45 protein-coding genes and 1 pseudogene (1 of these 46 running past the window's edge) are annotated in these 57,464 nt (G+C 72.4%); 31 read left to right on the forward strand and 15 right to left on the reverse strand.

What is annotated here, in order from left to right:
- Positions 1–143: 143 nt before the first annotated feature.
- On the reverse strand, positions 144–1,007 hold the full coding sequence (locus ACIQRL_RS18335) for an esterase/lipase family protein (protein WP_401332440.1): 864 nt from the start codon (positions 1,005–1,007) through the stop codon (positions 144–146).
- A gap of 804 nt (positions 1,008–1,811) precedes the next feature.
- Between ACIQRL_RS18335 and ACIQRL_RS18340 the strand changes: the two genes are divergently transcribed.
- Positions 1,812–2,228, forward strand: a complete 417-nt coding sequence (locus ACIQRL_RS18340; RefSeq protein WP_151469153.1) for a cobalamin B12-binding domain-containing protein — start codon at positions 1,812–1,814, stop codon at positions 2,226–2,228.
- Between the two features lie 723 nt (positions 2,229–2,951).
- On the opposite strand, the gene ACIQRL_RS18345 is transcribed toward ACIQRL_RS18340, so the two are convergent.
- Together ACIQRL_RS18345 and ACIQRL_RS18350 are read right to left on the reverse strand one after the other, a co-directional pair.
- A complete protein-coding gene (locus ACIQRL_RS18345; protein WP_401332442.1) occupies positions 2,952–4,574 on the reverse strand; it encodes a DUF5691 domain-containing protein in 1,623 nt (540 codons plus the stop codon).
- 177 nt (positions 4,575–4,751) lie between these two features.
- Complete coding sequence (locus ACIQRL_RS18350; RefSeq protein ID WP_401332444.1) at positions 4,752–6,107, reverse strand: SWIM zinc finger family protein; 1,356 nt, start codon at positions 6,105–6,107, stop codon at positions 4,752–4,754.
- Between the two features lie 133 nt (positions 6,108–6,240).
- Here ACIQRL_RS18350 and ACIQRL_RS18355 point away from each other — a divergent pair, with 133 nt between their 5' ends.
- The 5 genes from ACIQRL_RS18355 (at position 6,241) to sucD (ending at position 13,864) form a co-directional block, all read left to right on the forward strand.
- Positions 6,241–7,386, forward strand: a complete 1,146-nt coding sequence (locus tag ACIQRL_RS18355; protein ID WP_401332446.1) for an AAA family ATPase — start codon at positions 6,241–6,243, stop codon at positions 7,384–7,386.
- Positions 7,387–7,451: 65 nt separating this feature from the next.
- Positions 7,452–10,193 carry a DUF5682 family protein gene (locus ACIQRL_RS18360; protein WP_401333315.1) on the forward strand — a complete coding sequence of 914 codons (2,742 nt, stop codon included), beginning with the start codon at positions 7,452–7,454 and terminating at the stop codon, positions 10,191–10,193.
- Positions 10,190–11,362: a VWA domain-containing protein gene (locus ACIQRL_RS18365; protein ID WP_401332448.1), complete on the forward strand. Its 1,173-nt coding sequence runs from the start codon at positions 10,190–10,192 to the stop codon at positions 11,360–11,362. Before ACIQRL_RS18360 ends, ACIQRL_RS18365 begins: the two co-directional genes overlap by 4 nt.
- Positions 11,363–11,779: 417 nt before the next feature.
- Positions 11,780–12,958 carry an ADP-forming succinate--CoA ligase subunit beta gene (gene sucC, locus ACIQRL_RS18370; protein ID WP_401332450.1) on the forward strand — a complete coding sequence of 393 codons (1,179 nt, stop codon included), beginning with the start codon at positions 11,780–11,782 and terminating at the stop codon, positions 12,956–12,958.
- 21 nt (positions 12,959–12,979) lie between these two features.
- Positions 12,980–13,864 (forward strand): succinate--CoA ligase subunit alpha, encoded by an 885-nt coding sequence (sucD, locus tag ACIQRL_RS18375; protein WP_261705930.1) that lies wholly within the window; start codon positions 12,980–12,982, stop codon positions 13,862–13,864.
- 77 nt (positions 13,865–13,941) lie between these two features.
- On the opposite strand, the gene ACIQRL_RS18380 is transcribed toward sucD, so the two are convergent.
- On the reverse strand, positions 13,942–15,183 hold the full coding sequence (locus ACIQRL_RS18380) for a helix-turn-helix domain-containing protein (RefSeq protein WP_401332452.1): 1,242 nt from the start codon (positions 15,181–15,183) through the stop codon (positions 13,942–13,944).
- Between the two features lie 108 nt (positions 15,184–15,291).
- Between ACIQRL_RS18380 and ACIQRL_RS18385 the strand changes: the two genes are divergently transcribed.
- A complete protein-coding gene (locus ACIQRL_RS18385; protein ID WP_401332453.1) occupies positions 15,292–17,088 on the forward strand; it encodes a DUF6350 family protein in 1,797 nt (598 codons plus the stop codon).
- Between the two features lie 94 nt (positions 17,089–17,182).
- Here ACIQRL_RS18385 and ACIQRL_RS18390 read toward each other — a convergent pair whose 3' ends face one another.
- Positions 17,183–18,067 (reverse strand): hypothetical protein, encoded by an 885-nt coding sequence (locus tag ACIQRL_RS18390; protein WP_401332455.1) that lies wholly within the window; start codon positions 18,065–18,067, stop codon positions 17,183–17,185.
- Positions 18,068–18,538: 471 nt separating this feature from the next.
- Between ACIQRL_RS18390 and purN the strand changes: the two genes are divergently transcribed.
- Both purN and purH read left to right on the forward strand, forming a co-directional pair.
- Complete coding sequence (gene purN, locus ACIQRL_RS18395; RefSeq protein ID WP_401332457.1) at positions 18,539–19,159, forward strand: phosphoribosylglycinamide formyltransferase; 621 nt, start codon at positions 18,539–18,541, stop codon at positions 19,157–19,159.
- A complete protein-coding gene (purH, locus tag ACIQRL_RS18400) occupies positions 19,156–20,745 on the forward strand; it encodes a bifunctional phosphoribosylaminoimidazolecarboxamide formyltransferase/IMP cyclohydrolase (protein WP_401332459.1) in 1,590 nt (529 codons plus the stop codon). Before purN ends, purH begins: the two co-directional genes overlap by 4 nt.
- A gap of 105 nt (positions 20,746–20,850) precedes the next feature.
- Here the strand turns inward: purH and ACIQRL_RS18405 are convergent, their stop codons facing one another.
- On the reverse strand, positions 20,851–21,507 hold the full coding sequence (locus ACIQRL_RS18405) for an RDD family protein (RefSeq protein ID WP_401332461.1): 657 nt from the start codon (positions 21,505–21,507) through the stop codon (positions 20,851–20,853).
- 276 nt (positions 21,508–21,783) lie between these two features.
- Between ACIQRL_RS18405 and ACIQRL_RS18410 the strand changes: the two genes are divergently transcribed.
- The 5 genes from ACIQRL_RS18410 (at position 21,784) to ACIQRL_RS18430 (ending at position 28,208) form a co-directional block, all read left to right on the forward strand.
- On the forward strand, positions 21,784–22,638 hold the full coding sequence (locus ACIQRL_RS18410) for a bifunctional methylenetetrahydrofolate dehydrogenase/methenyltetrahydrofolate cyclohydrolase (protein ID WP_401332463.1): 855 nt from the start codon (positions 21,784–21,786) through the stop codon (positions 22,636–22,638).
- A 472-nt stretch (positions 22,639–23,110) separates the two neighbouring features.
- Positions 23,111–23,557 carry a DUF3017 domain-containing protein gene (locus ACIQRL_RS18415; protein WP_401333318.1) on the forward strand — a complete coding sequence of 149 codons (447 nt, stop codon included), beginning with the start codon at positions 23,111–23,113 and terminating at the stop codon, positions 23,555–23,557.
- A gap of 582 nt (positions 23,558–24,139) precedes the next feature.
- Positions 24,140–25,357 carry a DUF2690 domain-containing protein gene (locus ACIQRL_RS18420; protein WP_401332465.1) on the forward strand — a complete coding sequence of 406 codons (1,218 nt, stop codon included), beginning with the start codon at positions 24,140–24,142 and terminating at the stop codon, positions 25,355–25,357.
- A gap of 531 nt (positions 25,358–25,888) precedes the next feature.
- Positions 25,889–26,878: a malate dehydrogenase gene (locus ACIQRL_RS18425; protein ID WP_401332467.1), complete on the forward strand. Its 990-nt coding sequence runs from the start codon at positions 25,889–25,891 to the stop codon at positions 26,876–26,878.
- A gap of 298 nt (positions 26,879–27,176) precedes the next feature.
- Positions 27,177–28,208, forward strand: coding sequence for a hypothetical protein (locus ACIQRL_RS18430; protein ID WP_401332468.1), 1,032 nt, complete (start codon positions 27,177–27,179; stop codon positions 28,206–28,208).
- A 40-nt stretch (positions 28,209–28,248) separates the two neighbouring features.
- On the opposite strand, the gene ACIQRL_RS18435 is transcribed toward ACIQRL_RS18430, so the two are convergent.
- Complete coding sequence (locus ACIQRL_RS18435) at positions 28,249–29,190, reverse strand: GNAT family N-acetyltransferase (RefSeq protein ID WP_401332470.1); 942 nt, start codon at positions 29,188–29,190, stop codon at positions 28,249–28,251.
- Positions 29,191–29,438: 248 nt separating this feature from the next.
- On the opposite strand from ACIQRL_RS18435, the gene ACIQRL_RS18440 reads away from it, so the two are divergent.
- The 5 genes from ACIQRL_RS18440 (at position 29,439) to ACIQRL_RS18460 (ending at position 36,677) form a co-directional block, all read left to right on the forward strand.
- Positions 29,439–30,950 (forward strand): aldehyde dehydrogenase family protein, encoded by a 1,512-nt coding sequence (locus ACIQRL_RS18440; protein WP_401332472.1) that lies wholly within the window; start codon positions 29,439–29,441, stop codon positions 30,948–30,950.
- Between the two features lie 82 nt (positions 30,951–31,032).
- A complete protein-coding gene (locus ACIQRL_RS18445) occupies positions 31,033–32,562 on the forward strand; it encodes a GMC family oxidoreductase (RefSeq protein WP_401332474.1) in 1,530 nt (509 codons plus the stop codon).
- Positions 32,562–33,776 carry a glycine betaine/L-proline ABC transporter ATP-binding protein gene (locus tag ACIQRL_RS18450; RefSeq protein ID WP_401332476.1) on the forward strand — a complete coding sequence of 405 codons (1,215 nt, stop codon included), beginning with the start codon at positions 32,562–32,564 and terminating at the stop codon, positions 33,774–33,776. Before ACIQRL_RS18445 ends, ACIQRL_RS18450 begins: the two co-directional genes overlap by 1 nt.
- Positions 33,776–35,716: an ABC transporter permease gene (locus tag ACIQRL_RS18455; RefSeq protein ID WP_401332478.1), complete on the forward strand. Its 1,941-nt coding sequence runs from the start codon at positions 33,776–33,778 to the stop codon at positions 35,714–35,716. Before ACIQRL_RS18450 ends, ACIQRL_RS18455 begins: the two co-directional genes overlap by 1 nt.
- 1 nt (position 35,717) lies before the next feature.
- Positions 35,718–36,677: an ABC transporter substrate-binding protein gene (locus tag ACIQRL_RS18460; RefSeq protein ID WP_401332480.1), complete on the forward strand. Its 960-nt coding sequence runs from the start codon at positions 35,718–35,720 to the stop codon at positions 36,675–36,677.
- Between the two features lie 153 nt (positions 36,678–36,830).
- Here ACIQRL_RS18460 and ACIQRL_RS18465 read toward each other — a convergent pair whose 3' ends face one another.
- Entirely contained in the window at positions 36,831–37,547 is a 717-nt protein-coding gene (locus ACIQRL_RS18465; RefSeq protein WP_401332481.1) for an isocitrate lyase/phosphoenolpyruvate mutase family protein, read from the reverse strand.
- A 31-nt stretch (positions 37,548–37,578) separates the two neighbouring features.
- Positions 37,579–38,142, reverse strand: coding sequence for a carboxymuconolactone decarboxylase family protein (locus ACIQRL_RS18470; protein WP_401332483.1), 564 nt, complete (start codon positions 38,140–38,142; stop codon positions 37,579–37,581).
- Between the two features lie 47 nt (positions 38,143–38,189).
- Here ACIQRL_RS18470 and ACIQRL_RS18475 point away from each other — a divergent pair, with 47 nt between their 5' ends.
- A complete protein-coding gene (locus ACIQRL_RS18475) occupies positions 38,190–39,581 on the forward strand; it encodes a PLP-dependent aminotransferase family protein (RefSeq protein WP_401332485.1) in 1,392 nt (463 codons plus the stop codon).
- A 555-nt stretch (positions 39,582–40,136) separates the two neighbouring features.
- Here ACIQRL_RS18475 and ACIQRL_RS18480 read toward each other — a convergent pair.
- The gene (locus tag ACIQRL_RS18480; protein ID WP_401332487.1) at positions 40,137–41,021 is read right to left on the reverse strand and encodes a hypothetical protein; all 885 of its coding nucleotides are present in this window, start codon (positions 41,019–41,021) and stop codon (positions 40,137–40,139) included.
- Between the two features lie 71 nt (positions 41,022–41,092).
- Here ACIQRL_RS18480 and ACIQRL_RS18485 point away from each other — a divergent pair.
- Positions 41,093–41,413, forward strand: a pseudogene (locus ACIQRL_RS18485) (glutathionylspermidine synthase family protein); the annotation flags it as partial.
- A 58-nt stretch (positions 41,414–41,471) separates the two neighbouring features.
- On the opposite strand, the gene rocD reads toward ACIQRL_RS18485, so the two are convergent.
- Positions 41,472–42,686 carry an ornithine--oxo-acid transaminase gene (rocD, locus tag ACIQRL_RS18490; RefSeq protein WP_401333321.1) on the reverse strand — a complete coding sequence of 405 codons (1,215 nt, stop codon included), beginning with the start codon at positions 42,684–42,686 and terminating at the stop codon, positions 41,472–41,474.
- A 406-nt stretch (positions 42,687–43,092) separates the two neighbouring features.
- On the opposite strand from rocD, the gene ACIQRL_RS18495 reads away from it, so the two are divergent.
- A complete protein-coding gene (locus ACIQRL_RS18495) occupies positions 43,093–44,538 on the forward strand; it encodes a glycine hydroxymethyltransferase (protein WP_401332489.1) in 1,446 nt (481 codons plus the stop codon).
- Between the two features lie 146 nt (positions 44,539–44,684).
- Here ACIQRL_RS18495 and ACIQRL_RS18500 read toward each other — a convergent pair whose 3' ends face one another.
- Positions 44,685–45,440: a hypothetical protein gene (locus ACIQRL_RS18500; protein ID WP_401332491.1), complete on the reverse strand. Its 756-nt coding sequence runs from the start codon at positions 45,438–45,440 to the stop codon at positions 44,685–44,687.
- Positions 45,441–45,829: 389 nt separating this feature from the next.
- Between ACIQRL_RS18500 and trpS the strand changes: the two genes are divergently transcribed.
- Both trpS and ACIQRL_RS18510 read left to right on the forward strand, forming a co-directional pair.
- Positions 45,830–46,843, forward strand: coding sequence for a tryptophan--tRNA ligase (gene trpS / locus ACIQRL_RS18505; RefSeq protein WP_401332493.1), 1,014 nt, complete (start codon positions 45,830–45,832; stop codon positions 46,841–46,843).
- A gap of 228 nt (positions 46,844–47,071) precedes the next feature.
- Positions 47,072–47,653, forward strand: coding sequence for a 2'-5' RNA ligase family protein (locus tag ACIQRL_RS18510; RefSeq protein ID WP_401332495.1), 582 nt, complete (start codon positions 47,072–47,074; stop codon positions 47,651–47,653).
- A gap of 33 nt (positions 47,654–47,686) precedes the next feature.
- On the opposite strand, the gene ACIQRL_RS18515 is transcribed toward ACIQRL_RS18510, so the two are convergent.
- Positions 47,687–48,442 (reverse strand): decaprenylphospho-beta-D-erythro-pentofuranosid-2-ulose 2-reductase, encoded by a 756-nt coding sequence (locus ACIQRL_RS18515; RefSeq protein ID WP_401332497.1) that lies wholly within the window; start codon positions 48,440–48,442, stop codon positions 47,687–47,689.
- Positions 48,443–48,492: 50 nt separating this feature from the next.
- A complete protein-coding gene (locus ACIQRL_RS18520; RefSeq protein ID WP_401332499.1) occupies positions 48,493–49,842 on the reverse strand; it encodes an FAD-binding protein in 1,350 nt (449 codons plus the stop codon).
- Positions 49,843–50,050: 208 nt separating this feature from the next.
- On the opposite strand from ACIQRL_RS18520, the gene ACIQRL_RS18525 reads away from it, so the two are divergent.
- From ACIQRL_RS18525 to ACIQRL_RS18540, 4 genes are all read left to right on the forward strand, one after another.
- The gene (locus ACIQRL_RS18525; RefSeq protein WP_401332501.1) at positions 50,051–50,641 is read left to right on the forward strand and encodes a phosphatase PAP2 family protein; all 591 of its coding nucleotides are present in this window, start codon (positions 50,051–50,053) and stop codon (positions 50,639–50,641) included.
- A complete protein-coding gene (locus tag ACIQRL_RS18530; RefSeq protein ID WP_401332503.1) occupies positions 50,634–51,578 on the forward strand; it encodes a decaprenyl-phosphate phosphoribosyltransferase in 945 nt (314 codons plus the stop codon). The genes ACIQRL_RS18525 and ACIQRL_RS18530 overlap by 8 nt, the downstream gene beginning before the upstream one ends.
- A 95-nt stretch (positions 51,579–51,673) precedes the next feature.
- A complete protein-coding gene (locus tag ACIQRL_RS18535) occupies positions 51,674–52,123 on the forward strand; it encodes a GtrA family protein (RefSeq protein WP_401333324.1) in 450 nt (149 codons plus the stop codon).
- Entirely contained in the window at positions 52,111–53,187 is a 1,077-nt protein-coding gene (locus ACIQRL_RS18540; protein WP_401332505.1) for a YihY/virulence factor BrkB family protein, read from the forward strand. Before ACIQRL_RS18535 ends, ACIQRL_RS18540 begins: the two co-directional genes overlap by 13 nt.
- Here the strand turns inward: ACIQRL_RS18540 and ACIQRL_RS18545 are convergent.
- Positions 53,141–54,454: a D-alanyl-D-alanine carboxypeptidase family protein gene (locus ACIQRL_RS18545; RefSeq protein ID WP_401332507.1), complete on the reverse strand. Its 1,314-nt coding sequence runs from the start codon at positions 54,452–54,454 to the stop codon at positions 53,141–53,143. The genes ACIQRL_RS18540 and ACIQRL_RS18545 overlap by 47 nt on opposite strands.
- A 112-nt stretch (positions 54,455–54,566) precedes the next feature.
- Between ACIQRL_RS18545 and ACIQRL_RS18550 the strand changes: the two genes are divergently transcribed.
- The 3 genes from ACIQRL_RS18550 to ACIQRL_RS18560 form a co-directional block, all read left to right on the forward strand.
- On the forward strand, positions 54,567–54,809 hold the full coding sequence (locus ACIQRL_RS18550; RefSeq protein WP_361676383.1) for an SCO4848 family membrane protein: 243 nt from the start codon (positions 54,567–54,569) through the stop codon (positions 54,807–54,809).
- A gap of 16 nt (positions 54,810–54,825) precedes the next feature.
- Complete coding sequence (locus tag ACIQRL_RS18555; protein WP_401332509.1) at positions 54,826–56,466, forward strand: metallophosphoesterase; 1,641 nt, start codon at positions 54,826–54,828, stop codon at positions 56,464–56,466.
- A 145-nt stretch (positions 56,467–56,611) separates the two neighbouring features.
- Positions 56,612–57,464 carry the 5' portion of an ABC transporter substrate-binding protein gene (locus ACIQRL_RS18560; RefSeq protein WP_401332511.1) on the forward strand. 704 nt of this gene lie beyond the right edge of the window, so 853 of the gene's 1,557 nt are visible here — the first part of the coding sequence; the start codon lies at positions 56,612–56,614; its stop codon lies off the right edge, out of view.

Raw genomic sequence — 57,464 nt, forward strand, 5'->3', positions numbered from 1 at the left:
TGACAGCAGAAGTCCGTGCTTCCGGCGGCAATAGTGCTCACCTCCTGGCGGCTACGGAACCAAGCATTCCCCGGCTCCGTAGCTCCCATTAGGCGTCTATCGGCCCGCCCTCGGCCCGCCCTCATGCCGTCCTCGGACCGCCCTCAGGCCACCGTGAGGCCGCTGATCCGGGTGGCGGTGCGGGTGCCCGAGACCTCGATGTCGAGTGCCTGCCGGATCCCTGTCGCGACGGCCGGATGCACGGGCAGCGCGAGATGGCCGACCCCGCTCACGCGGACGTTCTGGGCGAGCAGGTCGGGATGCTCGACGCAGGCCGTCTCCAGCGGGTCCATCAGATGGTCCAGATCGCTCCAGAAGCTGACGAACTGCGTACGGCAGCCCGGGGCGGGCCCGGTCAGTTCCTCGATGACGGCGGAACCGGGACGCATCTGCCGGACGATCGGGTGCGCGTTCATCAACGGGGCGACGCGGGTGCCGGAGTGCGGCGTGCCGAGTGTGACGAGCGTGCGGACGTGGGTGTCGCCGCCGAGACACTGCACGTAGTAGCGCGCGATCAGTCCGCCGAGGCTGTGCCCGACGATGTCCACCCGCTCATGACCCGTGCGCTCGCAGATCTCCTCGATGTGCCGGCCCAGCAGCTCCGCCGCGGTGCGGATGTCGCACGTCAGCGGCGAGTAGTTGAGGGACTCGATGTGCTGCCTGCCGTGCTGGGCGAGGTTGCGGCGCAGCAGGAGGAAGACGGAGCGGTTGTCGATGAAGCCGTGCAGCAGGACGACCGGGGGTTTGGCCTCGGTGGGAAGCTGCGCGGTGACGCCGGGTGCGGGGAGCGGGTGTCCGCTGCGGCGTTCCTGGGTGATGCCGGAGGGGTAGAGCAGGAGGTGCCCGGCCAGGATCGCCAGCTCCAGGGCCGTCGCCTTCAACAGGGCCACCGAGAGTCCCGCCAGTTTCGTCGGAAACAGGCGCTGACAGAGGGGCAGAAAGGGCGACGCAGCCTCAGTGACCTTCATGGCCGACCTCCAGTCGGCACGCGGGAGGACCACTCCGTCCCCCGTGTGCCCTAGTGGAAAGCCGAGAGGTCGGCGACGGCGGAGGCCGACGGCGCGTCCACGGCGTGTGAGACCGGTGACGCTACGGAGTGTTGGGCCGAAGGGGGCGGGATACGATGCCGACCCCGGCTCCGCGACGGGCCGCCGCGCTGGGTGCGCGTGCGTCGCGTCGTGGCGTGGAGTCGTCTTCGTGTTCCCGTGGTCCTCTTGCCGGCGTCGCTCCCCGCTGTCGTGCCGTCGCCGATGTGCCCCACCACCATGCCGTCCCGCTGACGACGCGAGGGTGTGGCCACCTGATCGCGGCTCTTCTTGCGCCTGCTCCGGCCGTGGCCCGTACGCCGCGGTTTCCTGCGGCGCCAGTGCCGCGATACGGAACCGTGCGCGGCGAACTTGTCCCAGTGTGTGATTTCCCCCTCGGTCGCCACCACGAAACTGCCGGTTGCGGGATGCTGGCGATAACGTTCGTTCACTTCGCCGGCCGAAAGGGCTCGGGGCGCTTGTGCCGCTTGGCGCGATCGGTGTTCCGGAGCGATCCGGTGTGGCGAGCGGAAAATTGAGCGATATGTGTCGATGGTCAGTAGTCGGCGCGGTCGACAGCTGCCCGCTGGTGACGGCGGGTAGTCAGTACTGGTCAATCGGTGAATTATCGATCGGTCGGCGGCGGCCGTCGGCGGCCGTCGGCCAGTTCGGTCCGTCGGTAGTCGTAGGCATGTGTCGGCAGTCCTCGTCGGTGCAGGTTGATGTAGTCGGTTCATGGAGGCAGTGATGGGTGTGGCAGCCGGTCCGATCCGCGTGGTGGTGGCCAAGCCGGGGCTCGACGGCCACGATCGCGGGGCCAAGGTGATCGCGCGGGCGCTGCGCGACGCCGGTATGGAGGTCATCTACACCGGGCTTCATCAGACCCCCGAGCAGATCGTCGACACCGCGATCCAGGAGGACGCCGACGCGATCGGCCTGTCCATCCTCTCCGGTGCCCACAACACGCTCTTCGCGGCGGTCATCGCCCTCCTCAAGGAGCGTGAAGCCGAGGACATCAAGGTCTTCGGCGGCGGCATCATCCCCGAGGCGGACATCGCTCCCCTCAAGGAGAAGGGCGTCGCGGAGATCTTCACACCGGGCGCGACGACGGTGTCGATCGTGGAGTGGGTACGAGCGAACGTCCGGCAGCCGGCCGGCGCGTAGCCCCCGGTCACCTCTGCCGCTCCCCCCGGACACGGACGCCCTCGGCATTCTCCGGCGCCGTAGAACTCCGGCGCCGTAGAACTCCGGCGCCGTAGAACTCCGGCGCCGTAGAACTCCGGCGCCGTAGAACTCCAGCGTCGGAGAACTCCAGCGTCGGAGAGCTTTGGGCTCTCCGGGTTCCTTGGTTCCCCGCACCCTCCGACGTCCGGGAGCGGGGCGCTCTGGGACGCCCAGCGGGACGGGGACGCGGGGTGCGCCGGGATGGCGGCGAGCCGCGTCTCCGCCCGGCCTGGGATGCCGGGCGGACCGAGATGGCGTGCGGTCCGGTACGTCGTCAGGGCCGGGGCGCCGAGCAGTCACGGCCTGGCGCGATCTGCGACGCCGGGCGATCCCGGACGGCGCAGGGACCTGGACGCCGGGAAATCCCGAACGCCGACTGCGCCGAGGCACCACGCGGGGCGGAAGTCCGGTTGCGTCGGGGCGCTGCGTGGGGGCGGGACGTGGCTGGGTCGGGGGTGCCGCGTGGGTCGTGGCGCCGCTCGGGTCGGGGGTGCCGCGTGGGTCGTGGTGCCGCTCGGGTCGGGTGTGCCGCGTGGGTCGTGGCGCCGCTCGGGTCGGGGCGGCCCGTGGGGCATGGCGCTGGTCGGGTCGGACGGCCCGTGGGTCGGTGTGGCGCGGGGTGGCCGCGGATGCGGGCGGGGCCGGTGTCGCCGCCGCGCAGGCTCATGGCTCCGTGAGCTCGGCGGACATCGTAGCTCTGAGCCGCAAAGTCGTCACGAGGCGCTGAAACGCCTCGGCCCAGTAGCCGCCGGCTCCCGGTGCCGCGTGCTCGGACTCGTCGGGGACCGAGGTGAGACCCTCGAGCCGCCCTGCCTCCGCGGGGTCGAGGCAGCGTTCGGCCAGCCCCATCACGCCGCTGAAGCTCCATGGATAGCTGCCCGCGTCCCGCGCGATGTCGAGCGCGTCGACCACCGCCCGTCCAAGAACCCCCGCCCAGGGCACCGCGCACACACCGAGCAGCTGGAACGCCTCGGACAGTCCGTGCGTACCGATGAAGCCGGCCACCCACTCGGCCCGCTCCCCGGCGCCCAGGGTGGCGAGCAGTTTGGCCCGCTCGGCCAGGGAGACCGCCCCAGGCCCGCCGGCCTCCGGAGCGGAGGGTGCCCCCAGGAGCGCCCTCGACCACCCGGGGTCGCGCTGCCGCACCGCCGCCCGGCACCACGCCGCGTGCAGCTCCCCCTGCCAGCCGTCCGCCACCGGCAGGATCACGATCTCCTCGGGCGAACGCCCGCCGAGCCGCTCCCGCCAGGTCCCGAGCGGCGCCGCTTCGACCAACTGGCCCAGCCACCAGGACCGTTCACCCCGGCCGGCCGGGGGCTTCGACACCACCCCGTCCCGCTCCATTCCCGCGTCGCACTCGTGCGGAGCCTCCACGACGATCACCGGCGTGTCCCCGGTGTGGTCGACGGCCACGCACGAGACGGCTCTGGCCGCCATCCGCGCGGCGAGCGCGGAACCCGGCAACGCGGACAGCAACTCGGCCGCCGTCGCCCGGACATTGCGGCTGCGGTCGGCCAGGGCCCGCTCCAGGAAGGGTTCGTCCTCGGCACCCAGCCCGGACCGCAGCGAGTCGAGGAACATCAGCCGGTCCTCGGCTCGCTCCGTCGCCCAGGTCGTGATGAGCAACTCGCGTGCTGCGGTGGGATCCTTGGCCCGCACCGCCGCCAGCAGCGCTACCCGCTCGGCGAACAACCCTTCCTGCCACAGCCGTTGTACGTGTTCGGCCTCGTCCGGTCCCGGCAGCGCGGCGCCCCCGCCGGGCGAGGCGCGCAGCGCGAACCGCCACTCCGGGTTCAGTCGGGCCAGCCACAGCGCCCGCGGTCCGGCGAAGGCGAGCGCCGCGGGACGCAGGTCCGTGCGCCCCCGGGCCGCGTCGAGAAGGGCCGGAAGGGTCTGCGGGGGTGCGGCGAATCCGCGCGCGTTCGCCATGGCCAGCCACTGGGGCAGCAGCTCCATGAGGTCGGGCGCCGCCCCTCTGCGGCCACCGCCGCCTGCGCCGGGCCGGTCCGTCAGCAGCGTCGCGAGCCTGCGGGCCGCGGCGGGCGGCAGAGCGGTCCGCGGGTCCGGCGCCGCGGGCTCCGGACGGGCCGCCGCCGGAGTGGGCCGGATTCCGGCCCGTCTGCGCACGGTCTCCACGGCGGCCGCGTCCAGCAGCGCCACCGGTGCCTGCTGCCCGGGGTGGCGCCCCGGAGGCGTACGTCGCTCGGTCCCGAGCAGCGCCACGGTGACGAGTTCCTCCCAGGAACCGCCGACGGGCGCGCCCGCCGAAGCCGAGGTCGTGTTCATGGGCGTCCTTTCCGTAAGGGGGGCATCAGCGGCTGTCGGCCGTCGCACCGGCCCAAACACCGGTCGTCACGTCAGTTGTCACGTCGACCGTCACGGCGGTGGTCGGGGCGGTGAGTGGGGTGGCAAGTGGGCGGAGGGGCGGACTGACGAGTGGGCGGACGAGGGTGATGGCTGCGGTCAGCACAGCGGCACCGCCTCGCTCTCCCCCTGCGCCCATGCCGTCAGCGGCGTGAAGCCGCGGTGGCCGCACTCGCCGAAGACCGTGACCGGGGTGCCGCCCGACAGGGCGATCAGACGCCACAGATCGGGACCGGACCGCGCCGAAGGACTGAGAGGAAGAGCCAACTCGCCATCGAAATCGGCGAGTTGCCATGAGTCGCCGTCCGGGGCCGGGACGACCCGCTCCAGGGTGACCGGGTAGGAGTCCAGCCAGGGGTCGGTGCGCAGGGCCTCTCCGTAACGGGCGGCGGCCTCGGACGTGGTCAGCCCCTCCGGCCGGATCGCCGAGGGCGCCGGAGGAGTGAACCGCTCGCCCAGGGCCGCTCGAAGCTGCCCGGCGCCCGGGTACCCGGACAACTCCGCCTCGAAGGCCAGTCCCACCGGGAGCGCCGGTTCGGGTGACCGGCCGGCCGCACCGTAGGAGAGGAGCAGGGCCGTGCGGCCGGACTCCGCGCCGTAGAGCCAGATCCTGCGCGTGATGAGCCGGGCGTCAGCCGTGTCGTACTGCGCGAGGACCAACCAGCGGTCGCGCACCGGCGGGCCGTCCGCCGAGCCGGGGAGCCCCACGCGGGAACGGACCGTCGCGGCCAGGCCGTCCGGCAGCCGCTCCCGCCGCAGCCAGCCCTGGTCGAGCAGGTGGAGCAGCGCGCACTCCTCCAGCAGCCGCACCGGCCAGCCCGGTCCCGATGAGGGGATCGCGCCCAACTCCCGTACACGCGCCGCCAGACCGGGTGCCTGCGCGTCGACCATCCGGGCCGCCGTCTCCTCCCACATCCCGTACCCCGCCCGCTCGGCGGAGGCGAGGCCGCCGCGCAGCAGATCCGCGAGCCGCTGCTCCAACTCGGCCGTCCCCGCGGTGATCCGCTCGGCCCGCCGCTCCGCCCTGCGCCGCGCCGCCTCGGGATCACCCGGCGAGGAGGCTCCAGATCCCCCGCCCGGCGCATTCCTGTCTTCCGCGCGCTTGCGCCTTCCCTCCAGCCACTGGGCGGCCCAATCCGGCGCCTGCCCGGACGGCACCGCGTCGTCCGCGCCCGCCCAGAGCAGCAGCAGTCCCAGCGCGTGCTTGCACGGGAACTTCCGGCTCGGGCAACTGCACTTGTAAGCGGGACCCGTCGAGCCCGCGATGTCGATGACCGTCTGATACGGCTTGCTGCCGCTTCCCCTGCACAGTCCCCATACCGTCCCCTCCTCAGTACTGCCCGCCTCCGACCACGGACCGGCCGCGCCGAGCTTGCTCCCCGCCTTGCGTGACGCGACGTCAGGCGCCAGTGCCAGCACCTGATCCGCCGTCCAGCGCACCGCCTGCTGTGTCATGCCATCGAAGGTAGGTCCCGCCACTGACAATCGATCCCGGCGGGCATGTTTGCGCAGGTCAGAGCGCATTGTCAGTGGCGTGGTGCACGGTGGAACCAGATCCGAACCGGCCGAGCTGGAGGGGGACCGAGCCATGTCCGTGACCGTTGAACCGACGTCCGTTCACACATCCGCGGAAGAGAGGGGGGCGAGCGTGCCGAGCGAGGTGCTGCGGCCGCACGCCGAGCACGCCTTCGCCGCCGAACTCGCCGCGCTCGCCGAGCAGGACGACCGGCCCCGTCCGGAACGCTGGCTGCTGTCACCCTGGGCCGTGGCCACCTATCTGCTGGGCGGCACACTGCCGGACGGCACCGTGATCACCCCCAAATACGTGGGACCGCGCCGCATCGTCGAGGTCGCCGTCACCACGCTCGCCACCGACCGGGCGCTGCTCCTGCTCGGCGTGCCCGGCACCGCGAAGACCTGGGTGTCCGAGCATCTTGCCGCCGCGGTCAGCGGCGACTCGACGCTGCTCGTGCAGGGCACGGCCGGCACGCCCGAGGAGGCCATCCGGTACGGCTGGAACTACGCGCAGTTGCTCGCGCACGGGCCCAGCCGGGACGCTCTCGTGCCGAGCCCCGTCATGCGGGCCATGGCCGAGGGCATGACGGCCCGCGTCGAGGAACTGACCCGCGTGCCCGCCGACGTACAGGACAGCCTGATCACGATCCTCTCCGAAAAGACCCTGCCGATCCCGGAGTTGGGCCAGGAAGTGCAGGCCGTGCGCGGCTTCAACCTGATCGCCACGGCCAACGACCGCGACCGCGGGGTCAACGAACTCTCCAGCGCCCTGCGCCGCCGTTTCAACACGGTGGTGCTGCCGTTGCCGGAGAGTGCCGACGCCGAGGTCGACATCGTCTCGCGCCGCGTCGACCAGATCGGCCGCTCCCTGGACCTGCCCGCCGTCCCCGAGGGCGTCGAGGAGATCCGTCGTGTCGTCACCGTCTTCCGGGAGCTGCGCGACGGGATCACGGCCGACGGGCGGACGAAGCTGAAGTCGCCCAGCGGCACGCTGTCCACAGCCGAGGCGATCTCCGTCGTCACCAACGGCCTCGCTCTGGCGGCCCACTTCGGCGACGGTGTCCTGCGCGCGAGCGATGTCGCCGCCGGCATCCTCGGCGCTGTGGTGCGCGACCCCGCCGCCGACCGCGTCATCTGGCAGGAGTACCTGGAAGCGGTCGTCCGCGAGCGTGACGGCTGGAAGGACTTCTACCGCGCCTGCCGCGAGGTGAGCGCGTGAACGCGGAACGGGACGCCGGGCCGCCCGCGCCGGAGCACGGAGTGACCGCCCGGGGCGCGGGGCCGCTGCTGCTCGGCGTACGGCATCACGGGCCCGGGTCGGCGCGGGCCGTGCGGGCCGCGCTGGAGGCCGCGGCTCCCCGGGCCGTCCTCATCGAGGGGCCGCCCGAGGCGGACGCGCTCGTCCCGCTGGCCGCCGACAAGGACATGCGGCCCCCGGTGGCGCTCCTCGCCCATGTCGTGGACGAGCCCGGCAACTCCGCCTTCTGGCCGCTGGCCGAGTTCTCACCGGAATGGGTGGCGATCCAGTGGGCCCTGGAGCACGGAGCGGCGGCCCGTTTCATCGACCTTCCGGCGGCCCACACCCTGGCCTGGGAGAAGGGGGAGAAGGACGAGGCGAACCCGGAACGGGACAAGCCGGGGAGCCCGCCTTCCCCGACCCCGACCCCGCCAGGAGATTCCGGTCCGTCGGTTGATGTCGGTCCTGCGGGCGATGTTGATCCGGCGGGCGATCCTGGACGGCCGGGCACGGCCGGTGATGGCGACCGTTCCCTCGACGTGGAGGCCGTGCGGATCGACCCCCTCGCGGTGCTCGCCCAGGCGGCCGGTCACGACGACCCGGAGCGCTGGTGGGAGGACGTGGTCGAGCACCGGGCCGGGACGCCGGGCGATCCGTTCGCCCCGTTCGCCGTGCTGGAGGCGGCCATGGGGGCGCTGCGCGAGGTGTACGGGGTCGGGGGACACGACCGGGACCTGGTGCGCGAGGCGTACATGCGGCTCCAGATCCGGGCGGCACAGCGCGAGTTCGGGGACGACGTGGCCGTGGTGTGCGGGGCCTGGCACCTGCCCGCGCTCCGGCAGCGGACCACGGTCGGCGCGGACCGGGCGCTCCTCAAGAACCTCCCCAAGGCCAAGGTCGACCTGACCTGGGTGCCCTGGACACACCGTCGGCTCTCCCGGGTCAGCGGGTACGGGGCGGGCATCGACTCGCCGGGCTGGTACGGCCATCTGTTCAGCGCCCACGACCGCCCCGTCGCGCGGTGGATGACCAAGGTGGCCCGGCTGCTGCGCGACGAGGACCGGGGCGTGTCGTCGGCCCATGTCATCGAGGCCGTGCGGCTGGCCGACACCCTCGCCGCGATGCGCGGTCGCCCGCTCCCCGGACTGACCGAGACCACCGACGCCGTCCGGGCCGTGATGTGCGAGGGCTCGGACGTCCCGCTGGCGCTGGTGCGCGACCGGCTCGTGGTCGGGGATGTGCTGGGAGAGGTGCCGGAGTCCGCCCCGGCGGTGCCGCTGCAGCGGGACCTCACGCGGTGGCAGCGGCGGCTGCGGCTCAAGCCCGAGGCACGGGAGCGGGAAGTGGAGCTCGACCTGCGCAAGGAGACCGACGCGGGGCGCAGCACGCTGTTGCACCGGTTGCGGCTCCTGGGTGTCGCGTGGGGCGAGCCCGCGATGTCCCGCGGCAGCACGGGCACCTTCCGGGAGACCTGGCGGCTCCGCTGGGAGCCGGAACTGTCCGTGCGGGTCGCCGAGGCCGGCGTGTGGGGCACGACGGTTCCGGCCGCCGCGACGGCCAGGGCCGAGGCGGATGCCGTCGGCGCGCCGTCACTGGCCGATGTCACGGCGCTCGCCGAGCGCTGCCTTCTCGCCGAACTCCCGGACGCGCTGCCCGTGGTGATGCGGGTGCTCGCCGACCGGGCCGCGCTCGACGCGGACGTGGGCCACCTCGCACAGGCGCTGCCCGCGCTCGTCCGCTCCCTGCGCTACGGCGACGTACGCGGCACGGACACCCACGCCCTCGCCGATGTCGCGGCCGGCCTGGCCGAGCGCGTCTTCGTCGGACTCCCTCCGGCCTGCGCCGCCCTCGACAGCGACGCCGCCGAGGAGATGCGCCGCCACGTCGACGCCGTGCACGGGGCGGTGGGACTGCTGGGGGAGGCGACCGCGGGAGCCGCGTCGCCCGGCGACGGAGCTGCGGCCGGGGGCATCCGCGGGCGCTGGCACTCCGTGCTGCGGGTGCTTGCCGCGCGGGACACCGTGCCCGGGGTGGTCAGGGGGCGGGCGGTTCGCCTGCTCCTCGACGAAGGGGAGCTGGCGCAGGAGGAGGCCGCGCGGCTCATGGGGCTCGTGCTCTCACCGGGGACGGAGCCCGCGGACGCGGCCGCGTGGATCGAGGGCTTCGTCGGCGGGGGCTCCGGCGGCGGCATGCTGCTCGTGCACGACGAGCGGCTGCTCGGACTGGTGGACGCGTGGCTGACCGGGGTGCCGGCGGAGGCGTTCACCGATGTGCTGCCGCTGTTGCGCCGCACGTTCTCGGCGTACGAGACGGGGGTGCGCAGGACGTTGGGTGAACTCGTCCGGCGCGGTCCGGCGCTGCGGGCGGATGCCGAGGTCACCGGCTACGGCTCCGGGATCCCCGGATTCGCCGTCGGCCTCGACAGCGAGCGCGCTGACGCCGTACTGCCGTTGCTGAGCCTGCTGCTGGGACTGGGCGAGTCCGGTGACGCGGAGAAGAGAGCGGAGGACCGGAGCGACGGCGGGGACGGGCGGAGTGACGGCGGGGAGGACCGGAGCGACGGCGGGGACGGGCGGAGTGACGGCGGGGAGGACCGGAGCGACGGCGCGGACTCGGCCGACCGGACCCGCCACGGCAACGACCACGGCCACGGCAACGACCACGGCAACGACCACGGCCACGGCAACGACCACGGCAACGACCACGGCCACGGCAACGGCCACGGCCACGGCCACGACCGCGGCAACGACCGCGGCGACGACCACGATCTTGTGAGGGCGGCTCCATGACCGAGGCGACGGTGGGCGCCGGCGACGAGCGGCTGCGGCGATGGCGGCTCGTCCTCGGCGGCGAGGAGGCGGACGGCACCGGATGCGTGCTCTCCGGGCGGGACGCCGCCATGGACGGGGCGCTGGGCGCGCTCTACGGCAAGGGGGGCAACGGGAGCAAGGGGCAGTCGGGGCGGGACCGCTCGGCGGGGCTCGGGGCCTCGGCACCGTCGGTCGCGCGCTGGCTCGGCGACATCCGGACGTACTTCCCCTCCTCCGTAGTACAGGTGATGCAGCGCGACGCCATCGACCGCCTCGGGCTCTCGGCCTTGCTCCTGGAGCCCGAGATGCTGGAGGCGGTGGAGGCCGACGTTCACCTGGTGGGCACCCTCCTCTCCCTCAACAAGGCCATGCCGGAGACGACGAAGGAGACCGCGCGGGCCGTGGTGCGCAAGGTCGTGGAGGACCTGGAGAAGCGGCTCGCCACGCGCACCCGGGCCACTCTCACCGGCGCCCTCGACCGCAGCGCCCGGATCAGCAGACCCCGCCACCACGACATCGACTGGAACCGCACGATCGCGGCCAACCTGAAGCACTACCTGCCCGAGTACCGCACGATCGTGCCCGAGCGGCTGATCGGTTACGGGCGTGCCTCGCAGTCGGTGAAGAAGGAGGTCGTCCTCTGCATCGACCAGTCGGGGTCGATGGCGGCGTCGGTCGTCTACGCCTCCGTGTTCGGTGCCGTGCTGGCCTCGATGCGGTCCATCGCGACCCGGCTCGTCGTGTTCGACACGGCCGTCGTCGACCTCACCGACCAACTCGACGACCCGGTCGACGTCCTCTTCGGCACCCAGCTCGGCGGCGGCACGGACATCAACCGGGCCCTCGCGTACTGCCAGTCGCAGATCACCCGGCCCGCCGACACGGTCGTCGTCCTCATCAGTGACCTTTACGAAGGCGGGATACGCGACGAGATGCTGAAGCGGGTCGCGGCGATGAAGGCGTCGGGCGTGCAGTTCGTGACGCTGCTCGCGCTGTCCGACGAGGGGGCGCCCGCGTACGACCGTGAGCACGCGGCGGCGCTCGCGGCGCTCGACGCGCCGGCGTTCGCCTGCACACCCGATCTGTTCCCCGAGGTGATGGCGGCGGCGATCGAGAAGCGGCCGCTGCCGATACCGGACACCCGGTGAGAAGGGGCGGGCGGCGGACGACCGGCTGCCGTCGGGTGATCGACTTCGCGGGTCCATGGACCCGGACGGCCGATCGCCGGCGGATCCACCCGACCGGACCCCGCGCGGGGGCCGGGCGGTCCCCCGAGGGGGTGGGGGCCACCCGCGAGGGGCGCTCAGTGGCTGTTCAGAGGGGCCTCACCGGGTAATCCCCGGCCTGGTGAGGAGCGGTCCGGGGCCGTTCTGTGACAGGTATCACCGCTGAGGTGTGATCTGCGATTTAGGGACCCGCGTCCCACGGCGATAACCTGCGAGACGGACATGCCGCGCACCCGGACATCGTGTGCGCCACCCTTGTGACAGCGGACGTCACGTTGCCCTTCGCGGCACGCCCACGCATCCAACGAACCGCGAGATCACTGATAGGGACGGACGCGCGTGGACCTGTTCGAGTACCAGGCGAGGGACCTCTTCGCCAAGCACGGTGTACCGGTGCTGGCCGGTGAAGTCATTGACACGCCTGAGGCAGCCCGCGAGGCGACCGAGCGTCTTGGCGGCAAGTCCGTCGTCAAGGCCCAGGTGAAGGTCGGTGGCCGCGGCAAGGCCGGCGGCGTCAAGCTCGCCGCCACCCCCGACGAGGCCGTCGCCCGCGCGACGGACATTCTCGGTATGGACATCAAGGGCCACACGGTCAACAAGGTGATGATCGCCGAGACCGCGCCCGAGATCGTCGAGGAGTACTACGTCTCGTACCTCCTCGACCGCACGAACCGCACCTTCCTCGCCATGGCGTCCGTTCAGGGCGGCGTGGAGATCGAGGTCGTCGCGGAGGAGAACCCCGACGCCCTCGCGAAGGTCCCGGTCGACGCCAACGAAGGCGTGTCGATCGAGAAGGCCCGCGAGATCGTCGCCCAGGCGCAGTTCCCGGCCGAGGTGGCCGAGCAGGTCGCCGAGATCCTGGTGACGCTGTGGGACACCTTCATCAAGGAGGACGCCCTCCTCGTCGAGGTGAACCCGCTCGCCAAGGTCGTCTCCGGCAAGGTCATCGCCCTTGACGGCAAGGTGTCGCTGGACGAGAACGCCGAGTTCCGTCAGCCGGACCACGAGGCGCTCGTCGACCACGCGTCGGCCAACCCGCTCGAGGCCGCCGCCAAGGCCAAGAACCTCAACTACGTCAAGCTCGACGGTGAGGTCGGCATCATCGGCAACGGCGCGGGTCTCGTCATGAGCACCCTCGACGTCGTCGCGTACGCGGGTGAGAACCACGGCGGCGTGAAGCCGGCCAACTTCCTCGACATCGGCGGCGGCGCCTCCGCCGCGGTCATGGCGAACGGCCTGGAGATCATCCTCGGCGACCCGGACGTCAAGTCCGTCTTCGTCAACGTCTTCGGTGGCATCACCGCCTGCGACGAGGTCGCCAACGGCATCGTCCAGGCGCTCCAGCTCCTCGCCGACAAGGGCGAGGAAGTCACCAAGCCGCTGGTCGTGCGTCTCGACGGCAACAACGCCGAGCTGGGTCGCAAGATCCTGTCGGACGCCAACCACCCGCTGGTCCAGCGCGTGGACACCATGGACGGCGCGGCCGACAAGGCCGCCGAGCTCGCGGCTGCGAAGTAAGGGACGAGGGACTAAACAGCCATGGCTATCTTCCTCAACAAGGACAGCAAGGTCATCGTCCAGGGCATGACCGGTGCCACGGGTATGAAGCACACCAAGCTCATGCTCGCGGACGGGACGAACATCGTCGGTGGCGTGAACCCGCGCAAGGCGGGCACGTCCGTCGACATCGACGGCAACGAGATCCCCGTCTTCGGCACGGTCGCCGAGGCCATGGAGAAGACCGGCGCCAACGTGTCCGTCCTCTTCGTGCCGCCGGCCTTCGCCAAGGCCGCCGTCGTCGAGGCGATCGACGCGGAGATCCCCCTCGCCGTCGTCATCACCGAGGGCATCGCCGTCCACGACTCCGCCGCCTTCTGGGCGTACGCGAAGTCGAAGGGCAACAAGACCCGCATCATCGGCCCGAACTGCCCCGGTCTCATCACCCCGGGCCAGTCCAACGCCGGCATCATCCCGGGCGACATCACGAAGCCGGGCCGCATCGGCCTGGTCTCGAAGTCCGGCACGCTGACGTACCAGATGATGTACGAGCTCCGTGACATCGGCTTCTCGTCCGCCGTCGGCATCGGTGGCGACCCGGTCATCGGTACGACGCACATCGACGCGCTCGCCGCGTTCGAGGCCGACCCCGACACCGACCTGATCGTCATGATCGGCGAGATCGGCGGCGACGCCGAGGAGCGTGCGGCGGACTTCATCGCGAAGAACGTGACGAAGCCGGTCGTCGGCTACGTCGCCGGCTTCACCGCGCCCGAGGGCAAGACCATGGGCCACGCCGGCGCCATCGTCTCCGGCTCCTCCGGCACGGCCGCCGCGAAGAAGGAGGCCCTCGAGGCCGCGGGCGTCAAGGTCGGCAAGACGCCGACCGAGACGGCCAAGCTCGCGCGCGAGATCCTCGCCGGCTGAGCTGTCGCCCGACCGAACGCCGGTGGGCCCGCACCCTTCGAGGGTGCGGGCCCACCGGCGTTCTCGCGCTCCGGACGTCAGCGGATCTCCGGGACCATCCGCTCCGGGCCGCTCACCTCCTGGGACCTCAGCTTGGCGCGGAGCCTCAGCTCCGCGGCGGAGAGCGGCCCGGGGGCGGCCCGCGGCGGCAGCCCGCGGATGGTCTCCGGCGGGGAGAGGGGGGCCACGTAGTGGTCGGGGGCCGTGCCCAGCGTCAGGGCGGTCACCCCGATCAGCAGGACCGTGAACGCGATGGCCGCCCGGGTCCACTGCTGGGCCCGGCGCTCGCCGTACCAGCGGACCGTGCGGGGTTTGGCCGCGCGCAGCCGCTCCGCGCTCGCCAGTTCGGCGAGCCGCCAGTGCAGATCCTCCGGCGACGCCAGCTCCGGCAGCCGTGCGGCGACGGCCTCGCGCGCGTGCAGCACCCGGTTGGCCGCAGCGGGCGTGCTCGCCTCCGTCTCGGCCGCGGTCTCCGGCAGTCCGAGCCCGACTCCGTCGTACAGCAGCAGCGTGCGCCGGTACACGGGCGGCAGTTCGAGGAGTACGTCGAGCAGCGCGCGGTCGTCGGCGCCGGCGGGCGGTGCCTCCGGGTGCCGGTAGCGCGGGCGCAGCCGATGCCAGGGGGAGAGCGCGTACTCGTAGGCCGCCGCGCGCACCCATCCGGCCGGGTCCCGGTCCACGGCCACCTCGGGCCAGCGGTACCAGGCCTGCTGGAACGCGCGTTCCACGGACTCGCGGGCCAGTTCGCGCCGCCCGGTCAGCAGATAGGCCTGTCGTACGAGGGCGGGGGCACAGAACGCGTAGAGCGCGTCGAACGCCTGATCGGGGGTCAGTGAGGGCTCGGCGAAATAGGCGTCCCCGTCCTCGGTGAGCGACCGCCCGGCACCGGCGAAACGATTCCGCTCCCGGGTGGCCCGCTCCCCCCGATCGGTGGCCCGCTCCCCCTGCTCGGCGGGCGGGGCCTCAAGCGCCGTCCCGGCCCCCGTTCCCACGCCCGTCCCCGTCCCCGCCCCGGCCCCCGCTCCCACCAGCTCGGGAGCGATGTCCTCCTGACGGGCGTTCACCTCGGCCCGGGTGTGGGCCGGCTCGGCGGCGAGCAGTCTCGCGTACGCTTCCCGCTCGCTGCCGCGCGGCGCCGAACGGCCGGATTCCCACGAGCGCACCGTCGCCCGGCTGACGCCCAACCGGGTGGCGACGTCGGCCTGGGTCAGTGACCGGTCCTCGCGCAGACGGCGGCGCTCCTTGGGCGCGGGCAGCGGGGTGGCGGGGCTCTGTGTCATGTCGGATCCCCCAGGGTGCCCCTTCGTACGGAAAAGTACATAACTGCATATTGAGCGACACATCCAGGGTTCGCCTGTTACGACGGGAAAGCGCGTGTCGTTGGGAACATGAGGGTCGTGACCCAAATCACCGACCGCAGGCTCTCGTTGTCGCCCCTGCTCACCCGGCTGCGTGACCGATCACCCGGACTGGCCGCGAGCCTCCTGGGCGGCGCGCTCGCCGCGGGGCTCGGACTCGGCTCCTGCGCCGTCCTCGTCATGGTCCTGTGGATCAGCTCGCCGTACCCGGACAGCGGGCCGGGCAGTGCGCTGCATGTCGCCGCCGCGCTCTGGCTGCTCGCCCACGGCGTGGAGTTGATCCGCACCGACACCCTGTCCGGCCTGCCGATGCCGGTGGGCGTGACCCCGCTTCTCCTGCTCACCCTCCCGGTGTGGCTGCTGCACCGGGCCGCGCGGGAGGCGGCCGATGCCACGTCGGGAGCGTCGCCGCGCACGGCGTGCTCCGGTGTCGTGGCCGGCTATCTGTCCGTCGGCTGGGCCGCCGCGCTGTACGCCTCGGGCGGGACCCTGCGCCCTTCCTGGGCCTGGGCCGCCGTCTGTCTGCCGGTTCTCGCGATGACCGCCGCGGGAACAGGGGTCTGGACGGCGTACGGGCGCCCGTGGGGGCAGAAGCCGTTCTGGGGGAAACGGGCCGTGCGCGTGCTTCCGCTCACCGGAACGCGTCCGGTCCTGGCCCTACGCCGTCTCGTCGCCGCCGACGACCGGGTGCTCGGCGGAGCCGCGCGGGCCGCCGCGGCCGGGGTCGCGGTCCTCGTCGGAGGCGGGGCCCTGCTGGTGGCGGCGTCGCTGGTCTGGCACGGGGACACGGCTCGCGCCTCGTTCGTCCAGCTCAGCGGCGTGTGGTCGGGCCGGTTCGCGGTCCTGCTGCTGTGTCTGGTCCTGGTGCCGAACGCGGCGGTGTGGGGGGCGGCGTACGGGCTCGGGCCCGGTGTCGTCCTGAGCGCCGGTCATGTCGCGGGACCGCTGACCGCGTCCGTTGCCGGAACCCGCACGCCGACCGATCCGCTCCCCGCGTTCCCGCTGCTCGCGGCGTTGCCGGGGGAGGGCTCCGGGGGGCCGCCGGCCTGGCTGAGCGGGCTGGTGCCGGTGGCCGCCGCGGTGACGGTGGCGTGGTTCGTGGTGAAGGCGGGGGCCGTACGGGGGACCCCGGGGCGGCAGGAGCCCTGGCCGCTCGGGCGGACGGTGGTCGTCGTCGCACTCGCCGCCGGGTGGTGCGGCATCGCGCTCGGTGTGCTCGCCGGGCTGGCCGGGGGGCCGCTGGGAGTCGGCGCCCTGACCCATTTCGGGCCGGTGTGGTGGCAGGTGGGACCCGCGACGGCGGTGTGGACGGCGGTCGTCGGGATTCCCGTCGCCGTGGGCACGGCCGAGTGGAGGGGCCGGGGGCTCGGGGAGGCGAAGGGTGTGGGTGCCCGCCGGGAGACGCGCGGAAGCGGGCGGGCTTCCCGGCTGCGGATGCCCGTCTGGATGCCGGGGCGCAGGAACACCCCCTCGATGCCGGTGCCGACACCCCTCCCCATGCAGGCGTCGCCGTCCACAGCGGCCCGGGTCGAACCCGCGGTGCTGGAGTCCGTCCCTGAGGACGTCGGCCCGTTCGACCCCTATGACCCGTACGACGCCTACGACCCGTACGACTCCGACGAGCCGTACGACCTTGTGCCGGGGGAGGCCACGGCGGTCGGGTGGCACGAGGAGACGAGGGAGACCCGCTGGGAGGCCCTCAAGAAGGCGAGCGGGTCCGCCGAAGGGGAGGACCTGGAGGACCCGGAGGACGCGGACGACCGGGGAGGCCGGGGAGGCATGGAGCGCGGGGAGGACTTCGAGCGCCCGGAGGAGCGGGGGGCTTGAACCGGCGGCGGGGCCGGGCCGGGGAGCCGGGCGGTGGACCGGCCTCCTGCCGGGTGGTGGCCCTGGCAGGAGGCCGGTGGTCAGCGGCGCCTCGTCAGTTGTGGGTGCCCAGCAGTCCGCGCAGATCCTTCGGGAGAAGGTCGTTGCAGGACTGCTTCGATGCGGTCGTCAGAGCGTCGTTCGTGCAGGAGTAGTAGTCGCTGTAGACAAGGTGGGCGGTGAAGATCCCGGCGACCAGCACGAGGGCCAGCGACGCGGTGACCATGCCGCTGACCGCCGCGGTCATCTGGGGGCGCATGTTCGGGTCGGGCGCCGGGGCGTCCGGGTCCGGCGTGCGGGCCTTGGAACGGAGCGCGCTGCCGCCCCAGTACAGGGCGAGCGTGCCGAGCAGCAGGGCCACGTACGGCCAGCCGAACAGGACGAAGAAGAACGCCCACATGCCGGAGAGCAGCGCGTAACGGGCGCGGCGCTGGGCCGGGTCCGTCGGGTCCCAGCGCATGCCCCCGCCCGGTGTGCCGCCGGGACCTTCGGGTCCGCCCTGCCCCTGCCCCTGCGGCGCGCCGGGCCGGTCGCCGAAGCCGCCGCCGCCGGAGGGGCCGGGCTGCCGGTCGCTCCACTGGCTGCCCCAGGGGGAGTGCCCCGGAGCCTGCTGCCCGTCCTCGCCGTTCTCGCCCGAGTCCTGTCCGTGCCCCTGCCCGCGCCGACGCGGCTGCCAGGGCCGGTCGGGTGTCCCCTCCGGCGGCGGCGCGAACGGATTGTCGTCCTGGTTCGAGGGGGCCGACGGGCCGGACGGGGAGGTGCCGGGCGCGTCGGGTCCGCGCTCGCCCGACGGGCCGCCGCTTCCCCCCGCCGAGCCGCCGCCGTTCCCGTCCGCGGAGCCGGGTCCTGTGGAGCCGTCCCCGCCCGGCCTCGGCGGGGTGGACGAAGGGCGCCGCTCGCGCAGCAGGAGCGGAGGGAGTCGGAGACTGCGGTCCGGCATCAGGTGAGCGTCTTCCCCTTGGTGGTTCTGGCAGGCGGCGTGTCCACACAGCTTCGCGCTCGTGACGCGCGCCCCGAGCCGGTCCTCCCGGGCTGACGCCTCGGGCCGGTCCGCCCCGGACTGACGCCCCGAGCTTCGCACTCCGGACTCGCGCCCCGAGCTTCGTACCCCCGGACACGCGCTCCGGATGTCTCCGGGGCCCGTGCCGCAGGTGGTGCCGGGGCCGTGCCCCGGTCGTTCGTCCTCGTCCCAGGTCAACGTCCCGCGCGCACGTGGCGTTCCCCGTGCCGGAGCCGTTCCCGGGTGGATCCTCCCCAGACGCTACCTTCCGGCCTCGCCCCCGTCCCGTGGGGGCCGCCCGGTGTGCCGGTATCGTTGCTGACGGTCGGCCGCTTCGTAGACTTCCCCGTATCCCGGGGCGCGAAGCATTCGTACGACCGTACAAACGCTCCCCCGAGAAAGGGCCCCCTCGTGGCCAAGACCAAGCGCCTCGTCGTGCTGGTCTCCGGATCAGGTACGAATCTGCAGGCACTGCTCGACGCCGTCGCGGAGGCGGGGCCGGCGGCCTACGGTGCCGAGATCGTGGCCGTCGGTGCCGACCGGGACGGTATCGAGGGGCTCGCGCGGGCCGAGCGGGCCGGGCTCCCGACCTTCGTGTGCAAGGTCAGGGACCACGACAGCCGGGACGAGTGGGACCAGGCGCTCGCCGAGGCGACCGCCGCGTACGAGCCCGATCTCGTCGTGTCCGCCGGGTTCATGAAGATCGTGGGGAAGGAATTCCTCGCCCGGTTCGGCGGACGGTTCGTCAACACCCATCCCGCGCTGCTCCCCAGTTTTCCCGGCGCCCACGGCGTCCGCGACGCGCTCGCGTACGGAGCCCGGGTCACCGGCTGCACCGTCCATTTCGTCGACGACGGGGTCGACACCGGACCGATCATCGCCCAGGGCGTGGTCGAGATCCGCAACGAGGACGACGAGAGCGCTCTGCACGAGCGCATCAAGGAAGTCGAGCGAAGGCTGCTCGTCGATGTCGTGGGGCGGCTCGCCCGCAACGGCTATCGCATTGAGGGACGAAAGGTAGTTATCCAGTGACCGCCGACAGCACAGTCACGGCCGAGAGCACCGAGGGCACCAAGCGGGTCATCCGGCGCGCGCTCGTCAGCGTGTACGACAAGACCGGTCTCGAAGAGCTGGCCCGCGGGCTGCACGCGGCCGGCGTCGAGCTCGTCTCCACCGGGTCCACCGCCGCGAAGATCGCCGCGGCCGGTGTGCCCGTCACCAAGGTGGAGGAGCTGACCGGCTTCCCCGAGTGCCTGGACGGCCGGGTCAAGACCCTGCACCCGAAGGTCCACGCCGGGATCCTCGCCGATCTGCGCCTCGAGAGCCACCGGCAGCAGCTCGCCGAACTCGGCGTCGAGCCGTTCGACCTCGTCGTCGTCAACCTGTACCCGTTCCGGGAGACGGTCGAGTCCGGGGCGACCCCCGACGAGTGCGTCGAGCAGATCGACATCGGCGGCCCCTCGATGGTGCGCGCGGCTGCCAAGAACCACCCCTCCGTCGCCGTCGTCACCAGCCCCGACCGCTACGGCGACGTCCTCTCCGCGGTCCAGGACGGTGGCTTCGACCTGCGCACCCGCAAGCGGCTCGCCGCCGAGGCCTTCCAGCACACGGCCGCGTACGACGTCGCCGTCGCCTCCTGGTTCGCCTCCGACTACGCGCCGGTCGACGACTCGCAGTTCCCCGACTTCCTCGGTGCCACCTGGGAGCGCGCGCACACGCTCCGCTACGGCGAGAACCCGCACCAGCCCGCCGCGCTCTACACCTCCGGCACGGGCGGTCTCGCCGAGGCCGAGCAGCTGCACGGCAAGGAGATGTCGTACAACAACTACACGGACACGGATGCCGCGCGCCGTGCCGCGTACGACCACGAGGACCCCTGCGTCGCGATCATCAAGCACGCCAACCCGTGCGGGATCGCCGTCGCGTCGAACGTCGCCGAGGCGCACCGCAAGGCGCACGCCTGTGACCCGCTGTCCGCGTTCGGCGGTGTGATCGCCGTCAACCGGCCGGTCACCAAGGAGATGGCCGAGCAGGTCGCGGAGATCTTCACCGAGGTCATCGTCGCGCCCGAGTACGAGGACGGCGCCCTCGAAGCCCTCACCAAGAAGAAGAACATCCGCGTGCTGCGGGCCCACAACGCCCCCGCCGCCCCCGTCGAGATCAAGCCCGTCGACGGCGGCGCGCTGCTCCAGGTCACCGACCGGCTCCAGGCCCCCGGCGACAACCCGGCGAGCTGGACCCTGGCGACCGGTGACGCCCTGAGCGAGGGCGAGCTCGACGAGCTGGCCTTCGCGTGGCGCGCCTGCCGCGCGGTGAAGTCCAACGCCATCCTGCTCGCCAAGGACGGCGCCTCGGTCGGCGTCGGCATGGGCCAGGTCAACCGCGTCGACTCCGCGAAGCTCGCGGTCGAGCGGGCCGGCGCCGAGCGTGCCCGTGGCTCGTACGCCGCCTCGGACGCGTTCTTCCCGTTCCCCGACGGCCTGGAGATCCTCGCCGACGCGGGCGTCAAGGCCGTGGTCCAGCCCGGCGGCTCGGTCCGCGACGAGCTGGTCGTGGAGGCCGCGAAGAAGGCCGGCGTCACGATGTACTTCACGGGGACGCGGCACTTCTTCCACTGAGCACGCCGGCCGGACCGAGCACGCCGGCCGGACCGAGCACGCGACGGCAAAGAGGCCTCCGGCCCTCCCCGAGGAGGGCCGGAGGCCTCGGCCGTACGACAGCGGTCAGTTCTGGATGACCATCGTGCTGGCGGCCTTGTCGTGCCAGCCCTGCTGACGGCCCGACTTGTCCCAGAACGGCGACAGGTAGACCACGAGCTGGCCGATGCCGCAGACCAGGCCTCCGACGAGCGGAATGATCCAGCGGATGAACGCGGAACCGAGGCCCGGCTTCTGGCCGGTGTCGGCCTTCACCACGCGTATGCCGACGGCGAGCTTGCCGAGGGTGCCGCCGACCAGACCGGTCATCAGCCACTCGTAGAGCAGGCCGACGATGGCGAGGATGCCGATCACGGCGCCGAACTTGGCGACGATGTCGGAACTCGCGTTGTTGATGCAGGTGTTGTAGTCGGCGGCGTTGGGGTCACAGTTCTTGGCGGCGCCGACGGAACCGGCCACGCCCACGACTCCGAGGATCGCGTAGATGATGAAGAAGGCCACGGCGTCGATCGCGCGGGCGCCGAACCGGCGTCCCATCGACGCGACCCGCGGGCCGACCGGGAAGCCGTAGCCGGGCTGGCCCTGTTGCGGGTAGCCGTACCCCTGCTGCGGGACGCCTCCCGGGGCCTGCGGGTAGGGCGGCTGGCCCTGCTGCGGGTAGCCGTACCCCGGCTGGGGGTTCTGCTGCTGTCCGTACGGGTTTTCCGGCGCGCCGAAAGCCATGGCGAGATTCCTCCGTTGCAAAAGCGGGGACGAATGCGGATTGCGCGGAGGAACGTGACGATATAAGCGGTTTGCCCCCCAACACTGACCGCGATACTGCGTCGTTCATCGTGATCGGATGGGCGCATATTGTCCAGATGGGGAGATGAGCTGTTGTGTAGTCGCAATCTGCTTGATCACGACCCCGAGCGGTGATATCGCCTCGCCGCGTCCAGGGGTGCCCCGGATGGGAACCCGGATTGGAACAAGGACCCCGTCATCCGGGAGGATGGGGTCATGACCGCCCAGATTCTCGATGGCAAGGCCACCGCAGCCGCGATCAAGTCCGACCTGACCGTCCGCGTGGCGGCACTGAAGGAGAAGGGCGTCACGCCCGGCCTCGGGACGGTGCTGGTCGGGGACGACCCCGGAAGCCAGAAGTACGTCGCGGGCAAGCACCGCGACTGCGCCCAGGTCGGCATCGCCTCCATCCAGCGCGAACTGCCCGCGACCGCGACGCAGGAAGAGATCGAGGCGGTGGTCCGCGAGCTGAACGAGGACCCCGCCTGCACCGGCTACATCGTCCAGCTGCCACTCCCCAAGGGCATCGACGAGAACCGCATCCTGGAACTGATGGACCCGGACAAGGACGCGGACGGCCTGCACCCGATGAACCTCGGGCGTCTCGTCCTCAACGAGCCCGCCCCGCTGCCCTGCACCCCCAACGGCGTCCTCACGCTCCTGCGCCGCTACGGCGTGGAGATCAAGGGCGCCGAGGTCGTGGTCGTCGGCCGCGGTGTGACCATCGGGCGTCCGATGCCGCTGCTGCTGACGCGGCGCAGCGAGAACGCCACGGTCACCCAGTGCCACACCGGTACCCGTGACCTGTCCGCGCACCTCAAGCGAGCCGACATCATCGTCGCCGCCGCGGGCTCCGCGCACCTGATCAGGGCCGAGGACGTGAAGCCGGGCGCCGCCGTCCTCGACATCGGTGTCTCGCGCAGCGCCGAGGGCAAGATCGTCGGCGATGTCCACCCGGACGTCGCCGAGGTCGCCGCCTGGATCTCCCCGAACCCGGGCGGGGTCGGCCCGATGACCCGCGCCCAGCTGCTCGTCAACGTGGTGGAAGCGGCGGAACGCAGTGTCGGCTGACGGCAACACCCCCGAGTCCGAGGACGGCGCGTCGCGCGGTGCGCGAGGTGCCGGCACCGAGGCGGCCGTACGGGAGGCGGAGAGCGCCTTGCGTGACGCCGTCACCGGAGCACGTACCTCTACCTCTGCCTCGGGCGCCGGCACCTCTGCCTCCGCCTCGACGGGAACCGGGGCGGGGGGCCGCTCCGGGGCACGGGGCGCGGACGGCCGGGCGACCGGGCCCGGGGCTGCGCGTGCCGGGGCCGCCGGGCGGACCGAGTCCGAGAAGGAGACCGAGATCGAGGCCGAGCTGAAGGATGGGGCGGGAGCCGGAGTCGGAGCCGCAGCCGGGTCTGTGGCTGAGGCCGGGGCCGGGAGCCGGTCCGCGTCCGAGGCCGGGGCTGGGGCCGGGGCTGGGGCCGGGGCTGCGTCCGAGGCGGAGGCCGGGTCCGGTGCTGAGGCTGACGCCGGTGCCGACGTCGACGTCGATGAGCTGGACGGGGCCGGCTCGCGGGACGCGATCAGCGCGCCCGACGCCGAGGGGAAGCCGCGGCGGACCACGCGGCGCTTCCCGCTGTTCACCCGCGACACCGCGCGGCCGGAGGGCGGCGGCCGGGCGGCGTCCGGGGACGCCCCGGCGCCCGCGCGTCAGTGGCCCATCCTCACCGTGCTGTCGGGCGTCGCGCTCGGCCTGCTGCTCACCGCGCTCGACGTGTTCCGCGTCGGCACGATCCTGATCGGCGCCGCGCTGCTCGCGGGCGCCGTGATGCGCTGGATGCTGCCCAGCGTCGGCATGCTCGCGGTTCGATCCCGCTTCACGGACATGCTCACGTACGGCGTCCTGGGCACCGCCATCGTGGTGCTCGCGCTGATGGCCCAGCCCAACCCGATGCTGGAGATCCCGTTCCTCGACGACACCCTGCACTTCACGGTGCGCTGACCGCGGACGACTTCCGCGTGTGTGCGGGTTCGCCCGCGCGTGCCGACGGCCCGTCTTCCCCCTAGGGGGAAGACGGGCCGTTTCGTTCCACCTGACGCCCCTTGCCTGGGTCCGGGTGCTTCGGGGACGACAGCGGCCCGTCCTCTCCCCCGAGTCAAGGACGGGCCGCGATCGGGCGAGTGTTCCGCCCTGGGTCAACCCTTGTGCATGGGAACGGCCTGTTCAACAGCCGGCAGTCCGCTGTGGCACGGAAGTGACCATTCCGGTACGGTGTGCGCGCTGTACGACGGGAACCGCCCAACTCCGTCCCGTGGGGCGGCCGTTGTGGCACTGCCATCTCGCCGGTGCCGGTGGAACACTGGACCGTGGTCCGGCGGGCGTGCAACGGTGCATGCTCCGGCTCAAATGCTCCCGTGCGCCCCCATATCGGGAACTGAGATCCCGACCGAGCGCATCCCTGTGGGTAGCCAGAACGGGGACTCGGCGGAGACGGGGGTACCCCTCCGTTCGAGGCGGGGCCGGGAGTCCGGGAGCCACACGCGGGAAACGGTTGTGCACGTACGGGGGGAAGTGGGGGGAAGAATGCCTCGTTGGAAGGCGTTGCCGGATGAACTCGATCCGCAGGTCAAGGAGTTCGCCAGTCAGCTGCGACTGCTCGTCGACCGGAGCGGGTTGGGCATCGCGGCCGTGGCCGACCGCACGGGCTACAGCAGGACGTCCTGGGAGCGGTACCTGAACGGCCGGCTCCTCGCGCCCAAGGGTGCGATCGTCGCGCTGGCCGAGGTGACCGGGACCAGCCCCGTGCATCTGGCGACCATGTGGGAGCTGGCCGAGCGTGCCTGGAGCCGTTCGGAGATGCGCCACGACATGACGATGGAGGCGATACGAATATCCCAGGCGCGGGCCGCGCTGGGGGAGTTCGGGCCGTCTCCGGCGAAGGGGAGCGGCGGGCGGCGGCAGTCGGCCCGGCAGAGTGGCGGCGCGACCGCCGCGCCCGGGGTCGCGGAACCGTCGGGGGGTTCGCCGGCGGCACCACCGTTCCCGTCGTCCGGACGCCCGTCCGGGTCTCCGTCGGTGCCGGTGCAGCCGACCGGGCGGGACGGGGGCGAGGCCTCGTCCGCGCGTGCGTCGGCCGGTTCCGGTGGGGCAGGGCGGGCCGGTGGCGGCTGGGGGGCTGTCGCGTCACCGTCCGGCGGGGGCGGGCGGTTCGGTCCGGCGGCGCCGGTGGGGCCGGTGCGCGCCGGTGGGGGGCCGGAGCCGCAGGACGTGCGGCCCGTCGGTGCCGGGTCGGGGGCGGACGACGCCGCGCGGCGGAAGCGGCGGCTGACGATGTTTCTCGCCGGGGTGGTGGGCGCGCTGGTCGTCGTGGCGGCCGCCGTCTACCTCACACGGGGCGGGGAGAAGAAGGACGCGGGAGGTACGCCGAGGACGGCGGCGACCTCGGCCAGTGCCCAACCCGATCTGCCGCCCGGGGTGAAGTGCGCTGGGGCCTCCTGCACCGGGAAGGACCCCGAGAAAATGGGCTGCGGCGGTCAACTGGCCAGGACCACGACCAGCGTGACGCTGGGGACCACGCTGGTGGAGGTGCGGTACAGCAAGACGTGCGGGACGGCCTGGGCCCGTATCACGCAGGCGGTGGTGGGGGACCGGGTCGAGGTGTCGTCGGGGGGCGCGGCGAAGCAGACGGCCGCGGTGGACCGGGCCGCGGACGCGTACACGCCGATGGTCGCGGTGAAGGACGCCGGTGACGCGAAGGCGTGCGCGACGCTGAAGTCCGGTCGGAAGGGGTGCACTCCGTAGCGGGGGCGCCGACGTCCGGCCCGCGTCCGTAGGCCGGCTCCGGCCCAGGTTCCGGGCGAAGACTTCGGCCCCTCCGACGTATGAGGAGCGGGGTTTTCGGGTCGGAGCCCCGGGTGCGGGTCGGTAGGGGCGGAGAACGGCCGGGGGAAGGCCCCGGAGAAATCCTGGTGTTGGGGGAATGGGTTCGCGAGGAGGGGGCAGGCGAGCCGTACCCCCACGGGATCCGGTGCTGTCGGGGAGGGGGGAGATCCCTTTCCGGCGTCCCCGGTACCCCCTTTGGCGGTCGCCGAGTTCACCCTCTCCCGAGCACGGCGACCGCCTCCCCCTGGGGGTCCGCGGGAGATCTGTGGGGTGGGCCACACGGACCCTGACGCCCGGCGTCCCGGATGCGCGATAGCCTGACGGCGGATCTCTCTTGACGCCGAGAGATCGATCATCGGAACCTTTGATCGATCATTGCGGTGGTGGCAGGGGACGATCCTGCACCCGGGGCAGGGACGCCCCACCGCCTGCTGTCATACGGAGAACGCCATGACCCGCACTCCCGTGAACGTCACCGTCACCGGCGCGGCCGGCCAGATCGGTTACGCCCTGCTCTTCCGCATCGCCTCAGGCCAGTTGCTCGGCGCGGACGTGCCGGTCAAGCTGCGCCTCCTGGAGATCACGCCGGCGCTGAAGGCCGCCGAGGGCACCGCGATGGAGCTGGACGACTGCGCCTTCCCGCTTCTTCAGGGCATCGACATCACGGACGACCCGAACGTCGCCTTCGACGGCACCAACGTCGGTCTCCTCGTCGGCGCCCGCCCCCGCACCAAGGGCATGGAGCGCGGCGACCTGCTCTCCGCCAACGGCGGCATCTTCAAGCCGCAGGGCAAGGCCATCAACGACAACGCCGCGGACGACGTCAAGATCCTGGTCGTCGGCAACCCGGCGAACACCAACGCGCTGATCGCCCAGGCCGCCGCGCCGGACGTACCCGCCGAGCGCTTCACCGCCATGACCCGTCTGGACCACAACCGCGCGCTGACCCAGCTCGCGAAGAAGACGGGCACCACGGTCGCCGACATCAAGCGTCTGACCATCTGGGGCAACCACTCCGCCACCCAGTACCCCGACATCTTCCACGCCTCGGTCGCCGGCAAGAACGCCGCCGAGGTCGTCAACGACGAGAAGTGGCTCGCCGAGGAGTTCATCCCGACCGTCGCCAAGCGCGGTGCGGCGATCATCGAGGCCCGTGGCGCGTCCTCGGCCGCCTCGGCCGCCAACGCCGCCATCGACCACGTCTACACGTGGGTCAACGGCACGGCCGAGGGCGACTGGACCTCCATGGGCATCCCGTCGGACGGTTCGTACGGTGTGCCGGAGGGTCTCATCTCCTCCTTCCCCGTCACCACGAAGGACGGCCAGTACGAGATCGTCCAGGGCCTGGATATCAACGAGTTCTCCCGCACCCGCATCGACGCCTCCGTGAAGGAGCTCGAGGAGGAGCGCGAGGCGGTCCGCAGCCTCGGCCTGATCTGATCGGACCAGATCCGGATCAGAACTGATCTGAACGCGCGATGCCCGGGTGGTGATGACCACCCGGGCATCGGTGTGTTCGGGGGTGGTGAGGGGTCGGCGAGCGAGGACGGAATGGCGTACCGAAAGTACGTATCGAACGTGTGTGCTTTGTCGTCATAAAGGGGGGTGCTGTTGGCGGAATCCTCACTATCGTCGTTCCGTACGGTCCGCCGGGGGGCAGGGGCGCGGCAGGGGTTCGGCGGGAGGCGCGCCGAGATCGGGCCGTCGGGTGGGGCCGACGGGGAGCGGGGGGTGGGGGATGGCGCAGCGATGGGACGCGGACCGTCGGCAATGGGTCGACGACGGTGCGGCGCGGCCGGACGGTGACGGGGTTCAGGACGGCGTCGACGCCGGCGGGGCGCCGCCGGCCGGGGACCAGCAGTGGTGGGCGGCGGCCACCCAGGTGGGTCCCCTGCGGCCTGAGCCCCATCCGCCCGCTGGCTCGGTGCCGCCGCAGCCGCAGGCACAGCCGGTGCCGCCGCAGCCGCATCCATGGCCCCAGCATCAGCAGCAGGCCCAGGCGTGGCCGCAGCCGCATCAGCAGCCGCAGACCTGGCCCGGGGGCGGCGCGACACCCGGCGGCGGCCGGGCGCCGGGGGCCGGTGACTCGCGGCGGCTGCTTCTGGTGATCGTGGCGGTGGCCGTTCTGGCGGGCGGTGTGGGCGGCGGGCTGTGGGCGCTGACCAGAGGCGATTCGGCGGGACACCCGAACGCGGGGCCGTCCGGTCCCGCGGTGACCGTCACGGCCACGCAGCCCGGCGTGTCTCCGGACACCCCGAACACTTCGAACACCTCGGGCGGTGAGGGTGCCTACGCCGATCCGGCCACGACCACCGCCCCGGCGCCGTCCCCCGGTTACAGCAGGGCGGTCGATCCGCTCGGCTACACCGTGGACGTGCCGGACGGCTGGGCGCGCGAGGAGACGCAGGGCAAGCTGGCTCCCGTCGTCACGTACACGGCCCCCGGTGGTGACCGCAGCCTCTTGGTGTTCGAGATCAAGGAGGACTCCGTGTCGGAGTCCTCGGCGCAGGCCCAGTCCATCGCGGAGGGGGCCCGGGGCTACCAGTACCTGGACCGGCACAGCGGCACCGACTGGACGGAGTTCAGCTACCGCTACGACAGCAAGCAGAACGGGCCCACCCAGAACATCGACCACCGTTTCCAGGCCGCCGACGGAACGCCGTACGCCATCGTCGCCAGCGGCCCGCCGGGCACGGACATGACCGAGCAGCTCACGACGGCCGTGAACTCCTTCTGCCCGAACGGCTTCGACTGTACGAGCCCCACCTGACGCGGGAGTTGTACCGATGTCCTGAACGCGGGAGCCGCTTCTAACGCGCGGGCGGTTCCTGTGCCCCGGCGCCGGGCAGCCGCTTCTCGAACCAGTGCGCCGCGTACACGTTGTCGTCGTAGCGCGGGATCTCCGTGTATCCGCACGCCCGGTACATCGCCTGCGCCTCCGTGAGCGCCGCGTGCGTGTCGAGTCGTACGACGGTGAACTCGCGCTCGGCGGCCCGCTGTTCGAGGCCGTCGAGGATGCGCCGTCCGAGACCGAGCCGGCGGGCGGCCGGGTGCACCCACACATGGCGGATCTCGCCCGCCCGGGGAGCGAGCCGGCGCAGCGCCCCGCAGCCCACGGGACGACCCTCCTCGTAGGCGACGAGGAAGGCGCCCGCGTCGCCCGACACCTCGTGGGGCCGGACGAGGGTGCCGGGGTCGAAGCCCTCGGGGAACCGCTCGTCGATGTCCGCCGCGTACGCGTCGAGGCAGGCGCGGGCGTCGGGGGAGGCGCCGTCGACGGTCTTCACGGAGATGGCGGCGAGCCGGAGCAGTCGGTGCGCCGTGTCGAGGGCCGCGGTCAGCTCCGCGCGCCGGGGGGCCGTGAGACCGCCGAGCAGACCCTCGGCCAGGCCGTTGGCCAGCCGGTTCTGCTCCTTGACCTCGACCTGCCCGGCGTCCGTGAGCTCGGCGACCCGCAGTCTGCTGTCGCCGGGATGGACGCTCACCCGGACCAGGCCCTGCGCCTCCAGGGCCCGCACCATCCGGCTCAGGTACCCGGCGTCCAGGCCGAGCCGGGCCCGGAGTTCGCGCAGGGAGGCTCCCGACCCGCCGATCTCGAAGAGCAGCCGGGCCTCGCCCAGGGGGCGGTCCTGGCCGAGGTAGTGGTCGTCGAGGGCTCCGATGCGCCGGGTGAAGTAGCGGTTGAACCGCCGCAGCGTCGCCACCTGGTCCGCCGGTACGGGCTCCCTGTCCGGCTCCGTGTCAGGTCCCATGTGCCGCTCCCTGTCCGGCTTCCTGCGCAGCTCGCTATTCCTTTGACTTTAGTCAAAGGAAAGAGGGCTGTCCATCGCTGTCCGGCACCCGTTCTCATCGTGTTTCACCCCATTTTTCAGTGACCCGACGCACTTTTGGTGACGGATTGTGCATGCGGCCGGGGTCGGGGGGCAGGTGCTCACGGCTCCCGGGAGTGACACACGTGTGACACAGGGGCATCGCACAGGAACGGCAGGCGACACCGATCATGGCCGGACAGCAGGCAGAACAGACCATCCACGTGGGCGGCGAGTGGCGCGCGGCGCTCTCCGGCGCGACGCGCGAGATCCTCGACCCCGCCGATGCCGAGCCGTTCGCCGTGGTCGCGGAGGGCGACGAGAAGGACACGGACCTCGCGGTCGCCGCCGCACGCCACGCCTTCGACGAGGGCCCCTGGCCGCACACCCCCGTCGCCGAGCGCGCCGCCCTGCTGCGCCGCGTCGCCGGCCTCCTCGTCCGCGACCGCGAGGAACTCGGGCTGCTCGAAAGCCGTGACGCGGGCAAGACCCTGGAGGAGGGGCGCGTCGACATCGACTGCGTCGCCGACGCCTTCCGCTACTTCGCCGACCTCGTGGTGGGCGAGGGGGGCGGACGGGTGGTGGACGCCGGGTCGTCCGACATCCACAGCCTCGTCGTACACGAACCCGTCGGCGTGTGCGCGCTGATCACGCCGTGGAACTACCCTCTCCTGCAAGCCAGTTGGAAGATCGCGCCAGCTCTCGCCGCGGGCAACACCTTCGTGGTCAAGCCGAGCGAGATCACCCCGCTGACCACCGTCGCCCTGCTCGGTCTGCTGGCCGAGGCCGGACTGCCCGCCGGTGTCGCCGGTCTCGTCACGGGCTCCGGGCACACGGTCGGCGCCCGCCTCGCCGAGCACCCCGACGTCGACCTCGTGTCCTTCACCGGCGGCCTCGCCAGCGGTACGAAGGTGGCACGCGCCGCCGCCGACACGGTCAAGAAGGTCGCGCTCGAACTCGGCGGCAAGAACCCCAACGTCGTCTTCGCCGACGCCTGCGTCACCGAGGCGGGCTTCGACACCGCCGTCGACCAGGCACTCAACGCCGCCTTCATCCACAGCGGCCAGGTGTGCTCGGCCGGTTCACGGCTCATCGTCGAGGAGTCCCTGCGCGAGCGCTTCGTCGCCGAACTCGCCCGCAGGGCGAGCGCGATCAGGCTCGGCCGCGGCACCGAGGACGGCGTCGAATGCGGCCCGCTCGTCTCCGAGCAGCAGCGCGCGAAGACCGAGGCGTACGTCGCCTCCGCGCTGGCCGAGGGAGCGGTGCTGCGCGCCGGCGGCAAGCGGCCCGAGCCGTCCGGGGTCCGGCCCGCCGCCGGGTACTTCTACGAGCCGACCGTCCTCGACCAGTGCCACCGCGGGATGCGGGTCGTCCGCGAGGAGGTCTTCGGGCCCGTCCTGACCGTGGAGACCTTCGTGACCGAGGACGAGGCCGTCGCCCTCGCCAACGACACCGAGTACGGCCTCGCCGGCGCCGTCTGGACCGCCGACGCCGGCCGCGCCCGCCGTGTCGCGGGCCGGCTGCGCCACGGCACCGTCTGGATCAACGACTTCCACCCCTATCTCCCGCAGGCGGAGTGGGGCGGCTTCGGCCGGAGCGGCGTCGGGCGCGAACTCGGCCCGGCCGGGCTCGCCGAGTACCGCGAGACCAAGCACGTCTACCAGAACCTCGCGCCGAAACCCGTCCGCTGGTTCGCGGGCTGAGAGCGGCACCCCTCCGTCGGCCTCCGCGTTCGCGTCCCTTCCCCAACCCCCCACCGCACCAGGAACTTTGGAGCACCACTTCATGTCCCAGCACGAGAACACGTACGACTACGTCGTCATCGGCGGCGGCACGGCGGGCTCCGTGATCGCGTCCCGCCTCACCGAGAACCCGGACGTCACCGTCGCCGTCATCGAGGGCGGACCCAGCGATGTCGGCCGCGACGACGTCCTCACCCTGCGCCGCTGGATGGGCCTGCTCGGCGGGGAGCTCGACTACGACTACCCGACCACCGAGCAGCCGCGCGGCAACTCCCACATCCGGCACAGCCGTGCCCGGGTGCTCGGCGGCTGCTCGTCGCACAACACGCTGATCGCGTTCAAGCCGCTGCCGTCCGACTGGGACGAGTGGGAGGCGGCCGGTGCCAAGGGCTGGGGCGCGGTGTCGATGGAGGGGTACTACGCGCGACTCCTGAACAACATCGTCCCGGTCGACGAGAAGGACCGGAACGCCATCGCGAGGGACTTCGTGGACGCCGCGCGGTCCGCCCTCGACGTGCCGCGCGTCGAGGGCTTCAACCGGCAGCCGTTCACCGAGGGCGTCGGCTTCTTCGACCTCGCGTACCACCCGGAGAACAACAAGCGGTCCAGCGCCTCGGTGGCGTACCTGCACCCGGTGATGGACGAGCGGCCCAACCTGACGCTCCTGCTGGAGACCTGGGCGTACGGACTGGAGCTGGAGGGAACGCGCGTCACGGGTGTGCACGTCCGCACGAAGGACGACGAAGAGGTGCTCGTCCGGGCGCGGAACGAGGTCCTGCTGTGCGCGGGCGCGGTCGACTCGCCGCGTCTGCTGCTGCACTCCGGCATCGGACCCGCCGGTGACCTGGAGGAGCTGGACATCCCGGTCGTGCACGATCTGCCGGGGGTCGGCGAGAACCTGCTCGACCACCCCGAGTCGGTGATCGTCTGGGAGACGAACGGGCCGATCCCGGAGAACTCCGCGATGGACTCCGACGCGGGCCTGTTCGTCCGCCGCGACCCCGGACAGCCGGGCCCCGACCTGATGTTCCACTTCTACCAGATCCCCTTCACGGACAACCCGGAGCGCCTCGGCTACGAACGCCCCGCGCACGGCGTCTCCATGACCCCCAACATCCCCAAGCCACGCAGCCGCGGCCGTCTTTACCTGACCAGCGCCGACCCGGCCGTCAAACCCGCCCTCGACTTCCGGTACTTCACGGACGAGGACGACTACGACGGCCGTACCCTCGTCGACGGCATCAAGATCGCCCGCGAGATAGCCGCGGCCGAGCCGCTCGCCGGCTGGCTCAAGCGAGAGGTGTGCCCCGGTCCCGGCATCACCGGCGACGAGGAACTCGGCGCGTACGCGCGCCGGGTCGCGCACACCGTGTACCACCCGGCGGGCACCTGCCGGATGGGCGAACTCTCCGACGAACGCGCGGTGGTGGACCCCGAACTGCGCGTCCGCGGCCTCGACGGCATCCGGATCGCCGACGCCTCCGTCTTCCCGACCATGCCCGCCGTGAACCCGATGATCGGGGTGCTCATGGTCGGCGAGAAGGCCGCCGACCTGATCGGGGGCGGTGCGTGATGAGTACGACGACCGACGTGAACCCGTCCGCCGCGGACGACAACACCTCCGCCGGGGCCGCAACCACCCTGCCCGGCAAGGGAGTCGAGACCGCGGCCCGGGCGAGTGAACCCGTCTTCTCCGTGCGCAACCTGTGGAAGGTGTTCGGTCCGAAGGCCGACCGTGTCCCCGGCGACCCCGAACTCGCCTCCCTGGACGCCGCCGAGCTGCGCGCCGCCACCGGCTGCACCGCCGCCGTCCGTGACGTCGGCTTCGACGTCCGCAAGGGCGAGGTCTTCGTCGTCATGGGCCTGTCCGGTTCGGGCAAGAGCACGCTGGTCCGCTGCCTCACCCGGCTGATCGAGCCCACCTCGGGCAGCCTCGCGATCGACGGCGAGGACGTCCTCGCGATGGACAGGGCCCGGCTGCGCGAACTGCGCCGACACCGCGCCGCCATGGTCTTCCAGCACTTCGGCCTGCTGCCGCACCGCTCCGTGCTCGACAACGTCGCGTACGGCCTGGAGATCCAGGGCGTCCCGCGCGAGGAACGCCGGGCCAGGGCCGCCGAGGTCGTCGCCAAGGTGGGCCTGGACGGCATGGAGCGGCGCAGGCCCGGACAGCTGTCCGGCGGTCAGCAGCAGCGCGTCGGGCTCGCCCGCGCGCTCGCCGTCGACCCCGAAGTCCTGCTCTTCGACGAGCCGTTCAGCGCGCTCGACCCGATGATCCGTCGCGACATGCAGGAAGAGGTCGTCCGGCTGCATCGCGAGGAGGGCCGCACGATGGTCTTCATCACCCATGACCTGGCCGAGGCCCTTCGCCTCGGCGACCGGATCGCCCTGATGCGCGACGGCCGGATCGTCCAGCTCGGCACCCCGGAGGAGATCGTCGGCTCCCCGGCCGACGCCTACGTCCGCGAGTTCGTCCGTGACGTGCCCCGCGAGCAGGTCATGACGGTCCGCACGGCCATGCGCGCCGGGGACTGCGGCGGGCCGGACCACCCCGGCGCGCTGGCCCCCGACACCGTGGTCGCCGACGCCATCAAGACCGTCGCCCGCACCGGCCACGCCGCCTGCGTCGTACGGGACGGCCGCTGCCTGGGCGTCGTCGACCACGAGCGCCTGCTCCACGTCGTCGCCGGCTCGGACCTCTGCACCGCGTCGACGCCGCGCTCCGACTCGACCCCGCCCGACTCGACCCCGTCCACCGGCGCGGACTCGTGCAAGGAGGCGGTGTGATGGCCGCAGTCACCGCATCCGTCCCCCGTACGGTCCTTCCCCGGGGCCTCGGACGTCCGGCCGTCGGTAAGCTCCTGCTGCTCGCGGGCGTCGCGGCGGTGCTCGTGCCGATCGCCAACGCCCGCTGGGGCGGTGACAGTTGGCCGCACGCGCTGACCGTCGACCTGACCGGACCGCTCGGCAGAACCGGCGACTGGATCATCGACAACCGCGACAGCCACCCGCTGTTCCTGTACTTCTTCGGCTACGTCAGCAACGCCGTCGTCCTCTCCGTACGGGCCGTCTATCTGCTGCTCCTCGGGGCCGGCTGGGCCGGAGTGACCGCCGTGGCCGCCCTCGTGGCCCGGCGCGCCGCCGGCCTACGCCTGGCCCTCGGAACCGCCGCCGCGTTCCTCGCCTGCGGACTGCTCGGCATGTGGGTGCCCACCATGCAGACGCTGGCCGTCATGGTGGTCGCCGTGCTCGCCTCCGTCGTGCTGGGCATGCTGCTCGGCCTCGCCGCCGGGCTCTCCGACCGCACCCACCGCGCCCTGCGTCCCGTCCTCGACACCATGCAGGTGCTCCCGGCGTTCGCGTATCTGCTGCCCGTGGTGCTCGTCTTCGGCATCGGCGTCCCCGCGGCCGTGCTCGCCACCGTCGTCTACGCCGCCCCACCCATGGCCCGCCTCACCGCGCTCGGCCTGCGCGACGCGGACGAGGGCGTGATGGAGGCCGTCGCCTCGCTCGGCGCCACGGCCCGCCAGCGCCTGCTCACCGCCCGTCTCCCGCTGGCCCGCAGGGAACTCCTCCTCGGCCTCAACCAGACGATCATGATCGCGCTGTCCATGGCCGTCATCGCCTCCGTGATCGGCGCGGGCGGTCTCGGTGACCGCGTCTACCAGGCCCTCGCCTCCGTGGACGTCGGCGCCGCGCTCGCCGCCGGCATCCCGATCGTCCTCCTCGCGGTCGTCCTCGACCGGGTCACGGCCGCGGCGGGTGAACGGCTCGGAGAGGCCCGCGAGAAGACTCCTTGGCTGTACGCGGTGGCCGGCGCCGTGGCCGTCGCGGTCGCCGGACGCCTCGCGAACAGGCTGGACTGGCCCGACGCGTGGACGGTCGGCATCGCCGAGCCGGTGAACAGGGCCGTCGACTGGATGACCGGCCACCTCTACTCCGGCGTCCCGTACATCGGCGGCACCGCCGACTGGGCGGGCCGTTTCACCACCTGGGTCCTCGACCCGGTCCGGGACGGCCTGCAGTGGCTGCCCTGGTGGTCGGTGCTGCTCGTCGTGGCCGCCCTGGCCTGGCTGATCGGCACCTGGAGCACCGCGCTCACCGCCGTCCTCGCCATGGCCGCGATCGGCGTCCTGGGCGCCTGGAAGCCGTCCCTCGACACGCTCTCCCAGGTGCTCGCGGCGGTCGCCGTGACCCTCGTGCTCGGCTTCGCCACCGGGATCGCGGCGGCGCGCAGCGAGCGGTTCGAGCGCCTTCTCCGGCCTGTCCTCGACGTCTTCCAGACCATGCCGCAGTTCGTCTACCTCATCCCCGTGGTCGCGCTGTTCGGCGTCGGCCGCGCACCCGCCGTCGCCGCCGCGGTCGTCTACGCGCTGCCCGCCGTGGTCCGCATCACCACCCAGGGGCTGCGCGCCGTCGACCCGGCCGCGCTGGAGGCCGCCCGCTCCCTGGGCGCGACCCCCGCGCAGCAACTGCGCCAGGTCCAGCTGCCGTTGGCGCGGCCCGCGCTGCTGCTCGCCGTCAACCAGGGCGTCGTCCTGGTCCTCGCCGTCGTCATCATCGGCGGGCTGGTCGGCGGGGGCGCGCTCGGCTACGACGTCGTGTTCGGCCTCGCCCAGGGCGATCTGGCCACCGGCCTGGTCGCGGGCGCCGCGATCGTCTGCCTCGGCCTGATGCTCGACCGGGTGACCCAGCCGACGCGGCGCCGCGTCCAGAAGGGAGCGTGACATGCGCGTCCGTACGACATCCGCGGTGGCCGGCGCATCGGCCCTGCTGCTGCTCACCGGCTGCGGTGCCGCCGACATGACCAAGCAGGCCTCGCCCTTCGCGAACGCCCGGGGCGCCAGGACGGTCACCCTGTCCGTGCAGTCCTGGGTCGGCGCCCAGTCGAACGTGGCCGTGGCGCAGTACCTCCTCGAACACGAGATGGGCTATCGCGTCGACACGGTCCAGGTCGACGAGGTGCCCGCCTGGGACGCGCTCAGCCAGGGCCGCGTCGACGCGATCATGGAGGACTGGGGCCACCCCGACCAGGAGAAGCGGTACATCGCGGACAAGAGGACGATCGCGCCCGGCGGCGATCTGGGCGTGACCGGGCACATCGGCTGGTACGTCCCGACGTACTTCGCCAAGCAGCACCCCGACGTCACGAACTGGAAGAACCTGAACAAGTACGCCGACCGGCTGCGTACCCCCGAGAGCGGCGGCAAGGGCCAACTCCTCGACGGCTCCCCGTCGTACGTCACCAACGACAAGGCCTTGGTGAACAACCTGAAGCTCAACTACCAGGTGGTGTTCGCCGGTTCGGAAGCCGCGCAGATCACGCAGATGAAGCAGTTCGCGAAGGAGAAGAAGCCCTTCCTCACGTACTGGTACTCCCCGCAGTGGCTGTTCGAGAAGGTCCCCATGACCGAGGTGAAGCTGCCCGCCTACAAGGACGGTTGTGACGCCGACGCGGCGAAGGTCGCCTGCGCCTATCCGCACACCCCGCTGCGGAAGTACCTCAACGCCGACTTCGCGAAGACCGGCGGCCGGGCCGCCGCGTTCCTGAAGAACTTCAAGTGGACCACCGCGGACCAGAACGAGGTCTCCTTGATGATCGCCAACGACAAGCTGACGCCTCAGGAGGCGGCGAAGAAGTGGGTGGAGCGCCACGCCTCGACCTGGCGGGCGTGGCTTCCGGCGTAGTCGCCGCGGCCTGGTACGGCCGTGGGGCGGATGCCGGAGGTGGCACCCGCCCCACGGAGACCGCCAGTTCGCCGACGGTCCGCCCGGGGCTGGCACGGCGCCTGGGCGGCGGCGCCAGGCAGCGCGCCGTCGCCGGACAAGGCGTCGGCCGGCCTACCTCAGCTCCGCCGCGACGTCCCGCAGTGCCTCGGCCGCCCGGCGCTGCAAACCGGGGCCGAACGTGACCCGGGTGGCCCCGAGTTCACCCAGTTCGCGTGCCGACACCCCGCCGAGCCGGGCGAACGCGTTCACCGGACCGAGGATGCCCGACCGCAGCAGTGGAAGGACCTCGGGCGGTGCCCCGATCGGGTACACGCAGTCGGCCCCCGCGGCGACATACAGCGCGGCGCGCTCGATGGCCCGCCCGGGATCGCCGTCCCCGTGGACGAAGACATCGACGCGGGCGTTCACGAAGAGCTGGTCCGCCGCCGCGCCGCGCACCTCGGCCAGCCAGTCGGCGTGCCGGGCCGCGTCCTTGAGGACACCGTTCGTGGAGTCCTCGAGGTTGCAGCCGACGGCGCCCGCCTCCAGCAACCGCTCCACCAGTTCCTCGGGCGCGAGTCCGTAGCCGTCCTCGACATCCGCCGACACCGGCACGTCGACGGCCCGTGCGATCCGCGCGACCGCCGCGAACATCTCGTCGGCGGGCGTCTCCCCGTCCGCGTACCCGAGCGAGGCGGCGACCCCGGCGCTCGGCGTGGCGAGCGCCGCGAATCCCGCGTCCACGAACACCCGGGCACTCGCGGCGTCCCAGGGCCCGGGCAGCACCAGCGGATCCCCCGGCACCCGCCCGTGGTGCAGTGCCCGCAACGTCTCGGCCTTGTTCACCATCGCGTACTCCCCTCCGGGACGCGCCGGGCCGTCACTTGTACTGGCCCGCCCGGTAGTGGCCCGGCACCAGGCGGCAGGTCACACCGAACCGGTTCCAGGCGTTGATCACCGTGATCGCGGCGATCAGCTGGGCCAGCTCGGCCTCCCCGAAGTACCGGGCCGCGCGCTCGTACACCTCGTCCGGCACGAACTTGTCCGTGAGCACCGTGACGGCCTCGGTCAGCTCGATCGCCGCGAGCTCCTTCTCCGTGTAGAAGTGCCGCGACTCCTCCCACGCGCTGAGCTGCACGATCCGCTCCACGCTCTCGCCCGCCGCGAGCGCGTCCTTGGTGTGCATGTCGAGGCAGAACGCGCAGTGATTGAGCTGCGAGGCGCGGATCTTCACCAGCTCCAGGAGCGTGGGGTCCACCCCGCGCCGGGCCGCCGCGTCGAGCCTGACCATCGCCTTGTAGACCTCGGGGGCGAGCTCGGCCCAGTTCAGCCGGGGGGCGGCCTCGGGCGCGTACGGTGCGGTCTCGTCAGCGGTGGTCGCGGTGGTCGCGGTGGTCGCGGTGTTCGTCGTGGTGTTCTGCGTGGTCGTGTCCTGCGTCGTCATGTGATCGACCCTACGAGGGGAGTAGCCCAGGAGTATGGTCCATTCGCATGGCAAGAACATGGGCCACTCTGGGCGTCGACCTCCACGTCGAGCCGACCGGATCCGGCGTCCGCAAAGGGCTGACGGACGCACTGCGCGAGGCGGTCCGCAACGGCCGGCTGGCCCCCGGAACCCGCCTCCCGTCCTCCCGCTCGCTCGCCGTCGACCTGGGCATCGCCCGCAACACGGTCGCCGACGCCTACGCCGACCTCGTCGCCGAGGGCTGGCTCACCGCGCGCCAGGGCTCCGGCACGCGGGTGGCCGAGCGGAGCGTCGTACGACCGGCGCCGGAGGCCGCGCCGCGCCGCCGTGAGAAGGGCCGTCCCCCGTACGACCTGGTCCCCGGCACCCCCGACCTCGCGTCCTTCCCGCGCACCGCCTGGCTCAAGGCGGCCCGCCGCGCCCTGACCGTCGCACCGCACGACGCCCTCGGCTACGGCGATCCGCGCGGCCGCCCCGAACTGCGCACCGCCCTCGCGGGCTATCTCTCCCGCGCCCGGGGCGTCCGCGCCGACCCGGAGCGCATCGTGATCTGCTCCGGTTTCTCGGACGGCCTGACGCTGCTCGGCGCGGTCCTGCGCCGCCGGGGCCTGCGCTCGCTCGCCGTGGAGTCGTACGGCCTGGACGTGCACTGGAATCTCCTGCACCGCTCGGGCCTGCGCACGACCCCCCTGCCGTTCGACGAACTCGGCACCGACACACGCGACATGACGGGTGTACGAGCCGTACTGCTCACCCCCGCCCACCAGTTCCCGATGGGCGTGCCGCTGCACCCGGACCGCCGGGCCGCCGTCGTCTCCTGGGCCCGCCGCACCGGCGGGCTCGTCCTGGAGGACGACTACGACGGCGAGTTCCGCTACGACCGGCAGCCCGTCGGCGCGTTGCAGGGCCTCGACCCCGACCACGTGGTCCATCTGGGCACCGCGAGCAAATCCCTGGCGCCCGCTCTGCGCCTCGGCTGGCTGGTCCTGCCGCCGTCCCTCGCGGACGAGGTCATCTCCCTGAAGGGGGAGGGCGGTTGGTCCACCGGAGCACTGGACCAGCTGACCCTGGCCGAGTTCATCACCTCCGGCGCCTACGACCGCCACGTCCGCGCCGCACGCCTGCGCTACCGGCGGCGCCGGGACTCCCTCGTCGCCGCGCTCGCCACCCGTGCCCCCGCCGTGCACGCCACCGGCATCGCCGCCGGGCTGCACGCCGTGGTCCGGCTCCCGCCCGGTACCGAGCAGTCGGTCGTCCAGGCCGCCGCCTGGCAGGGCCTCGCCGTCCACGGCCTCTCCCGCCACCGCCACCCCGGCGCTCTCGCCCCGCCCCAGGACGCCCTGGTCGTCGGCTACGGCACGCCACCGGATCACGCCTGGTCGGGCGCACTGGACGCGCTGTGCCGAGCACTTCCCTGAAAGGGGTCTCCGGACCCGAGGGCTCCTGAGCCGCGCTCCGGGCGCCCCACGCCTGGGGTGCTCACCTCCGGGGCGTCGGCTTCCGGAAAGTCACCCGGGACGGCAGGGCTCTGGGGTGCCCGCTCCCGGGTGGTTGGCTACCGGTGAGCCATCTGCGGATGGCAGGTGACCGGGGGCCTCAGCTCCAGGTCGTCGGCTTCCAGAAAGCCACCAGCGGGTGGCAGGGCTCCGGGCCGCCCGCCTCCAGGCCGCGGGCCACCGGGGAGCCGTCTCCGGGTCGCGGGCCGCCGGGGAGCCGCCTCCGGGTCGTCGGCCGCCGGGGTGTCACCTCCGGGCAGCAGAGCACCGGGGAGTCACTTCCGGGAGCCGCCGGGTCGCCCGTCTCCAGGTCGCGGGCCATCGGGGAGCCGCTGCCGGGTCGTCGGCCGCCGGGGTGTCACCTCCGGGCAGCGGAGCACCGGGGTGTCACCTCCGGGTCGCCGGCCTCCGGGGAGTCGCCTCGGAGGAGCCCGCCTCCGGGCAAGCGGGCCACCGGGATGCAAGCGCGTGAGGCGTCTACGCCTTGCGTTCTTCCTCTTCCGCGGGCTTCGCCTCGCCGGGTGCCGAGGTCGTCGTACCCGGCGCCTCGCCGAACCGCGCCAGCGCCAGGGCCCCCGCCACCGCCACCGCGAAACCGAGAACGGCCAGCCAGGACAGTCCCTCGCGGGTACGGTCGCCCAGCCACACCACCCCCACCAGCGCGGGCCCGATGGTCTCCCCGATGACCAGGCCGGCGGTGGCCGTCGTCACCGAACCCCGTTCCAGGGCCGTGGTGAGCAGCAGGAACGCGGCCCCGCCACCGACCAGCAGCGCGTACGTCGCCGGATTGGCCAGCAGCGTCCCCGGATCGAGGTCCGCGATCAGCCGCACCGCCACCTCGACCACCCCGAACCCGAACCCCGCCCCGAGTCCCAGCGCGAGCGCCCGCCCCCGGTCGGGCAGCCGTCCGCCGACCAGCGCCAGCCCCAGCACTGCCAGGGACGTGCCCAGCATCGCGTACTTCAACGCCAGGGAACCCGTCCGGTCCCCCTCCGTCCCGGACGCCAGCCCCAGCATCGCGAGCCCCGCGCACACCACTGCGACCGCGCCCCACTCGACCCGGCTCAGCCGCACACGGAGCAGCCGTGAGGCGACCACCGCGGTGACGGCCAGGCTCGCGGCGAGGGCCGCGCCGACGGCGTAGATCGGAAGCGCCCGCAGCGCGATGATCTGCAGCAGGAACCCGACGCCGTCGAGGCCCAGCCCCGCCAGGTAGCGCCACTGCCGCAGCGCCCGCAGCAGCAGTGCCGCCGCGCCGCCGGCCCCGCCGCCCGTCCCGCCCTCACCCGCGGCTCGCGCGGCCATGGCCTGCAGAACCGTCGCCGTACCGAAACAGACCGAGGCACCAAGGGCGCACACCATTCCAAAGAGCACGAAGTGACTGTAGGGGACCGTGCCTATCCGGGGGTCACCGCGGGTGCCCGCTGCGCGGTCTCTACCCGGGCCACCCGAACCTCCTCCCCGCCTACCTCGACGGTCCCCGCGAGCTGGCCCGTACGAACGGGTACGTCTCCAAGCCGCTGCTCGGCCGCGAGGGCGCCGGGGTGACGATCCACGAACCCGGCGCCGCCCCCGTCGTACGCGAAGAGGCCTGTTGCTATCAGGAGCTGGCACCGCTCCCGTCCTTCGACGGCAACCGGGTCGTCCTCGGCGCCTGGGTCGTCGAGGACGCGTCGGCGGGCCTCGGCATCCGGGAGTCGTCCGGCCCCATCACGGACGAATACGCCCGCTTCCTGCCCCATGTGATCCTCTAGCCACCGGGGCGGGGCCGGGCGGTCCAGGGGGCCGGCGGTCCGGGGCCGGCGCGGGTCCCTACGCCCCGAGCACGGCCCGCAGTTGGGCCAGCCCCCAGTCCAGGTCGTCCTTGCTGATGACCAGGGGCGGGGCGATCCGGACGGTGACGCCGTGGGTGTCCTTGACCAGGACGCCCCGGTCCATCAGCTTCTCCGAGATCTCCCGGCCCGTGCCGTGTTCCGGGGCGATGTCGACGCCCGCCCACAGCCCGCGCCCACGCACCGCCGTGACATGGCCCGAGTCCTTCAACAGGCCCAGCTCATGGTGCAGATGCTCACCGAGCTCCGCCGCCCGCCGCTGGTACTCGCCCGACCGGAGCATCGCGATCACCTCCAGCGCCACCGCGCAGGCCAGCGGATTCCCGCCGAACGTCGATCCGTGCTCCCCGGGCCGGAACACCCCCAGCACCTCCGCGCTCGACACCACCGCCGACACCGGCACCACCCCGCCGCCGAGTGCCTTCCCGAGGACGTACACGTCCGGCACCACGCCCTCGTGCTCACACGCGAACGTACGGCCGGTCCGTCCCAGCCCCGATTGGATCTCGTCCGCGACGAAGAGCACGTCACGCTCCAGCGTCAGCTCCCGCACCGCCGGCAGATAGCCGGCCGGCGGCACCAGCACCCCCGCCTCCCCCTGGATCGGTTCGAGCAGGACGGCCACCGTGTTCTCCGTGACCGCCGCCCGCATCGCCGTCAGGTCCCCGTACGGCACGATCTCGAATCCCGGTGTGTACGGGCCGAAGTCGGCCCGCGCCTCCGGGTCCGTCGAGAAGCTGATGACCGTCGTCGTGCGCCCGTGGAAGTTGTTGCCCGCGACCACGATCTTCGCCATCTCCGCGGGGACGCCCTTGACCCGGTACCCCCACTTCCGGGCCGTCTTCACCGCGGTCTCCACCGCCTCCACGCCGGTGTTCATCGGCAGCACCATCTCCATGCCGCACAGCGACGCGAGCTCCCTGCAGAAGTCCGCGAACCGGTCGTGGTGGAACGCCCGCGACGTCAGCGTCACCCGGTCGAGCTGTGCCTTGGCCGCCTCGATCAGCCGCCGGTTGCCGTGGCCGAAATTCAGCGCCGAGTATCCGGCCAGCATGTCGAGGAAGCGGCGCCCCTCGACATCCGTCATCCAGGCTCCGTCCGCCGTCGCCACGACGACCGGCAGCGGGTGGTAGTTGTGCGCGCTGTGCGCGTCGGCCGAGGCGATGAACGCCTCCGTGGTCTCCCTGGCTTCCATGGCGGTCACGGGAACTCCGTTCTCTGACGAGCGGCACGGGGGCGGTGGCGCGGTCTTCCCCGGCACGCCGCACGGCGCGTTCTCCCCGGGCACGGACTCGTGTCGCCCGCGCGGGGCTGGGCTTGTGGCCTATTTCCTATCGTCGCTCGCATGGTGGACCGGGGACCCCGGTGATCCGGCGCGCCCGGTAGGCTGACCAGCGGGGCCGTGACTGGCGCGCTGGGATGGGACCGACCATCGGGGAGCGGCACCCGCGCTGTGGCTTCCCCGGGTGATTCCCGGACCTCTGAACGGAGAAGCAGGCCGTCCCGAGGGGCCCGGAGTTATCCGGGCGAGAGTCGCGGCAACCGAGTGCCGTGCGCCTGGGCCGACCCGTGAACGCTGAACGCCACGTCCGGAGGCCGTCATGCCCGAGCCCCTTTCCACCGAGTCCACCGCCTTCCGCAGCGCCCTCGACGTGATCCGGGCCGTGGAGCCCCGCGTCGCCGACGCCATCGGCCAGGAAGTCGCCGACCAGCGCGACATGCTGAAACTGATCGCGTCCGAGAACTACGCCTCCCCGGCCACCCTTTTGGCCATGGGCAACTGGTTCAGCGACAAGTACGCCGAGGGCACCATCGGCCGCCGCTTCTACGCCGGCTGCCGCAACGTCGACACCGTCGAGGCCCTCGCCGCCGAGCACGCCCGCGAACTGTTCGGCGCCGAGCACGCCTACGCCCAGCCGCACTCGGGCATCGACGCGAACCTCGTCGCCTTCTGGGCCGTCCTCGCCGCCCGCGTGGAGGCGCCGGCACTCGCCAAGGCGGGCGTCCGCAACGTCAACGACCTCTCCGAGGCCGACTGGGCCGAACTGCGCCAGGCCTTCGGCAACCAGCGCATGCTCGGCATGTCCCTGGACGCGGGCGGCCACCTCACCCACGGCTTCCGCCCGAACATCTCAGGCAAGATGTTCGACCAGCGCTCCTACGGCACCGACCCCGCCACCGGCCTCATCGACTACGAGGCACTGCGCGTCTCCGCCCGCGAGTTCAAGCCGCTGATCCTCGTCGCCGGCTACTCCGCCTACCCGCGTCTGGTGAACTTCCGCATCATGCGGGAGATCGCCGACGAGGCCGGCGCCACCCTCATGGTCGACATGGCGCACTTCGCCGGCCTGGTCGCGGGCAAGGTCCTCACCGGTGACTTCGACCCGGTCCCGCACGCCCAGATCGTCACCACCACCACGCACAAGTCGCTGCGCGGCCCGCGCGGTGGCATGGTCCTGTGCGACGAGACCCTCGCCGAGCAGGTCGACCGCGGCTGCCCGATGGTCCTCGGCGGCCCCCTCCCGCACGTCATGGCCGCCAAGGCCGTCGCGCTCGCCGAGGCCCGCCGCCCCGAGTTCCGCGACTACGCCCAGGCCGTCGTGGACAACTCCCGTGCCCTGGCCGAGGGGCTGATGCGGCGCGGCGCCACCCTGGTCACCGGCGGCACCGACAACCACCTGAACCTCATCGACGTCGCCTCCTCCTACGGCCTGACCGGCCGCCAGGCGGAGTCCGCCCTGCTCGACTCGGGCATCGTCACCAACCGCAACGCCATCCCGGCCGACCCGAACGGCGCCTGGTACACGTCCGGCATCCGCATCGGCACCCCCGCGCTGACCACCCGTGGTCTCGGCGCGACCGAGATGGACGAGATCGCCGGTCTGATCGACCGCGTCCTCACCGCCGCCGAGCCCGGCACCACCGCCAAGGGCGCCCCGTCCAAGGCCCAGCACGTCCTGGACGCGAAGATCTCCGACGAGATCGCGCACCGCGCCACCGACCTGCTGGCCCCGTTCCCGCTCTACCCGGAGATCGACCTCGGCTGACGCACCGCACCGCACCCGGGCCGGATCCGTCCGGCCCGGACCGGCGGCGGGGTCGGGGTCGGGGTCGGACCGATCATGGTCCGTCCGACCCGAGGCGCTCAGGCCCGGTCAGTTCAGGTCGGGCCGGGTCACGCCGGGTCGGCCGGTCACTGGACCTCGATCAGTTCCTGGCGTGACCCCAGCAGCGGCCCGGCATTCTCACGCCGGGCCCGGACCGCCGCGTGGCAGATGAACCACGTGGCCCCGGCGCCGAGCGCCACGCCCGCCGCGAGCCCGGGCACCGCCCAGAACCCCGGGTCCAGTTCCACTGTGGGGGCGGCCACGGTCGACCCGGAGCCGAAGAGCCTTCCGTCCTTCGTCAGCTCGTCGAACACCGAGCGCGACGCCGGATGCCAGCGGATTTCGTGGTTCATCGAGTCCGGCGACAGATTCGACCGCACCCACGGCGTACCGTCCAAGGCGAGGTACACCTGGTCCTGGCGCTCCATGACGACATCACCGCCGGGTGTCCGGTGGGCGGTCCGCGTCCCGTCCTCGGTACCCGTGACCCCCCAGATCACCGTGGCCTGCGGTTCGGGGAGGTGGCCGTCCCTCCACCCGTCGGGCGCCTGCTGCGTTCCCGTGTACCGGGGCGACAGCAGCCGCCACAGCCGTCCGAAGTCCGGGTCCTCGATGTGCAGCGTGGTCGTCCGACCCGTGTCACCGGCGATGGTCAGGGCGACGTCCGGGCTGTCCCCCGGGGAGCGTTCCGCAGCGTGCTCCGCGCTCTCCAGGACCGCCGGTGAGACCACCGGCGCACTCGCCACCGGGCCGGCCAGGGCGGACGGTGCCGTCGACACCACCGCCACGGCGGCCGCCCCCAACGTTCCTACCACCGTGACCAGTTCACGAAGCCCGCGCATGGAACCCCCAACCAGCCGACGCAGAGTCGGCCCGCACACCGTTGTGCCAATTTCTGGGTGCACCGCCGGGGACCCGCCGGGGTTCCCCCTCCACGACGACGTCCGAGCAGTGCTCCGCCCTGCCGAATCCGGCTACCTGGCGTTCGGGCATTCTTAAGCCCCCATGACCTCGAAGGCACCCCCTCCAGCCGGAATGTCACCTCACCGTTGCACTTGTATGACAGTGGGTGTTCGAAAACCGCTCAGGTGAGCGAAATGGTGACCGTCTGTGCTGACGCGTCGGAGGCTCGGAGGGTGCGGTTTACCGGAACAACGGGGCCGGCCCACCTGGTCCCGTCTCTTTCCGGCCAGTTCCCGAGTGGGCCCCGGCACCTGAGAGAATGGTGAACATGGCCTCTGACAGTCCTCGCGTGCTCTCCGGAATCCAGCCCACGGCAGGCTCGTTCCACCTCGGCAACTACCTCGGCGCCGTCCGTCAGTGGGTGGCGCTCCAGGAGTCCCACGACGCGTTCTACATGGTCGTCGACCTGCACGCGATCACGATCCCGCAGGACCCCGCGGACCTGCGTGCCAACACCCGGCTCGCCGCGGCGCAGCTGCTCGCCGCCGGTCTCGACCCGGAGCGGTGCACGCTCTTCGTCCAGAGCCATGTCCCCGAGCACGCGCAGCTCGCCTGGATCATGAACTGCCTCACCGGTTTCGGCGAGGCGTCGCGCATGACGCAGTTCAAGGACAAGTCGGCCAAGCAGGGCGCCGACCGCGCGAGCGTCGGCCTCTTCACGTACCCGGTCCTCCAGGTGGCGGACATCCTGCTGTACCAGGCCAACGAGGTCCCGGTCGGTGAGGACCAGCGCCAGCACATCGAGCTCACGCGGGACCTCGCGGAGCGTTTCAACGGCCGCTTCGGCGAGACGTTCAGGATTCCCAAGCCGTACATCCTCAAGGAGACGGCGAAGATCTTCGATCTCCAGGACCCGTCGATCAAGATGAGCAAGTCGGCCTCGACGCCGAAGGGCCTCATCAATCTGCTCGACGATCCGAAGGCGACCGCCAAGAAGGTCAAGAGCGCGGTCACCGACACGGACACCGTCATCAGGTATGACACGGTGGCGAAGCCGGGTATCAGCAATCTGTTGACCATCTACTCGACGCTCACCGGGACCGGAATCGGTGAACTGGAGCAGCGGTACACGGGCAAGGGCTACGGCGCTCTGAAAACGGACCTCGCCGAGGTCATGGTCGACTTCGTGACGCCGTTCCGTGAGCGCACCCAGCAGTATCTGGACGACCCCGAGACCCTCGACTCGATCCTGGCCAAGGGCGCCGAGAAGGCGCGCGCCGTCGCCGCGGAGACACTCTCCCAGGCGTACGACAGGGTCGGATTCCTGCCCGCCAAGCACTGACGGCCCGGGCCGCCACCGAACGCGCGGCCGTGCCCCGGCCGTACGGCGGCGGCACGGCCCTCTACCACAGCACCTTCGGCAGTCAGTACGAGACGAGCGCGACACTCGCGCGGCGGCCGATTGCGGGTCATACCGCCGTACAGTCGGAAGCCGGGCAGGGCGGGCAACCGCCTCCGCCCGCGCAGCACCACCGAACAGCCCTGACCATCGACAACGACAGGAGACGACGTGGGGACCGTAACGATCGGTGTGTCGATCGCGGTCCCGGAGCCTCACGGCAGCCTGCTCCAGGAGCGGCGCGCGGGCTTCGGCGACCCCGCGGCTTCCGGCATTCCCACCCACGTCACCCTGCTGCCGCCCACCGAGGTCGAGGGCGCGGCGCTGCCCGCGATCGAGGCGCACCTCGTCGAGGTCGCGGCCGCCGGGCGCCCGTTCCCGATGCGGCTGTGCGGCACGGGCACCTTCCGCCCCCTGTCGCCGGTCGTCTACGTACGGGTCGCCGACGGCGCGGAGGCCTGCGCCTGGCTGCAGAAGCAGGTCCGGGACGCCTCGGGTCCCGTCGCCCGCGAGCTGCAGTTCCCGTACCACCCGCACGTCACCGTGGCGCACGGCATCGACGACGCGGCGATGGACCGGGCCTTCGAGGCGCTCTCCGGGTACGAGGCCGGGTGGCCCTGCACCGGATTCGCCCTCTACGAACAGGGCGCCGACGGCGTGTGGCGCAAGCTCCGCGAGTTCGCCTTCGGCGGCGCCGTGGTGCCCCCGCAGGCGTCCGCGCCCGAGCGGGACACCACACTGCCGGCGCTCTAGGAACACCGCCGGGCCTCCCGTGACGGCACGGCCTCAGATCGGCAGCCGCCGGAACACCGCTCGTGGTGTGTGCCGCAGCGCCGACATGACCATCCTGAGGGCCCCCGGCACCCACACCGTCTCGGACCGGCGCCGCAGCCCCAGCTCGATCGCCGCGGCCACCGCCTCCGGAGTCGTCGACAGCGGCACGTCATCCAGACCGGCTGTCATCCGCGTACGGACGAACCCGGGGCGTACGACCATGACGTGCGCGCCCGTGCCGTACAGGGCGTCGCCGAGGCCCTGCGCGAAGGCGTCCAGGCCCGCCTTGCTTGAGCCGTAGATGAAGTTCGAGCGGCGGGCGCGCTCGCCCGCGACCGAGGACAGGACCACCAGGGAACCGTGACCCTGCGTCTGCAGGGCCCGCGCGCAGACCAGGCCGGACGACACCGCGCCCGTGTAGTTGGTCTGCGCCACCCGCACCGCCGCGACCGGCTCCTTCTCGTCCAGCGCCTGGTCGCCGAGCACCCCGAAGGCCATCAGCGCCATGTCGATGTCGCCCTCGGCGAAGACCTTGCCGAGCACGGCCTCGTGGGACTCGGGGTCGAGGGCGTCGAAGGCGACGGTACGGGCGTCCGCGCCGAGCCGGCGCAGCTGCCCGGCGGCCTCCTCCAGAGCGGGCGTCGGCCGGCCGGCGAGCCACACCGTGCGGGTGCGCCGGGTGATCAGCCGGCGCGCGGTGGCCAGCGCGATCTCGGACGTGCCGCCGAGAATCAGCAGGGACTGGGGGATACCGAAGGCGTCCTTCATGACAGCTCCTAGGGACGAGGGAACGAAGACGGGCGGCCGGGAAGGGCGCTCTAGAGGGCGAGGCGGCGGGACAGGTCCGAGGTGAAGACCCCCCGTGGATCCAGCTCCTGCCGGAGGGACCGGAACACGCCGAGCCGCGGGTACATCGCGGCCAGCAGCTCGGGCCGCAGCCGCGCGTCCTTGGCGAGGTACACGCGTCCCCCGGCGCCCGCCACCTCCTCGTCCAGCTCGTCGAGGAAGGCGCCGAGCCCCGGCAGGCCCGCCGGGATGTCCAGGGCCAGGGTCCAGCCGGGCATGGGGAAGGACAGCCAGCCCGGATCACCCGCTCCGAAGCGCTTCAGGACGGCGAGGAAGGACGGGCAACGGCGCTCGGAGATCCGCCGCACGATCCGGCGCAGGGTCTCCTCCCGCCCGTGTCCGACGACGAACTGGTACTGGACGAAGCCACCGCGCCCGTAGACGCGGTTCCAGTGCGGCACCCCGTCGAGGGGATGGAAGAACGCGGGGATCCGCTGGAGTTCACCGGTCCGCGCGCGGGGCGCCTTGCGGTACCAGAGCTCGTTGAAGAGGCCCACCGTCGTCCGCCCGAGGAGCCCTTCCGGGACGAAGGCGGGGGCGGCCGGCAGGTGGGAGGGGCGGAACGCCGGCGGGTTTCTGCGCGCGCGTGCGGGCAGCGAGTCCAGCGGCGCGTGATCGCCGCGGGTCAGCACCGAGCGCCCCATGCGCGCCCCGCGCGCGAGGAGGTCGATCCAGGCGACCGAGTAGCGGTACCGGTGGTCGGTGGCGGTGAGGCGGGCCATCAGGTCGTCCAGGTCCACCGCGCGTTCGGTGTCGACGGACATCAGGGAGGTCTCCACCGGCTGGAGGCGGACGGTCGCCGTGAGGATCACACCGGTCAGCCCCATGCCGCCCGCCGTGGCGTCGAACAGAGGGGTGCCGCGTCCGACCGTCCGGATCTCGCCGTCCGCGGTCAGCAGTTCGAAGGACGGGACGTGACGGGCGAACGAGCCGGACCCGTGGTGGTTCTTGCCGTGGATGTCCGCGCCGATCGCGCCGCCCACGGTCACATGGCGGGTCCCCGGTGTCACCGGCACGAACCAGCCGAGGGGGAGCAGGACCTCCATGAGCCGGTGCAGGGACACCCCCGCGTCGCACCGCACCGTGCCGCCGTCCACGTCGATGGCGTGGATCCGGTCCAGGCCCGTCATGTCGAGCACCGCTCCACCCGCGTTCTGGGCGGCGTCCCCGTACGCCCGCCCGAGCCCCCGGGCGATGCCTCCGCGCACCCCGCAGTCCCGGACGGCCGCCGCTGCCTCCTCGTAGGTGCGAGGGCGGACCAGTCGGGCGGTGGTCGGGGCGGTGCGGCCCCAACCCGTGACGGTGACGGTGTCGGCAGGCATGACCGTGACCGTAGCGCCGCCAGGGGTGCACAACGGGGCAATCTACCCGGCCTTCACGGCTCCTCACCGAAATGGGTGATTAATGGGATGTCGTTCAAGATTGCCGTAATTCTGCGACCGCTCCCTAGAAGAGTGGCATCACATGGACGACCTTGACGACCGTGACGAGACGGATCGGCGGCTTGACGACCATGGCCACCGTGGTGACATGGATCGACGGCCGGACGGCCGCGGCCACCGGGGCGGCGGCACGGACCAGCGGCGTGACGGCGCCGGCCACCGCGGCGGCACGGACCGCGGACCGGGTGACCTCGACCGTCGGCTGCTGTCCGCCTTCCACGCGTACGGCAGGGACCCGCGCGTCGCGGCCGTCGCCCGTGCCCTGTCCGGGAGCGGGGAACACGGCGCCCTGTGGATCACCGCGGGCCTCGCGGGGGCGGTCGCCGACCGCGAGCGACGCGGCGCGTGGTTGCGCGCGACGGCGCTCACCGCCACCGCGCACCTCGCGAGCATCGGGGTGAAGCGGATCGTGCGCCGCCCGCGCCCCCCGCACGTGGAGCCCCGGATGCGCACGGCCGGACGGCACTCCCTCCCCAGCTCGCACGCCACCTCCGCGACCGCCGCGGCGGTCGCCTACGGCGCGCTCGGCGCGTACGCCGTCCCGCCGCTCGCCGCCGCGATGTGCCTCTCGCGGCTCGTCGTCGGCGTCCACTACCCCACCGATGTCGCCGCCGGCGCGGCCCTGGGCGCCGCGGCGGCCGGACTGGGCGCCCGCTGGATCGGGGCCGGCCATGGCTGAGCGCACGGCGGTTCTGGAACGCGCCCCGGCCGTCGCCCCGCCGCCGAGGAGCCTGACCGGGCTTCTCCGGGGCCTCGTCAGGACCACGCGTCCCCGCCAATGGGTGAAGAACGTGCTCGTCGTGGCCGCCCCGGCCGCCGCGGGCCGGCTCTTCTCGCAGCACGCGCTCGGCCAACTGGCCCTGGTATTCGTCCTGTTCACCGCCTGCGCCGCCGCCGTCTACCTGATCAACGACGCCCGGGACGCCGTCGCCGACCGCGCCCACCCGGTGAAGCGCCACCGCCCGGTCGCCGCGGGCCAGGTCCCCGTCCCGGCCGCGTACGCCGTCGGAGGCACCCTCGGAGTCCTCGCGCCCGCCGTCGCCGCATGGTTCTGCTCACCGGCCGTCTGCGCGCTGCTGATCGCGTATGTCGGCATACAACTGGCGTACTGCGTCAGCCTGAAGCACGTGCTCGTCGTGGACCTCGTCGTCGTCACCACCGGGTTCCTGATGCGGGCGATGATCGGCGGTCTGGCCCTCGGCATCCCGCTCTCGCGCTGGTTCCTGATCACCACGGGCTTCGGGGCGCTGTTCATGGTCTCGGCGAAGCGTTACTCCGAGGCCGTGCAGATGGCGGGCACGGCGGGCGCCACGCGCGCGTTGCTCACCGAGTACACGACCGGCTATCTGCGCTTCGTCTGGCAACTGGCCGCCGGGGTCTCCGTCCTCGGCTACTGCCTGTGGGCCCTGGAGGAGGGCGGAGTACCGAGCAACGGCATGCTGCCCTGGCGTCAGCTGTCCATGGTCGCCTTCATCCTGGCCGTCCTGCGCTACGCCGTCTTCGCCGACCGGGGCACGGCGGGCGAGCCGGAGGACGTGGTCCTGCGGGACCGTCCGCTCGCCCTCATCGGCCTGGTGTGGCTGGCGATGTACGGACTCGCCGTGGCGAACTGGTGAGCGTCACCGAGGACCGGCCCGGCTCCGGGCTCCCCGCCGCCCGTGGGGCGGGCCGGGCGGCGCCCGCACCGCGAGCCGCCGTCACGGGCTCGGGGGTGGCCCCCGGGGAGCCCCACCTCCGGAAGCGGTTCCTGCGCGAGCTCCTCGGGTTCGCCGCCGTCGGCGTCCTCGCCTACGCGGCCGACCTCGGCCTGTTCGTCTGGCTGCGCGCTCCCGCGGCTCTGGACCCGCTGTCCGCCAAGGCGCTGTCCTTCCTGGCCGGCTGTTCGGTGGCGTACGCGGGGAACGCGCTCGGTACCTACCGGCACGCGGCGGCCCGCGGCCCGCGCCCGTACATGATCTTCTTCGCGGTGAACATCGCGGGCGCGCTCGTACAACTGCTGTGCCTCGTCGTCAGCCACTACGGTCTCGGATACACGTCACCGCGTGCGGACACCCTCTCGGGCGCGGGAATCGGGATGGCACTCGCCACTGTCCTGCGTTTTTGGGGTACCCGGTCACTGGTTTTCCGAGGCGAGGGCAGAGTCGGATCATGGACTGGCTGACAAAGATTCCCGGCGTGGGCCCCCTGGTCGTGCGCCTGATGGCCACGCACGCGTGGCGGTCGTACGAGCGGCTCGACCGTGTGAAGTGGACACGGCTCGCCGCGGCGATGACCTTCATCAGCTTCGTGGCGCTGTTCCCGCTGCTGACCCTGGCCGCCGCGATCGGGGCCGCCACGCTCAGCGGTCAGCAGCAGAAGGACCTCCAGGACAAGCTCGCCGAGCAGGTGCCGGGCATCTCCGACCAGCTCGACATCCACGGCCTCGTCCAGAACGCCGGCACGGTCGGGGTCGTCGCGGGTGCCCTGCTGCTGGTCACCGGCATCGGCTGGGTCGGCTCGATGCGGGAGTGCCTGCGCGCGGTCTGGGAACTGCCCGACAGCGAGGGGAACCCCTTCCTGCGCAAGCTCAAGGACGCCGGGGTACTCGTCGGCCTGGGCGGCGCCGTGCTGCTCACCATCGCCGTCTCCACGCTCGCGTCCACGGCGATGGGCTGGTCGGCGCGGCACGTGGGCCTCGACGGGAACGGCTGGGGGAGCACGCTGCTCCAGGCGGCCGCCTTCGGCGTGGCCGTGCTCGCCGACTTCCTGGTCCTGCTGTACGTCCTCACGCTGCTGCCCGGCGTCGAGCCGCCGCGCCGTCGGCTGATCGTCGCGGCGCTGATCGGCGCCGTCGGGTTCGAGCTGCTCAAGCTGCTGCTCAGCGGCTATATGCGGGGTGTGGCGTCGAAGAGCATGTACGGCGCCTTCGGGGTGCCGATCGCGCTGCTCCTGTGGATCAACCTCACCTCGAAACTGCTCCTGTACTCCGCCGCCTGGACGGCCACGAGAAGCGGGGAGCCGGCCAGGGAGGCGGCGGGTCCGGACGAGCCCGAGAACCCGGAGGAACCGGCCGGTTCGCGGGAACCGTCCGGCCCGCAGGAACGGTCCGAACAGTCCGAACGGTCCGAACCGGCCGGCTCGGAGGACCGGAGGACCTCGGGGGCTCCGAAGGACGCGAAGGCTCCGGAGCCCCGGGTGGTCAGCGGCGGCGGCGCATCAGGTCCGGCAGCGGCCAGCGCCGGTTGACGAGGAAGACGCCCGCCGTGAGCAGGACGAGGAAGCCGCCCGTGAGGCCCAGCGCGACGCCGATGCCGCTCGTACCGCCCTTCGTCGCGGCGGTGGAGGCCGCCACCGGCTTCGTGGAGGCGTTCGCGGAGTTCGCGCCGGAGCCCGTGCCGGAGCTCGCACCGCCCGATGCCTTCGCACCCGGCTGGGCGGTGGTGTCGACACCCTTGGGCGGGACCAGTTCGCCCACCGGCTGGACCTTGTCCGCTGCCTGGAATCCCCAGTCGAGAAGCTGCGCGGCCTCCTTGTAGACCTCGTTGTGCTCCTTCTTCTCCGGGTTCATGACCGTGACGAGCAGCACCTTGCCGCCGCGTTCGGCGACACCCGTGAAGGTGGCGCCCGCGTTGGTGGTGTTGCCGTTCTTCACGCCCGCGATGCCCTGGTACGCGCTGATGTCGCTGTCGCCGGTCAGCAGCCGGTTGGTGTTCCGGATCTCGGAGGACGCGCGGCCGGTCGTGCCCTTCTTGTTCCTGGTCGTCGCGCCGGGGAAGGTCGCCCGCGCCGTCGAGCAGTACTCCCGGAAGTCCTTCTTCTGGAGACCCGATCGGGCGAACAGCGTCAGGTCGTACGCCGACGACACCTGGCCCCGCGCGTCATAGCCGTCCGGGCTCACCACGTGTGTGTCGAGGGCCTGGAGGTCCTCGGCGTGCGCCTGCATGTCCTTGACCGTCTCGCCGACGCCGCCGTTCATCGCGGACAGCACGTGCACGGCGTCGTTCCCGGAACGGAGGAAGACACCGAGCCACAGGTCGTGGACGGTGTAGGTCTCGTTCTCCTTTATGCCCACCATGCTGGAGTCCGCGCCGATGCCCGCCAGGTCGGAGGAGACCACCTTGTGCGCGGTGGTCCTCGGGAACTTGGGCAGCACCGTGTCGGCGAACAGCATCTTCAGGGTGCTCGCCGGGGGCAGCCGCCAGTGCGCGTTGTGAGCGGCCAGGATGTCGCCCGACTCCGCGTCGGCGACGATCCAGGAACGGGCGGTGATGTCCCCGGGCAGGACGGGGGCGCCGCCGCCGAGGTTCACCTGATTGCCGGGCCGGCCGAGCCGCTCTCCGCCGAGGGTCGACATGGTCGCGGGGGGAGTGGCGGACGGCGAGGCCGTGGGGCTCTCCGTCGGGGCGGTGTCGTCGGCGGCGTCGGCGAACGCGGGCGCGGTGAGCGAAAGGGTCAACAAGGTGGCGGAAGCGACCAGGGAGGATCGCCGAATGGTCTTTTTCGAGGCGGACACGATCGAGAAATTACAGTGGTCGTGACCGGAAGTCCCAGCACCGCTCGGGGAAGCCGCCTCGTCCTCTCCACCCCGGCGCCGGATCACGGTGGGCGACAGCGATACTGAACGTATGAAGCTCAGCCGCCCCGTGTCCTGGTTCCTGCTCGCCTTCGGGGTGTGGAGTTGGGTCATTTGGGTCACTTTCGCTAAGAATCTCTGGCAGGACGCCAGTGGGCTCGCGTTCGACGACGCGGGCGATCCGACCGCCTACTTCTGGGTGCATCTGACGCTCGCCGTCGTGTCGTTTGTCCTTGGGACGGTCGTCGGGGTCATCGGGTTGCGCGGCGTACGCGCTTTGCGCCAGACGTCATAACGGGGGATACGGCGGCATGGTCATCTTGTTCGTGTTGGCGGGCGTCGCGGCCCTGGCCGTGCTCGGCGGGCTGCACTGGTACGCCTGGCGCCGGCTGGTGCGGGACACCACGGCCGGCCCCGGAGCGGTCCGCCGGGTGGGCACGGCCGTGTTCGTCGCCGGACCGCTGCTGATGATCGGCGCCGTCGCGAGCGAGCGCGCTGGTGCACCCTTCTGGCTCCAGCGGACGCTGTCCTGGCCCGGGTTCCTGTGGATGGCGCTGGCCCTGTACCTGCTGCTGGCGCTGCTGGCCGGGGAGGTCGTACGACCGCTCCTGCGGTGGGCCGTGGAGCGCCGGGCGGCCGGACGACAGGAGATCGGCGGGGCCGCGATCCCCGCCGCGACGGCGGAGGCGGAGGCGGCGCCGCGCGAGAGCGTACGGTCCGGCTCCGCCGTGTCGCCTTCGGCGGAACGGCCGCCCCTCGCGGGTCGGCCGACCCCCGCGGAACGGCCGACCCCCGCGGAACGGCCGGAACTGACCGAAGGATCGACGCCCGCGGCGCCTGCCGGATCGGCGGCGCCTGCGGCGCCCGCCGGGCCGACGGAGTTGGCGGAATCAGCGGGGCTGGTGGAACCGGCTGGGGCGCCCGGGAGGGCAGGCATGGCCGGAGCTGCCGGGCCAGCCGGAGCGGCTGAGACGGCCGGGCCGGCCGGAGTACCCGGAGTGCCCGGGTCGACAAGGTTGGTCGGAACTGCCGGAGCTGACGGACCTGCGGAAGCTGCCGGTGCGGCTGAGGCGGGCGGAGCTGCCGGTGTGGTGCGGGCGGCCGGAGCGGCGGGGGGTGTTCGGGCGCCGTCGCGGCGTCTTTTCGTCTCGCGGATCGTGGGCGGGGCGGCCGCGGCCGCCGCGGTGGGGACCGTGGGCTACGGGACGTACGGCGTCCTGCGCGGGCCCGCGGTCAAGCGCGTCACCGTGCCGCTCGCCAAACTGCCCCGGTCCGCCCACGGTTTCCGGATCGCCGTCGTGAGCGACATCCACCTGGGGCCGGTGCTCGGGCGCGGTTTCGCCCAGAAGGTCGTCGACACCATCAACTCCACGCAGCCCGACCTGATCGCCGTCGTCGGCGACCTGGTCGATGGCAGCGTGAAGGACCTCGGACCCGCCGCCGCGCCGCTCGCCCGGCTGCGAGCCCGGCACGGGTCCTACTTCGTCACCGGGAACCACGAGTACTTCTCCGGAGCCGAGCAGTGGATCCGGGAGGTCCGCGAGCTCGGGATCCATCCCCTGGAGAACGCGCGGACCGAGCTGGCCGGATTCGACCTCGCCGGTGTGAACGACCTCCAGGGCGAGAGCGAGGGGCAGGGCCCCGACTTCGGCAAGGCCCTCGGGGACCGGGACAGGACGCGGGCCTGTGTGCTGCTCGCACATCAGCCGGTGCAGATCCATGAGGCGGTACGCCATGGGGTCGACCTCCAGTTGTCCGGACACACGCACGGCGGCCAGCTCTGGCCGGGAAACTTCGTGGCGGCCGCCGCCAACCCGACCCTCGCGGGCCTGGAGCGCTACGGAGACACGCAGTTGTACGTCTCCCGGGGCGCGGGAGCCTGGGGGCCGCCGACCCGGGTCGGCGCGCCCTCGGACATCACGGTCGTCGAACTGGCCTCGCGCGAAGCCTGAGGATCCGCTGTGAAACGGGCCGGAAATGATCATTTCTGTCGGTCCGGCGTACTCTTCCCGATCCCCTTCCCCGCTTGAAACTCCTGTGGTTAGGTGATCCGCGTCACTAGGGGAGTGGCGTGCGGTGGGCCTGGGGAGGGCACCGATGCGATCGGTTCGCTTATGGATTCTGGCGACGCTGCTCGTGCTGGCGGGCGTGGGTGTGGCCGGCTGGCAACTGATGCCGGCGAAGGAGAACCGCGACCGCACCATCACGGTCGGCACCACGGACGCCGTCACGTCGCTCGACCCGGCCGGTGCCTACGACGCCGGATCCTGGGCCCTGTTCAGCAATGTCTTCCAGTCGCTGCTCACCTTCGAGCCGGGCGGCGCCAAGCCCGTTCCGGATGCCGCCAAGAGCTGCGCGTTCACCGACACGGGGCTGCGCACCTATCGCTGCGCACTCCGTGACGACCTGACGTTCGCGAGCGGGCGCAGCGTGACCGCCGAGGACGTGAAGTTCTCCTTCGACCGCGTCCGGCGCATCGACGACGAGGTGGGGCCCGCGTCCCTCTTCTCCACCCTGGGCAGCGTGGACGCGAGCGGGCGGACCGTCACCTTCCATCTGTCCTCGCCCGACGCGACCTTCCCGTTCAAGGTCGCGACGGGCGCCGGATCGATCGTCGACAGCACCCGCTACCCCAGGCGCACCCTGCGCACCGACACGGGCGCCGACGGCACCGGGCCGTACGTCCTGACGTCGTACACGAAGAACACGCGGGCCGTCCTCGCTCCCAACCCCCGCTACAAGGGCGCCATCAGCGCCCTCGGCAGGCCCGTCGTGCTGCGCTACTACCCCAACTCGCAGGCGCTGGAGGTGGCCCGGAAGGCCAAGGGGCTGGATGTCGCGGCCCGGCAGCTCCCGCCCGCCGTGCTCGCCGCCCTCTCGCCGAGTGACCCCGCGCAGCGCGTCACCGAGGCCGAGAGCGCCGAGACCCGCAACCTCGTCCTCGACGTGC

This window comes from Streptomyces sp. NPDC091209, from assembly GCF_044757755.1.
GTDB lineage: Bacteria > Actinomycetota > Actinomycetes > Streptomycetales > Streptomycetaceae > Streptomyces.

Bases quoted from the DNA above. Each gene is read 5' to 3' on its own strand.
- ACIQRL_RS18335 (WP_401332440.1), bottom strand. From the start codon at position 1,007: ATGAAGGTCACTGAGGCTGCGTCGCCCTTTCTGCCCCTCTGTCAGCGC.
- ACIQRL_RS18340 (WP_151469153.1), top strand. From the start codon at position 1,812: ATGGGTGTGGCAGCCGGTCCGATCCGCGTGGTGGTGGCCAAGCCGGGG.
- ACIQRL_RS18345 (WP_401332442.1), bottom strand. From the start codon at position 4,574: ATGAACACGACCTCGGCTTCGGCGGGCGCGCCCGTCGGCGGTTCCTGG.
- ACIQRL_RS18350 (WP_401332444.1), bottom strand. From the start codon at position 6,107: ATGACACAGCAGGCGGTGCGCTGGACGGCGGATCAGGTGCTGGCACTG.
- ACIQRL_RS18355 (WP_401332446.1), top strand. From the start codon at position 6,241: ATGTCCGTGACCGTTGAACCGACGTCCGTTCACACATCCGCGGAAGAG.
- ACIQRL_RS18365 (WP_401332448.1), top strand. From the start codon at position 10,190: ATGACCGAGGCGACGGTGGGCGCCGGCGACGAGCGGCTGCGGCGATGG.
- sucD (WP_261705930.1), top strand. From the start codon at position 12,980: ATGGCTATCTTCCTCAACAAGGACAGCAAGGTCATCGTCCAGGGCATG.
- ACIQRL_RS18380 (WP_401332452.1), bottom strand. From the start codon at position 15,183: ATGACACAGAGCCCCGCCACCCCGCTGCCCGCGCCCAAGGAGCGCCGC.
- ACIQRL_RS18385 (WP_401332453.1), top strand. From the start codon at position 15,292: ATGAGGGTCGTGACCCAAATCACCGACCGCAGGCTCTCGTTGTCGCCC.
- ACIQRL_RS18390 (WP_401332455.1), bottom strand. From the start codon at position 18,067: ATGCCGGACCGCAGTCTCCGACTCCCTCCGCTCCTGCTGCGCGAGCGG.
- ACIQRL_RS18405 (WP_401332461.1), bottom strand. From the start codon at position 21,507: ATGGCTTTCGGCGCGCCGGAAAACCCGTACGGACAGCAGCAGAACCCC.
- ACIQRL_RS18410 (WP_401332463.1), top strand. From the start codon at position 21,784: ATGACCGCCCAGATTCTCGATGGCAAGGCCACCGCAGCCGCGATCAAG.
- ACIQRL_RS18420 (WP_401332465.1), top strand. From the start codon at position 24,140: ATGCCTCGTTGGAAGGCGTTGCCGGATGAACTCGATCCGCAGGTCAAG.
- ACIQRL_RS18425 (WP_401332467.1), top strand. From the start codon at position 25,889: ATGACCCGCACTCCCGTGAACGTCACCGTCACCGGCGCGGCCGGCCAG.
- ACIQRL_RS18430 (WP_401332468.1), top strand. From the start codon at position 27,177: ATGGCGCAGCGATGGGACGCGGACCGTCGGCAATGGGTCGACGACGGT.
- ACIQRL_RS18435 (WP_401332470.1), bottom strand. From the start codon at position 29,190: ATGGGACCTGACACGGAGCCGGACAGGGAGCCCGTACCGGCGGACCAG.
- ACIQRL_RS18440 (WP_401332472.1), top strand. From the start codon at position 29,439: ATGGCCGGACAGCAGGCAGAACAGACCATCCACGTGGGCGGCGAGTGG.
- ACIQRL_RS18445 (WP_401332474.1), top strand. From the start codon at position 31,033: ATGTCCCAGCACGAGAACACGTACGACTACGTCGTCATCGGCGGCGGC.
- ACIQRL_RS18450 (WP_401332476.1), top strand. From the start codon at position 32,562: ATGAGTACGACGACCGACGTGAACCCGTCCGCCGCGGACGACAACACC.
- ACIQRL_RS18455 (WP_401332478.1), top strand. From the start codon at position 33,776: ATGGCCGCAGTCACCGCATCCGTCCCCCGTACGGTCCTTCCCCGGGGC.
- ACIQRL_RS18460 (WP_401332480.1), top strand. From the start codon at position 35,718: ATGCGCGTCCGTACGACATCCGCGGTGGCCGGCGCATCGGCCCTGCTG.
- ACIQRL_RS18465 (WP_401332481.1), bottom strand. From the start codon at position 37,547: ATGGTGAACAAGGCCGAGACGTTGCGGGCACTGCACCACGGGCGGGTG.
- ACIQRL_RS18470 (WP_401332483.1), bottom strand. From the start codon at position 38,142: ATGACGACGCAGGACACGACCACGCAGAACACCACGACGAACACCGCG.
- ACIQRL_RS18475 (WP_401332485.1), top strand. From the start codon at position 38,190: ATGGCAAGAACATGGGCCACTCTGGGCGTCGACCTCCACGTCGAGCCG.
- ACIQRL_RS18480 (WP_401332487.1), bottom strand. From the start codon at position 41,021: ATGGTGTGCGCCCTTGGTGCCTCGGTCTGTTTCGGTACGGCGACGGTT.
- rocD (WP_401333321.1), bottom strand. From the start codon at position 42,686: ATGGAAGCCAGGGAGACCACGGAGGCGTTCATCGCCTCGGCCGACGCG.
- ACIQRL_RS18495 (WP_401332489.1), top strand. From the start codon at position 43,093: ATGCCCGAGCCCCTTTCCACCGAGTCCACCGCCTTCCGCAGCGCCCTC.
- ACIQRL_RS18500 (WP_401332491.1), bottom strand. From the start codon at position 45,440: ATGCGCGGGCTTCGTGAACTGGTCACGGTGGTAGGAACGTTGGGGGCG.
- trpS (WP_401332493.1), top strand. From the start codon at position 45,830: ATGGCCTCTGACAGTCCTCGCGTGCTCTCCGGAATCCAGCCCACGGCA.
- ACIQRL_RS18515 (WP_401332497.1), bottom strand. From the start codon at position 48,442: ATGAAGGACGCCTTCGGTATCCCCCAGTCCCTGCTGATTCTCGGCGGC.
- ACIQRL_RS18520 (WP_401332499.1), bottom strand. From the start codon at position 49,842: ATGCCTGCCGACACCGTCACCGTCACGGGTTGGGGCCGCACCGCCCCG.
- ACIQRL_RS18525 (WP_401332501.1), top strand. From the start codon at position 50,051: ATGGATCGACGGCCGGACGGCCGCGGCCACCGGGGCGGCGGCACGGAC.
- ACIQRL_RS18530 (WP_401332503.1), top strand. From the start codon at position 50,634: ATGGCTGAGCGCACGGCGGTTCTGGAACGCGCCCCGGCCGTCGCCCCG.
- ACIQRL_RS18540 (WP_401332505.1), top strand. From the start codon at position 52,111: ATGGACTGGCTGACAAAGATTCCCGGCGTGGGCCCCCTGGTCGTGCGC.
- ACIQRL_RS18550 (WP_361676383.1), top strand. From the start codon at position 54,567: ATGAAGCTCAGCCGCCCCGTGTCCTGGTTCCTGCTCGCCTTCGGGGTG.
- ACIQRL_RS18555 (WP_401332509.1), top strand. From the start codon at position 54,826: ATGGTCATCTTGTTCGTGTTGGCGGGCGTCGCGGCCCTGGCCGTGCTC.